Consider the following 57,671-nt stretch of genomic DNA (forward strand, 5'->3'; position numbering starts at 1 on the left):
TGCTTTAAAATATCAAGATTGCTTTGCTCTGTTTCTTGAAATTTACTAATAAACTCTTCGTAAGTACTATAAAATATTGATTCATTATGGTAAAGACTATATCAACTTTTAAATAAATTCTTATTCATATTTTAATTATACTAATTTAATAATTGTTTAAGTAAAAAATAGTTTTTTGATCTTAAAAAAATAACCACTCCATTTTAAAAAATAACCTAGTAATTATTATTTTTGATATAATTAAATAAATTTTTAATTTAAAGGAGAAATATGTCGTTAAAAGCAGGTATAGTTGGTTTACCCAACGTTGGTAAAAGCACATTATTTAGTGCTATTACAAAAAAGAAAGTAGAGTCTTCTAATTATGCGTTTACCACGATAGAACCAAACGTTTCTTCTGTTCCATTAATCGATCCAAGACTTCAACAAATAGCAAATTTAATTAATCCAGATAAAATTGTTTGAGCAACTTTTGATTTTGTTGATATTGCAGGTTTAGTCAAAGGAGCTTCAAAAGGTGATGGTTTGGGTAATAAATTTTTAGCTAACATTAGAGAAGTTGATGCAATAATACATGTAATAAGATGTTTTGATGATAAAAGAATTATGCATGTTGCTAACTCTGTAGATCCGGTTAGAGATAAAGAAATTATTAATTATGAATTAATCTTAGCAGATTACGAAACTATAACAAAAGTCTTAGATAGAGTTGCCAAAAAAGCAAAATCAGGTGATAAAGATGCTATTATCGAGCAAAATGCAGCTCTAAAAGTAAAAGATGCATTGTTATCTAATATTCCAGCAAGAGAAGTGGAACTAGATGAAAAAGAAACAAAATTTATTAAAGGATATCATTTATTAACTTTTAAACCTATAATATATGTAGCTAACTTAGGCAACGATCAATTTATGGATTATGAAAACGATGAATTATTTTTACAATTAAAATCGTCATTAAAAGATGATGAAAAGATTATCCCTATTTCTGTTCAAATTGAATCAGATCTTGTTGAAATTGAAGATGAAAATGAAAAAGCTGAGCTTTTAGAGATGTACGGAATCAAAAGAAGTGGATTGGACTTATTGACAAAAGAAGCTTTTGATTTATTAAATTTAGAAACTTATTTTACTGCTGGTAAAATTGAAGCTAGAGCGTGAGTTTATCACAAAGGTTGAGAAGCTCCGAAATGTGCTGGTGTAATACATACTGATTTTGAAAAAAAATTTATCAAAGCAGAAGTTATTTCATTTGATGATTATATTAAATACGGTGGCGAGCAAGGAGCTAAAAATGCCGGGAAAATGCGTCAAGAAGGAAAACAATATGTCATGCAAGATGGTGACATTTGTCACTTTAAATTTGGTAAGTAATAAAAAAACCGAAATACAATATTTTAGTATTTTGGTTTTTTATTAATGTTTAATTTTTGAGTAATAATAAGTTGTTAAGAGAGAATCTAATTTATCATCTACTCCATTAACAGAATTATGGTTGATTGTATTATTTTGATCGCTAATTTGATATATTTCTAAAGCTTTAAAGTCAAAAGTATTGTCTTGATTTACAAAGTAATTTCTTTTTATTAACTCATATTCCGCAATATTTGAAGGGGTATAGTTGATGAAATCAAAATTTATGTAATTTGGATATTTATTTTCCAAATACTGATAGTATTTTTCGTCAAGAAAATCAATATGCGATAATTTAAAAGAAATTAAATCAAGTTTTTCTTGTTCATCATTTGCTTTTATAGTATTAAATAGTGATTCTTTTAAAATTTGATCATTATTTATTTTTTTAGAAATATAAGCGTTAAACGATTTTAAAATATCATTGTTAAATTCTTGCTTCAAGCCACTTAAGTAAATATCTCGTAATTCAGATTTGAACTCTTCAAATTTAGAAACCCCTCTTAAATTCTTATGATTATAAGCGGTAACTATTTTATCTCTGTATAAATTATTTAGATATTCATCGTACATTTTTAATTGATATTGTTCGATAGTCTTGTTATTATAAATGGCTGCCATATCATTGTAAATGGTAGTATTTAAAGTTGAATATAGATCATCTTCTAAAGAAGAGTTTATCCCTTTGGCTACCACTAATCCGTCAACTAATAAAATATTATTTTTAAATTTAATTGTCTCTATTGTTCCGTTAGGAATTTCAATTTCTTTATTTTCTTTGTTGTCAAATATGGTGAAACCATTTCCTTCGGAAAAATATGCGTCTAATGCATCTCCGTTATACATTATTGCAGCACTTACATCAATACGATTTTTATCTAATAATGATGCAATTATCCCTTGACCGTCAGAATTAAATGATATATGATTTCCGGTTGAAATATTAGTTTTAGTAGAGTTTTCGATAGTATAAATAAAATCGTTTATTGACTCTTTGTAATTAGTTTCATTTGTTTTATTATTATGGTTTTGTTCTGAAGAACCATATAACATATTTACTCTTACAGCATCTGTTATAACTAAGTCTTTATAATTATTTTTAGATATCACATCTAGAATATTTGTTATTGAATTATCATAAACATCATTTTTGAAGAATCGATTTTTATTAATTACATTATTTTGGTTTTTTATAGGATTATAAGCTATTATTCCGTCTTGAGCATAATAAGGTACAAAATATTTTCATAAATGTTTAGGTTGTTCAAATTTATTGCCGTATGCATCTTCTAAAAGTTGATCATCATATGATTCTAAATGTTTAAAAACATCAGGTGTATATATTTTTTTCAATATTTTTTTTAACTCATCATCATTTTTAATATCAATTTTTAATAGTTTGCTAAAGTTTATAGGTTGAATTAAATTTTTCTTTATTAATGATATAGCTTGAAAATCACTACCAATACCTGCGGAAACCTTAAAATTATTCAAAGCTGCGGTAAATTCGCTAATTTCATTAAATGTTTTATATTCAAATTTTTCGTTAAATTTATCTATTAGCGAGTCATTCATATAAGATTTATAATTATAAAAAGCGGGTTTATATTTTTTATTAACTTTTAAGAGAGCTACTGTTGTTATAGTTATTGCTGCGCTAATAAAACCAAATAAAATTGATATTTTTTTTATATTTTTTATTGAAAAAAAATTCTTAAAATTCTCCATTAGTTCCTTTACATTTTTTTATATTCATAATTGTATTATAATGAAGAAAAAAAACAACTAAAAAATAAAAAAACACCATTCAATAGGTGTTTTTGCAAAATAAGCCGTGTTCTGTACTTTAAAATATTAAAGTGCTGATAATTTATCTAACATATCATAAGATATATTTCGCAAAATTGTTCATTTTCTATTTGCGATTCCCCTACCAAATTTGGGTTTCTAGCTCACGGAGTTTACCGCGTTTCACAATTCTCGTCTCTGTGGCACTTGTCGTCTATGCTTAAGCTTATTTGGCTTAACGTGATCACTACTAACATCTCAGTTAGTGCTAGCACGGACTTTCCTCTACCATTCATAATGGCAGCTATCAGCTATTGCACAATTAAGTATAGCATAATAAAATTTATAATTTATTTAATTCTTTAAAAAATTTATTATAATATATTAGATTTTTCAATGAAAAACAATGAAAAAGGGAGGTTCAATATGGCAAATATTAAATCTAAAATTAAGAGTATAGCTAAGATGGAAGCAGCAAGAGTTAAAAATGCCGCTATGAAATCACGTGTTAAAACAGCTATACGTAAAGCTAGAGAAGCAGTTTTAGCTAATGATGCTAAAGCTAGTGAATTTGTTAATAAGGCACACCAAGTTATTGCTAAAGCAGTTTCTAAAGGTGTTTTCCACAAAAACAAAGGTGCTAGAAAACGTTCTCGTTTAGATGAATTTGTATTAAAAAATTCAAATAAATAATTCTATTATTTAAATTCAACTTTTGTTGAATTTTTTTTATTTTTTAGATTAAAAAACCTTTAAAATAATATATTTTTTTGGTAAAAATATCAATTAAAATTTTAAGGTTTTTTATTTCGTAAAAATGTTATAATTATAGAAATATGAATAAGAAAAATACGAGTAAATTATGCCCTATTATTATCTTTTCAGGGCCTAGTGGAGTTGGTAAAGGTACAATAGAAAGATTGTTATTTGAATTTGATGAGTTGAATTTATCTCTTTCTTGCTCTGCTACAACTAGAAAACCTAGAAATGGTGAATTAAATGGAGTTCACTATTATTTTCTTGACGTGGATACTTTTAGAGATAAAATTAAAAATCGTAAATTTATTGAATTTTCTTATCATTTAAATAATTACTATGGTACTCTGTATTCTGAATTAGATAAAATACATAATAAAAATAAAATACCAATGTTAGAAATAGAGACAACCGGTGTAAGACAAATAATAAATAAACTTTCACACCATTCCTTTAATAATAAATATAAATTAATTACAATTTTTGTTGCTCCACCTTCTATGGAAGATCTTAGAAGAAGAATTTTGATTCGTGGATCAGAAAACTCAAAAACCTTAAAGGATAGATTGTTAAAAGCTGAAATCGAAGTTTCTGAAGCAGATGAACTTTATAAGTATAAAATAATTAATGACATTCCCGAGAGAGCAGCTAATGAAATTAGGGAAATATTACATAAGGAGTTAGAACTTGATTAAAGAATATTTTTCAATTAGCGAAAAAGGAAATGTTCGAGAAAATAACGAAGATAAAGTTGAAGTATTCGGAAACGAATACTTCACTTTTGCTATATTGTGTGATGGTATGGGTGGGCACGATTTTGGTGAAATAGCTTCAGCTGTTACTATAACAACAATTAAAACTAACTTTATAAATTATTTTAAATATATTAATTCAGTTGAAACTAAAAACTTTTTTATCGAAGCAATAAATAAAGTTAAAATAGAATTTAAAAATATCGCTAATTTGGATATTTCGAAATCCAACATGGGAACAACTTTTGTTGGTGTTTTATATGTCAAAAAAGAAAATAAAATCTTCATTTTTAACATAGGTGACTCGAGAGCATATTTTTTAGACATCTTTGGAAACTTAACTCAAATAACTGAAGACCAAAATTATGGAAATTTATTACTTAAAGGCACAAAAAAAGAAATTGATTTAGATGTTAATTACACTTGAAAATATTTAACAAGCAGCATAGGTATAAACATGCCTACAACGATTCAATTTTTTGAGTTTAATACCGATAAAGTTGATATACTCACTAAAGTATTGTTGACCTCAGATGGTTTGCACGATTATGTTGATAAAGGAGATATTGAGTCTATTTTAAAAAAGGATAAACAATTGAGTCAAATAGCGAATACGTTGCTTGAAAAAGCTAAAATTAACGAATCAGATGATAATATGAGTTTAATACTTTTAGATTTCGGGGTTAAAAATGAATAGTAGTAATGATGAAACAATTAAAAGAACTGGTATAAGACCAGATTCTAAAATCAATGAAAAATATAAAATAATAAGATCTATTGGTAGCGGTGGTATGGGATCAGTTTTTCAAGTTAGAGTAAAAAATAGCGAAAAAAATATATCCTATGCTCTCAAATTCTTAAATAATATAGGTAATTCAATTTCAAGGGAAAGATTTAGAAACGAAGTGCAACTCTTAAAAAAAATAAATCATAAGCACATTCCTAAAATAATTGAAGATTATGAGGATGATTTTGAAAGTTATTATGTTATGGAATATATAGATGGAGAAACATTATATTCACTACTCAAAAAAACCAAAAGAATATCTATACATTTAGCTAATAATTATATTAGACAAATTGCCGAAACTTTAGGTGAATTACATTCTAGAAACATAATACATCGTGATTTAAAGTCACAAAATATTATGATTTCTAAAGATCATGACGTAAAAATTTTAGATTTAGGAATATCTGTATCTAGAGATACTAAAAAACTAACTAGGGAAAATTCGGTTGTTTGTTCTCCTTATTATGCTGCCCCTGAATTTTTAAATCCTAAATTGAAAAAAACAAAAGCGGTTGATATCTATAGTTTAGGTATTTTATATTTTGAAATGTTGACTGGAAATTATCCTTTTTCAGGAAAGACAGATGTCGAAACTATATTAATGCATAGAGATAAAGAATTTCCTGAACCTACTAAGTTTGTTGATTTACCAAATTCTGTTAGAAATATAATAATAAAGGCGACTGCTAAAGATCCTAAGGATAGATATAATGATGTTTGAGAATTTAGAAAAGATGTTAAAACTTCTTTAAATGAAGAGAGAAAAATCGAGAAATTAATTTCTATTAAGACGATTAAGCCTAAAAAAACTATAGAAGGATTCATCAATTCTCCAATTTTTCTTGGTGTTTCTTTGTTGCTTATTATTGTTTCTATATTAGTTGTAGTAATTTTGTTGAAAGTTTGAAATTTAATATAATATGCAAAAATTTATAGTACATGGAGTTGTTGCTGGCATTTATGAGTTATTTAAAGATAATAAAATAATCAAATTACCAGCAGCAGGAAGATTAAGGTATCAAGGAAAAAATCCTTTGGTTGGTGATAGGGTTATTGTTAAAGAAAACCAAATTGTAGATATTCTAGAGAGAAAAAACGAGTTAGTAAGACCTAAAGTTGCGAATATTGATAGAATTTTTATTTTTATGTCTATAGTAGAACCTAGTTTTAGCACATTTTTAATTGATAAATATATGTCTATTATTGAAAATAAAAATATTGAACCAATTCTATGCATTACTAAAATTGATTTAAATAATAATGAATCGAATAAGTACAAAGAAATTTACAAAAATATGGGCTATAAAGTTATTTTAGTTGATAATAACAACTTAAATATTGAACAATTTCACAATTTATTTAAAGGGAAATATTCGGTTTTTATGGGGCAAAGTGGAGTTGGGAAAACTACAACAATAAACAATCTTGGTGGATTTAATTTTGAAACAAATATTATTTCAAAATCTCTTGGTAGAGGAAAACATACTACTCGAGAGGTTCGCGCAATTCCATTACAAGAAGGCTTTTTGATTGACACTCCAGGTTTTTCATCGCTAAATTTAAACTTATCTCCAATTGAATTAGCACAAAGTTATAAAGTTTTTAGAGAACTTTCAAAAACATGTAAATATCGTAGCTGTTTACATGTTTATGAAAATTTTAAAGATTGCGCAATAAAACAAAATATAGATAACATAAAAATCACTGAAGAAAGATATAATAATTATTTAAAATTACAAAACGAAGTCAAATAAAGGAGAAAAAATGAAAAAATATGTTACACCTAGTTTGTTAAATGTAAATCCTGAAGAAAGATTGCAAATGGCAAATAAATTGATTGAAGAAGGAATACGATGAGTTCATTATGATGTAATGGATGGAAAATTTGTCGAAAATACCGCAATAACTGTTGAAGAAATTAAAAATATTAATAAAAATGGTAAAGGTCATATAAAAGATGCTCATTTAATGGTAGTTAATCCATATGATTATGTAGAAAAGTTGAAAAATGATGTTGATATTTTAACATTTCATTACGAGGCAATTGAAGATGATTTGGATAAATTTGATAATTTCTTAACTACAAATAAACACGAATTAAAAATTGGGTTAGCTATAAAACCCGACACACCCGTTGATTTAATTGAAAAATTTTTAGATAGACTTGCTTTAGTTTTGGTTATGTCTGTAGAACCGGGTAAAGGAGGTCAAAAATTTATTGATTCATCATTAGTTAAGATTTCACAATTGAAAAATATTAGACTTACTAATTTTTATGATTTCTTAATTCAAGTTGATGGCGGAATTAATGATTCAACAGGTCCTAAAGCCTTTAAAAAAGGTGCGGATGCGTGTGTTGCAGGAACATTTTTGATAAAAAATCCAACAAAAAATACAATTAACTCCATTTTAGGTAAAAAGTATTTTCAAAACTAATGATCTATTATAAATAGATCCTTTTTATTTTAAATTTTAATTTAATAATTTTTAAATCAAAATAATATAAAATATATATAAATTAAATACATCATAAATTCAGTTTATTAAAGGAGAAAAATGATTAATAAAATAAAAGGAACAAAAGATTATAATTTTTTAGAGTTTGACATTAAACATATGATAACTTTAATATTTGAGGATATAGTTATAAAACATGGTTTTAACTTTGTTGAAACACCTATTATTGAATATAAAAATCTTTTTGTTCGTTCGATGCAAGAATCAGAAATTGTAAATAAAGAAATATATGAATTTAAGGACAAATCTGAGCGCGAAATTTCATTACGTCCAGAAGGAACCGCACCTTTTGTTCGTGCCTATATTGAAAACAAATGACAACAAGATACTATTCAAAAATTCGCATATATTCAGCCTATGTTTAGATATGAGCAGCCACAAAAAGGTAGATATCGTCAGTTTTATCAAGCGGGAATCGAACATGTTGGCGAAAAATGTTATTTAAAAGACGCTGAAGCTATAATTGTTGCACATGAAATTTTAGAATATCTAGAAGTTGAACATAAAATTTTGATAAACACAATCGGAGATAAAGAGTCACGAAAAAAATATGAACTTGCATTAGTAGAATATTTTAAAAAACATCTAAATGAATTAAGTGAAGTTTCGCAAAAAAGAGTTTCAACTGGCAAAGTACTTAGAATTTTAGATGATAAGAACGATTCGAAGAAAGATGTTGTAATAAAAGCTCCTAAAATTTATAATTATTTAACCGAAGATTCAAAAGAATATTTTAAAAAATTAAAAGATACTTTAGATAGATTCGGTATAGAATATGAAGTTTCTCCACAACTTGTTCGTGGTTTAGATTATTATGACGAAACAGTTTTTGAATTAGTATCTACTAGCGAAATGTCCGGTTCACAATCTACTCTAATCGGAGGTGGAAGATACTCTAATTTAATTCATGAATTGGGTGGTCCAAAAGACTTATCGAGCATAGGTTTTGGTATGGGAGTTGATCGAGTTATTGATGTCATTAGAAATAAATATATTGAAAGAACTAATTTTAACGAAGAGATAAATTATGTTGATGTTTTTGTTTCTAGTTCATTAGGTGGACAAAGTAAAAATCAATTATTTGATTTAACATATAAACATTTAGTGCAGGTGTTGAATAATGTTCATTTTGAGTATTCGACATTAAAACCAAAAAAAGTTTTCGAGAAAGCAAAGAAACGTAATGCAAGTATTTTGATTTATGATGATATTAAAAACGAAGAAAATTTATTAACTGCAAAAAACTTACAAACTAATGATAAAATAATATTTTCATTTAATAACCAAGGAATAGCTGATTTACTAAGATTTATCGAAGAATGTGATATTTCTGATTTAGATGTTAACAATATTGAGAATTATATTGAGGAGAACCTACTTAAAGATGAATAAGACAATTAAAAATAATGAGTTAAGATTGACTGATGTAGACAAAGAAGTCGTTTTATATGGTTGAGTTGCTAATAAACGTAAATTTGGTGAGTTGAGTTTTGTTGATCTAAGAGATAAACACGGCATCACACAATTAGTATTTAAAGGTGATATAAAATTTAATAAAGAAAGTGTTTTAAAAGTTAAAGGTATTGTAGTTGAAAGAAAGGATAAAAATCCTAACTTAGAAACAGGAGATATTGAAATTAACGTTTTAGAATATGAAGTTTTATCTTTATCTAAAGAACAATTACCTTTTCAAATCAGAGATGATATTGACACAAAAGAAGAATTGAGACTTAAATATCGCTTTTTAGATTTAAGAAGACCTATAATGCAAAAAACAATTGCAGTTAGAAATAAATTTATTTTTGCCATTAGAGAATACTTACAAAACATAGATTTTACTGAAATAGAAACTCCGATTTTATCTAAAGCAACTCCTGAAGGTGCACGTGATTTTTTAGTTCCAACACGTAATTATAGTTCTTTTTATGCTTTACCGCAAAGTCCTCAGTTATTTAAACAATTATTAATGATATCCGGATTTGAAAAATACTTCCAAATAGCACGTTGTTTTAGAGATGAAGATTCACGTAAAGATAGACAACCTGAATTTACACAATTAGACATTGAAACAAGTTTTTTAGATGTAGAAACATTTCAAGGACATATTGAAAAAATGTTTCAATATGCATTTAAGAAAGTTTTAAATATTGATTTAAAAATACCTTTTGATCGCGTCGAATATGATCAATGTATTAGAGATTATGGTTCAGATAAACCTGACTTTAGATTTGATAATAAGATTGTAGACGTTAAAGAATTTTTTGAAGGCTCTGATTTTAACATTATTTCAAGCGCTGAATCTGTTAGAATGTTAAAAATTGATGAATTAATCAATAAAAAAGATCATAAAAAATTAGAAGAAATAGCAAAGAAAAATAAGGCAAATGCTCTATTTTATTTTGTTGTAGAAAACAATCGAATATTATTAACTAATTTTGCTTCTAAATCTCAAGAACATGTAGATAAATTAATTAATTCACAAAACAATAAAGATGGTTCATATTTTATCGTTGCTAACAAATATGAAAATGCTTCACAAGCATTAGGGGCATTACGTGTAGAATTAAATTCTTGATTTAATTGAGCTAATGAAGATGAATTTAATTTTAAATGAGTAGTTAAATTCCCTATGTTTGAATATAGTGAAGAAAACGATTCATGAGCTGCTGCACATCACCCATTTACACAGTTCGATCACTCTTTAGAAGAAATAGATAAAATGGATAAATCACTTATTAAGGCAAAAAGTTATGACTTAGTAATGAACGGATTCGAATTAGGTTCCGGGTCCGCTAGAATACATCAAAAGGAAGTTCAAGAAAAGATGTTTGACTTAATTAATCTAACAAAAGAACAACAACAAGCTAAGTTCGGATTCTTCTTAAAAGCATTAGAATATGGAGTTCCACCACATTGTGGAATTGGTTTAGGAATCGATCGTATTATTATGTTAATTACAAAACATAAAACAATTAGAGATGTTATTGCGTTTCCTAAAAATTCAAGAAATGAAGATTTGTTCACCGAAGCACCTTCAGGTGTTGATGAAGAACAATTAAATGAATTATTTTTACAAACAAAACCAGCAAAACAAAATTAATTATAAAATCAAAAAAAATCTCTATGAAATTTAGTAATCATAGAGATTTTTAATTTGGTGAAATAAATCAAATGGCGCGCCCGGCAGGAGTCGAACCCGCAACCTTTAGGGCCGTAACCTAACACTCTGTCCAATTGAGCTACGGGCGCTTTTTTTAATACTAATATAATTAAATTTTGGAGGCACCAACGGGATTCGAACCCGTAATCAAAGTTTTGCAGACTCATGCCTTGGCCATTTGGCTATGGTGCCGTTTAAATAATTAGCAAGATTATTATATAACATTTTTTAAATTTATAAAATAAATAATTTTATATTAATTTTAAGTGGTTTTCAATTTTATTTTCGAAAAGTTTATTTTCATAAAATAAAATTGAATATTTAAATGTTTTTTATTAAATTAAATAAAAGATTTAAATATTTTTCATTATCAAAAAAACATATTAGTGGTTAAAGATGCATAAAAATATTGCTAAAACATCATTTTTATATAATTTCTATGAAAAAGTAAGAAGGGAAAAGTAATCAAAATGAAAATAAAATTTAAAAATATATTACTAGTTTCGACAATTTTAACGGCGGCAACACCTTTAAGTATTTCTTGTTCTAGTCAGCAAAATGACAAAAAGGTTGATAAAACAAATGCAAGCGAAACAAACATCGAAAAAACTAATGAAACAAATGCAAGCGAAACAAACATCGAAAAAACTAATGAAACAAATGCAAGCGAAACAAACAGTGAAAAAACTAATGAAACAAATAATTCTTCAAATGGCGTAACCAATGAAGAATCTATGATAACTGAATTTTTATCATTAAAAGATGAAACGAAATTTAGAGAAATGGTTGTTAATTATTACAAAGAAAAGAAACCTAAAAACGTTGAAGAGACCGGAATTTTAATTCAAGGCTATAATTTACATAAAGATGAAAACAAAAATAATGGTGCACCTTTTTATGGTTTAAAAGGTATGAGCGACAGCGAAAATAATATAATTTTTGTAATTAAAGATGGTCTTAATGTTAATGATTTTGAGTTAATCAAAAAAGACCCTGAATCAGTGATTAAAAAGGATGACCAAAATAAAAAATGATTGATTAACATAAAATTAAAATACAAAAATGTCGATAAGATTCAAACATTTGAAATATCATTTGGTAACGAAATTGAAGAAACAAAAAATATAATTTCAAACGAAGCAAATGAGGGTAGTTCAAACGAAAGTGCCGGTACAGGAAATTCATCTTCAGAAACTACAACAACAGAACCAAACGAGGGTAGTGAAAACGGAAGTTCAGGCGCAGAAAATACTCCTGCAACCACAACAACAGAAACAGGCGATGGTAGTGTCTCAAACGAAAGTGCTGGTACAGAAAGTTCACCTGAAACTACAACAACTAAACCAAACGAGGGTAGCGCAAACGAAAGTGCTGGTACAGAAAGTACTCCTGCAACCACAACAACAGAAACAGGCGATGGTAGTGTCTCAAACGAAAGCGCCGGTACAGAAAGTTCATCCGAAACTACAACAACAGAAATTTCGAAAGATTCTAAAGAAGAAAGTACAATAATAGAAGGAACAGAAGAAGAAAGAACTAAATATTTTGAGTTAGATAAAGAAAAGTTTTATTTAAAGTATAAAGAAAAATCATCTGATAAAAAATCTGTAAATAAAATGCAACTTTATAAAGTTGGTAGCAACTCCTTTTATGGTGTAAAAGGAGGAGGAAACGGAAAAGATAATAGAATTTTACTTTTAAAATCCGACACAGATTCAAGTGTAACATTTAAAAGCAATAAAAAGATAGATTTATCAAAAGAAGGAAATAAATTTATTTTTACAGTTATTCTTTTGGTTAATAATGAACAAAAGTCATTTAAATTTGAAATTGAAGAAAAAACTGATAATTAAAAAAGAGCGGTGGCTCTTTTTTAATTATTCAACATTAACTACAGGTTGTAACATTTCTAATTTATCACCTGTTTTGTAATTATTTAAAATATTCAATGTATTTGTGTTTGATTCTGGTAGAACTACAACCATTGTTGTTGTATCTAAATTATTTTCATTTAATACATCAAGATTAACGCTAACAAGAGGTTGACCTTTAGAAACAGAATCGCCAACATTTACCAAGGTTTCAAAACCTTTACCATCTAAACCAACAGTTTCAATACCTATATGAATTAATACATTTATCCCTTTGTCGTTTACTATACCTATGGCGTGCTTTGAAGGGAAAACTAATTTAATTGAACCATCAATTGGTGAAAGAATATCAATTAAACCTTCTTTTTCTTCTAATTCTACTGCAAAACCATTACCCATTGCTAATGAACTAAAGGCGGGATCTTTAACATCAGTTAATTTAACATATTTCCCGTTTGCTACAGGGTATAATTCTGTTAATTTAGATTCGTTTTTTTCTTCAAATTTGCTAAATATTTTCTTTAATTTTTCAAACATAAATATCCTTTCTAATGATTAACTATTATACATTTTTAATTACTTTTTAATTCTATTGAATAAAATATTTAAAAAAATATTTTTATAATTAATTTTTTGATATTAAAAAAGTAAGTTTTTTATTATAATTTAAATAATATTATTATTTTATAATAAATTTAGATTTTTTATAAAATCTTTGAAACGAGGCTAAATGAATAAAAAAAATATTAAAGTTGTAATTGGTATGAGTGGTGGTGTTGATTCATCAGTTGCTGCGTATTTATTAAAAAAAGAAGGTTACGATGTTGAAGGTTTATTCATGCGTAATTGAGATTCAATAGTTAATAATGATATTTTAGGTAATAAAGAAATAAATAATGAAATTTGTACACAAGAAATGGATTATCATGATGCTCAGCTAGTTGCAGATAAGTTAGGCATTAAATTACATAGAGTAGATTTTGTTGCAGAGTATTGAAATAATGTTTTTCAAAACTTTATCGATGAATATAAAAAAGGAAGAACTCCAAACCCAGATATTTTGTGTAATAAATTCATAAAATTTAACGCATTTGCTAAGTATGCATTTAGTGTTTTAAAAGCAGATTATATTGCCATGGGACACTATGCGCATGTATTGGATGGTCGTTTGTATAGAGCTAAAGATCAAAACAAAGATCAAACTTATTTTTTATCACAATTAACACACGAGCAACTTAAGAAAGTTAAAATGCCATTGTGGAATTTAGAAAAAACTGAAATAAGAGAAATTGCTAAGGAGCAAAATTTAGCAACTGCATCCAAAAAAGATTCTACTGGTATTTGTTTTATTGGTGAACGTAATTTTACTCAATTTTTGCAAAATTACATTCCTGCTCAAAGTGGAGATATAATTGATATAACTACTCAAAAAGTTGTTGGAAAACATGTAGGTTCTTTTTATTACACAATTGGACAACGTAAGGGATTAAATTTAGGCGGTATGAGCGAACCATATTATGTTTGTGGTAGAGATGTTCGTAAAAATATAATATTTGTAGCACCTAACTCTAGACCTGAATTTTTAGAGTCCGATGCATTAATAGCTTCTGGTTACACATTTAACCATGATGATTATAATTTAGATAATTTAACAGCAAAATTTAGATATAGACAAGTAGATGTTCCTGTGAGGTTAGAAATTTTAGATGAAACAAGAATAAAAGTTTATTATCCACAAAAATCGCTTGCTGTTACACCTGGACAACAAGTTGTTTTATACGATGGAGAAAAATGCATTGGTGGTGCAACAATAGATGAAATTTATATCGATGATAAAAAAATCGAATATATTTAAAAGTTAAGAGGTTAATATGAATTCAAAATTAATTAGAGAAAAATGACTTAGTTTTTTTGAGTCAAAAGGTCATTTTATACAACCTTCAAAAAGTTTGGTTCCTCAAAATGATCCATCACTTTTATGAGTTAATAGTGGTGTAGCTACTTTAAAAGATTATTTTTCTGGAAAAAAAATACCACCTTCAAAGAGAATTGCTAACTCACAGAAATCAATTCGTACAAATGATATCGAAAATGTTGGTATTACAGCAAGACACCATACTTTTTTTGAAATGTTAGGGAACTTTTCTATTGGTGATTATTTTAAAAAAGAGGCAATTGAATTTGCGGCTGAATTTTTAATTAATGAATTGAAGTTAGAAAAGGACAAATTATACTTTACCTACTATTTTGAAGATTTAGAAACTAAAAAAATATGAATTGAACAAGGTTTTGATGAATCACATATGATACCCGGGGATAAAGATACTAATTTTTGAGAAGTTGGTTCTGGACCTTGTGGCCCTAATACAGAGATTTTTTATGATCGTGGTGAAAAATATGATTCAAGAGGAATTGAATTACTTAAAGAAGATTTAGAAAACGATAGATACATTGAAATTTGAAATATAGTTTTTTCAACTTTTAATTCTGACGGAAATGGTAATTATACCGAATTAAAACAAAAAAATATTGATACTGGTGCTGGTTTAGAACGTATAGTATCAATATTACAAGATGCACCAACCAATTTTGATACTGATTTATTTTTACCGATAATTCATAAAATAGAAGAGTATACAACTCAAAAATATGTTATTGAAAATTATTTTGATAAAGATCCTATTCAAACAGAAATTAATACTAATTTTAAAATAATTGCAGATCACATGAGAACTGTTGTTAACGCTCTTGCTGATGGTGCTAAACCTTCAAATACTGGTCGTGGTTATATCTTAAGAAGATTAATTAGACGTAGTTCTTACAAAGCAATTTCGCTTGGTATAAATGATTTATTTTTATATAAATTAGTTAAAGTTGTTAAAGAAACTTTACCTTTTGAGTATGAGACAAAAAGAATTGAAGAAATTATTAAACAAGAAGAAATAACTTTCTTAAAAACAATTGATAATGGTAAAAAATTATTAGATAAATACATAGATGAGAATGTTAAAGTGTTTCCTGGTGATGTTGCTTTTAAACTTTTTGAAACATACGGATTTCCAATTGAGTTAACAACAGAAATTCTTGAACAAAAAAATATTTCTATTGAAACAGAATCGTTTGAAGAAGCCAAATTAAAACATTCAGAAGCAAGCAAACACTCTAAAGTGTCTGGTATGGATAAAGTTATTAACTCATTAACAATAATTAAATCAAAAGTAGATAAATTTATTGGTTATACTAATCTTGAATCAGAAAGCAATATTTTGTATTTGTTAAATACTGAAAACGAAATAGATTATTCAGACCAAATAAGCTATGTCGTATTGGATGAAACTCCTTTTTACGCAACAAGTGGTGGTCAAAAACATGATAGAGGTTACATACAACAAGGTAATAATAAAATTTTAATTTTAGATGTATTTAAAGATAAATTCGGGAATCACATTCATAAAGTAGAAGGTACAATAGATAAAAAAATACCAGTACACTGTTATGTAGATCCTGTAATTAGACTAGGATTAGAAAGAAACCATTCAGGTACACACTTATTATTCCGTGCTTTAAGAGAGGTTTTAGGAAATGAAGTTAAACAGTTAGGTAGTGATAACAATGAAGAAAGATTAACTTTTGACTTACCTTCTGAAACTAAACCTACCGAAGAACAAATAGAAAGAGTTGAAGAGTTAGTGCGTAGTTTTATTGCTCAAAAGGCTAATCGTGAATATTTAATGATGTCTACAGAGCAAGCTAAACAAATGGGTGCAATCATGACATTAGAAGAAAATGAATATATGGATCCTAATTTTGTAAGAATTGTTGAATTTGAAAACATAACTGCCGATTTATGTGGTGGGACACACTTATCTAACACAGAGAAGCTTGAAAACTTTAAAATAACTAATGTTGAGAAAAAGGCGGCAGGAGTTTATAGAATTAGAGCAATTTCTTCAAATTTATTAGTTGATGAGTTTTTAGAGGACCAAAAAAATCAACTTATTGTTGAAGTTGATAACTTAATAGAACGTAATGCAAAGTTGGATTCTAATTATCAATTCAACCTAGAAATACCTGATGATAATGAAGATGCTATTAAATATTTAAAAAATATAAGCAATTTAATACGTAACGATTATGTTTCTATAATGAAGAAACAAGAAAATGATTTTAGTTTTGATTTTGATAATATAGAAAAAGAAATCATAGATAATAAAGAGTTGATTTATTTAGAAGATATCGATAAAAAAACAATTAAGAATATCGGAACAACTTTAAGAGAAAAAAATATTAATTCTTTAGTTATTGCAATTTCTGATGATTCTAATCCTATGTTAGTAGTTTCATCAAAAAAATATGATTCAAAATATATTGCAACTCAAATTTTTGATAAATTTAACGGAAAAGGTGGTGGAAATTCTATTTTAACAATGGGGAAAATAGAAACAAAAGATAAAGTTAAAGGCTTTGTAATTGAAAGTTTAAAATGAGAAAATTAGGGTTAGATTTAGGGACAAAATCCTGTGGTTTCGCAATTACCGATGAGAGTGAAATAATTTCTTCATCAATTGAAAATTTTATGTTTGAAGAAAATAATTTTAATTTAGTAATTGAAAGAATAAAGTATTATCTATCCATTTATAAAATAGATGGTTTTGTGTTAGGTTATCCTCTTAAAATAAGCGGAGATAAAAGCGACAGAACTTTAATGGTTGAAAAATTTAAAATTTTACTTGAGAAAAATTTTGAAATTCCAGTCATGCTCGTTAATGAACAATATTCTACAAAAAGAGCTAAAGAAATTTTAAAACAAGGTGGCTTAAATACTACAAAAAGTAAAAAATATAAAGATAGTTTAGCGGCCCAAATTATCTTAAACGATTATTTAGATTATTACAAGCATAAGTGAGGTAAATAATTAATGACTTGAACACCTACTAATATTGGTTTAGCTATCTCTGCAGTTGTTGTATTTATAATAGGAATAGTGGTTTATGTAGGTATTAATATTTGAGCAAAAAAAATCAGAAATAATTTTATCAATAAATCTAGACAAGAAACATTAATTAAAATTGAAAGTTTAAGAAACGATATTGGAACTTTACCTTTTGAATTAAAAGATAAATTAAAATCCAAAACAGATGATTTAGATATTGAAGGTATTATTAATACTGTTTATCTGAATAAATATCAAGATGTGTTGGTTATTTCTGAAAATGATATTTTTCCTAACATAGCAATAAGCGAAAAAACTACAGCCAAAAACTATTATTTAATTAACAATTTTGATTTTGATAAATTTACAAAAATTAGAGATAATAATCCCGAAGATGTTACAAAACCACTTTTTCTTTATAATAATGAATTATTAGATTTAATAGTAGTTTTTAAGGAAAATAAAAATATTTTCGATTTATATAAAGATTATTTTAATAAATTAAATAAAGATGGAATGTTAGTTTTTAATTTAAAAAAAATAAAGAATTCTGAAATTAATAATTTAATTAATGAATTAAAAACTAAAAATATAAAATATGAAGTTTCATACATAACTAATAAATATCTTTTTATTGTTAAATAAACTTTATTGTATAATAATATTAATAATTAGAGGAGTTTCCAGATGAATGATGATAAAAAAATAATTTACTTATCAATTGAAAAGTATAATGAGTATAAAAAAGAGTATGAACAATTAATTAATGTTGAACGTAAATCTGTGCAAGAAGCTTTAAAAGAAGCTCGTGCACAAGGTGACTTGTCAGAAAATGCTGAGTATGATGCGGCAAGAGAAAGACAAGGTATTGTTGAAGCTCGTATTTCAGAATTAGAAAATATTTTAGATAATTCTAAAATTATAGAGTCTAACTCAGATAAACAAGATAATAGAATTGGTATAAATTCACAAGTTACATTTTTGATTTTAGAAAAAAATGAAACAAAAACTGTTATGATTACAGGTTCACACGACGCAGATCCGTTTCAAAATAAAATTTCAACATTTAGCCCATTGGCGGTTGCTATGTTGAACCATGAAATTGGTGATGAGGTTGAAGTTGAAGGTGTTAAGAAATTTACAATTAAAATTATGGATGTTAAACACTTATAATATAAAGTCGTATTTTAATATGGCTTTTTTTATAAAAAGAAAGGATATAAAATGAATAAACACCCAAAAATAAAGAAGATATTATTTGATGAAGAATTTGTAAATAATAAAATAAAAGAAGTTGCAAAATGAGTTAATCAAACTTACAAAGATAGCGAAAATTTAATAATAGTAGCCTTATTAAAAGGTTCTATTCCCTTTTTAGCCGAATTAATTAAACATGTTAATGTTGATCATGAAATCGATTTTATAACAGCAAGCAGTTATAGTGGCCATCACGCTTCTAGTGGAAGTGTTAAAATCATTATGGATTTAGCTCAAGACATAAAAGGTAAAGATGTTTTGATAGTTGAAGATATTATAGATAGTGGTATTACACTTGATAAAATAAAAAAAATGCTGTTAAATCGTGAGCCAAAGACTTTTAAAATAGCAACTTTAATGGATAAACCACAAAATCGTAAAGTTAATTTAAAGGCAGATTGTTATGGGTTTGCAGTACCTAATGAATTTTTGGTAGGTTTTGGACTTGATTATCAGGAAAAATTTAGAAATTTACCATACATCGGAATACTAGATGAAAAATATATAAAATAATTATTAGAAATTAGCATAAAAAACATTTTTTTATCAAATAAACCCGTTTTTTATGCTTTTTTACCTTTTTATAGTATAATAATTTAATTATGTATATAAATATAATTAAAAGGATAATTGTAGCAATAATTATAATATTTTTAGGGTTTAACACTTTATATTCGTTTGACTACAAAACATGAATATGAGAGTTTGGTAGTGTATGGCAAAAGGTGATTGGTGTTAGCGTTTCACTTTCTGCACTATTGGGAGTATTATCTGTTATTGCTTTTTCTAATCATAAAAAAATAGGGTATCCGCTAGGTATTCTTAATGCATTATTATTTTCATTATTTGCGTTTTCTTTTAAAATACCATTAGATGCTTTTATCAACTTATTTATCTATATACCGATATTAATTTTTACCTATTTTAAAACAACAAGAATTATTAAGAATAATAAAAACTTCGAATTTTTTAGATCTAATATTTATTCAACCACTTTTTTTGTTTTTTTAACAATTTTGATGAGCGTATTATTCTATTATGTAACTCCGTTATTGCACGAAGAAATATTAATTTTACTAAATCAATTTGATAAGACACAAATATATGGAACAAACTTTAACTATTATCAAGCGGCAATAATATTAAATTCTCTAATTAACGCATTATCAATTATAGCGTTAATTATGATGCTTTTAGGTTTTAGAGATTCATGACCAGTTTGAATCCTTAAAAATATACTTTCTTTCATTTTTTTTGGAGGAGTAGGGTTTTTAAATTGGACAACTATGATAATTAATATTATTTATATGTTATTATCAATTTATTTCTACTTAGTAACAACTAATAAACAAAATGTAAAAATTGCATTTATTGGAACAAGTGGTAGCGGTAAAGAAGTACTTATAGATAAATTAAATCCTTATTTTAACTATAATAAATTTACTAAATTCGAAGATTTTAAGGAAAACTCACAAGAGTACATAGATTATATAAATAACCTTAAAACTAATAGTTATAAATTTCATAAGGATATCTTTAGACGCAGATTAAAAGAAATTAAAAAGATGCAAGTTAATACAATTAATATAATGGATGGACACATGATTGAAGATTTTATTTATCCAGAAATTAATATTAAGTTAAACAACTTTTCAAGTAAACAAAAGTGATATTGAAAATTTTGAAAATTGAAATACCTAGTCTCTCTTGCGTTGCAAGAAAAATTAGATTATATATTTGTCATAACTAAGGATTTTAAAACAACTAATATAAATCGCTTGTTTGGAGTTGAAAACGCAACTACCGAATTAGAAAGAGCTAGATGAAGTGCCGAAATTAATAATACTCATTTTTTTAAAGAAGTTCATAATTTTTATTTAACTGACAATAATTTATCTCCTTATTTATTAAATTTAGTTAAGAAGTACTCAAAAAATGTTGTTCATATACACAACACAAACGCTGATGTTGCATCGGGTATTATAATCAATAAAATAGACATACTAATCAATAAAAAAACTTCGTCTAATATTAAAAAAATTATCTTTAATTTAAAAAAATTTTTCAAATTCAAATAATAAAAAATATCTAGTTGAAATATAACTAGATATTTTTTAAAATTTCCATTATTTTATTTCAAATAGGGGGTTCGCTTGTTGAGTGGCTAGCTGAATCTACTAGGTATAATTTTGAATTTTTAATTTTTTTATGTAATAAATATGCACCAATTGGTCTACAATCAATATCTTGTCTTCCATGAACTATATAAGTTGGTATTGACGATAGTTTGTGTGCATTTTCTAAAATATAATTATCACTTTCTAAAAAGCTTTTATTAACAAAATAATGAGTTTCCATTAGAGCAATTGCTCTATTATTATCAATTTGATCTTGTGTTAAATTTGCTAGTGGAACAAAGGTTTTAATCGAAACAAGAGCACTTTCTCAATTTGAAAAAGTTGTTGCAACTTTGTTTAATTTATTGATGTCTACTTCGTTTTTAAGTGCGTAATAATATTTTTCTAAATTATTTTTACCCGGATATTTTAGTATTATATTTTTATATTCTTCATATAAATCAGGGTAAAAGTCACTTGCTCCGTTCTCTTCGTATAAATAGTCAACATCTTCCTGACGCCCTAAAAATACCGCTCTTAATAATATTTGACTAACATTATTTGTGTATTTAAGCGCATACATTAAACTTAATGTAGTTCCTCAACTACCACCAAATAGCATTATTTTTCCCAATTGTAGATGATTTCTTAATTTTTCGATATCATCAACTAACTCGTTTGTGTTATTTTCTTGTAGTTCTAAAAAAGGTGTACTTAATCCGCATCCACGTTGATCCATAAATATAATCATAAATTTATTTTGGTCAAATAATTCTAAAAGTTTATAATGACTACCACCACCTGGTCCGCCGTGTACTACAAAAACAGGTTTTCCTTTTAAATTCCCATATATTTTATAATGAATTTTATGTAAACTAGATACATTTAAAAAGTAAGATTTATTTGTTTCAATTTTCATTTTTCTCCCTTGCAATCATGCATATTAATTATTTTTGTATATGTGATTACACTATATAATATTATATATAAAACAAAATTAGGATAAAAGGAAATATATGTATAAGTCAAAATTAAATATAAGAGAAACTCAAAGTGCTATTCAAGATCTGAAAGCACATTTTCAAGAAGGTCTTAAAAAAGAGTTAAATTTAACAAGAGCAACTGCCCCATTATTTGTTTCTAAAAAATCCGGATTAAATGATGGTTTAAGCGGAGAAGCTCCGGTTAAATTTTTACCAAAAGATTCAACAACAGAATTACAAATAGTCCACTCACTTGCAAAATGAAAAAGACAAGCTTTATTTGACTATCATTTCGAAACATACGAAGGTTTATATACAGATATGAATGCAATTAGACGTGAAGAAGATTTAGATGATACCCATTCATATTATGTTGATCAATGAGATTGAGAAAAAATAATTACTGCTAAAGATAGAAATGTTAATTTTTTAAAAAATATTGTTAATAAAATTTACAACTGTGTAAAAGAAACAAAAAAATATATTAATGAAAAATATAATTTGCAAGAAGTTTTTGCAAACGATGTATTTTTCGTTAGTTCACAAGAATTGGAAAATATGTTTCCTAATTTAACTCCTGAACAAAGGGAAAATGAGTTAGCAAGAGAAAAAGGCACTATTTTTGTTTATCAAATTGGTTGACCTATGATGTCTGGAGTAGTTCAATCTAAAAGAGCATTTGACTATGATGATTGAAAATTAAATGGAGATTTAATAATTTATGCTCCTTGAAAAAATAAAGCAATAGAATTGTCGTCTATGGGTATACGTGTGGATAAAGATTCTATAATAGCTCAATCAAAAATGAGTGAAGAAGAAGTTAAATCCATTTCAGAGTTCCACAAAGGTATAGTAGAAAACACTTTACCACTCACAATTGGTGGTGGAATTGGTCAAAGTAGACTAAGTATGTTAATGCTAGAAAAACAACATATTGGTGAAGTACAGTCATCATACTGACCAAAAGAAATGAAAGAAGAACTAAAAAAAGAAAACATTCATTTATTATAAAAAAAACGAACAAAATTTATGTTTTGTTCGTTGCTAAATTGTAATTTCAAGTACAACACAATTAATATAAAATATAGTTGTGGAGCACTTGAAATTTTTTAATAAAAAAATGGCTCCACATGAACCGAGTAACCATTTGGATTATATAACAGAAAATTACAATCAAAAGGTATAGAAAGTGTCAATCTTTTGTAATAAGTAGACTCAATCTAAGATATACTTAAATTGTTTAAATGATTAAGATAACAAAAATAGAATAAATAATATTAAAATAATGAAAGAACAATAAAAGTATGATAATTTTTAAAAAAACAAATACAATACATTGTTTTTTGAAAATTATTATAAAGAACTATGAAATTAAGTATGTTAATAACATTAAAATATAATGTATCCGTAGTAAAATCTAAAACAAAAATTGGCTTTAACCTGTTTTGCTATTAGTCTCCGAAATAAATAAAATATTTGCATTTAAAACACATTTAAAAGTGTTTAAATTAATAGTATATATGATTTAATTCAAGTTATTAAAAAAGGGTTAGCAATTTAGTTTAAATTATTTAGTTTAACATTTAGGAGGGTTATGTTAAACAGTACCATACAAAATATAGATTTTAAAGATTTAATTAAGCAATTTCAAAAAGAAAAAACAATGTTTATAGATGCAGTTATTACGGATCCTCCTTATAACATTTCGAGAAAAAATAATTTCAAAACTATCGGAAGAAGTAGAATAGATTTCGGAGAATGGGATTATGTTTTAATCGAACCGACTGAATTATACAAGTTGCACCATACATTAAAAAAAGAGGTTCTATAATTATTTTTAATGATTATAAAAATAATTATAAAAATTTTGGTGAAATATGTTATTGCTTGGAAAAATTAGGTTTTAAAATAAAAGATTTGATAAGATGAGTTAAAAGCAATCCTATGCCTATAAATACTAATAGAAAATATGTTAGAGATTACAAATTCGCTATATGAGCAGTAAAACCCGGGGCAAAATAAGTTTTAATAAACCTAAGTCAAAGCCTTATCTAGGACTGAATTAAAATCATCAGTGGTTAATGGATTAAAAAATAAAATTCGTCTAACTCAAAAATCTGTAAAGTCATTGAAAAACTTATATTAACACATACAAATAAAAATGATATTATTTTTGATCCTTTTATGGGTTCTGGTACAACAGCAATCGCTTTCATTAATACAAAAAGAATATATATTGTTGGTGAAATTGATAAAACTTATTTTGAAAAATCTGTCGAAAGAATTGAGAGGCACCTTGAAGAAAATAAATCGAAGTCCTTTGTATTATTTGGGAGATAAATATAAAAATTTTTATCAAATAAGTGTTTTTTTCTAAAGATATCAATGTTTTTTATGACATTTTTGGTGGTGGAGGCACTATCCTTTCTAATGTTGATGCAAAAAAATATCATTATAATGATATTGATAAAAATCTTACAAATTTACTAAAAGTTTTTTATAAAACACCTATTAAAAAAATGCTTTTCACTATTGAAAAAATAATGAAAAAATATAATTTTAATGATTTTAAAATCTTATCAAAAGAAGAATTCAAAGATAATTTCAATAAATCGAAAGAAGAATATAATAATCAACTAAATAAAAAAACTTTTTATAGTAATATCTTATTGTTTGTATTAATTATTCATAGTTTTAATAGTCAAATAAGATTTAACTCAAAAAATGAATTTAATATTCCTTCTGGTAAACAAACTTTAAACTAAAATAGACTTCAAATATTTAAATCGTATATCGATAATATTCAAAATAAAAAAATAGTCTTTACTTCAAAAGATTTTACTTTTATAAAACAACTTATCAGTGAAAAAAACTAACAAACAAAGATTTTTTATATTTTGATCCTCTGTACTTAGTGACTAATTCAACATATAATAACATTTGAAACGAAAACAGGAAATTAAATTACTTTTTTATTAGATGAATTAAGTAAACATAATATAAAATTGGCTCTTTCTAATGTTTTTTTCGCAAAAAACAGTGATAATGATATCTTAAAAAAATGATCGAAAAATATAATGTATATTACATAAAAAAGTTATAAAAATTCTAATTATTAACGAAAAATAAAGAATCAAAAGATGAGGAGATACTAATAACTAATTATGAAAATAAAAACATTTAATAAAATATCCGGAATAGAATTTAGAACGAGCAATATTATTAATAAATATTATCAATTAATTATTTGGATAATAGAACAATCTTCAAAAACAAATCTCGAATTTAATCCTAATGATTTAGAAGAAAAATTTAAAGAATTTTGTATACAAGAACAAATTTATTCTTATAAGAACAAAAAAATAAATAGATTTAATATGTTTGTGGGAAACCTATATAAACTAGGAATTATAGAAAAAATAATAAGAATAATTATGTAATTAACAAAGAATATTTAGAAACGAATAACTTTGTTTCAAGTTTTTTTGAATCTATTTTAAAAGGCGAAAAAATATTTTCATTTAACAAAATGATAGATTTTATTTACAATTATAAAGGTAACATAAGCACAGTTCCGTTATTTTTTTCATTTTCTACAGTTGAAGATAAAGAAGATTTTGCAAGTGTTTATGATCTTTTTAATAAAAATAAAAATATTGAAGAATCATGTAGGTACTTAGCAAAAATATCATTAAATGACCATTTGAAGAACCCCAAATATATAGAAAATTTAAATTATAGGAAACCATCAAGTGTCCAAAAAAATATCTAAATTTATAATCGATATTAAACTACAAGGTAAAAAAGTAGAAGTAAATTTCTTTAAAAAATCGATGCTCAAAAAGAAATAAAAAATTTATTTATCAAAAGATTTAATTGTATCTTTTTGAACTTCACCATAAGCATAACAATCTTTTAAACAAAGTTCAAGAGCTTCACTGTTTATTCTAATATCAAATCTTGATAACTCATAACCATAATCTTCAAGTTCTTCATATTGTTCAAGTAAATGATTAACATAATCATCTGAGATTAAGTAATATTCATTAAGATTATCTTTATTTTTAACTACTTGATAATCCTCTTCATCAAATAAGTTTAATAAAATGTAATAATCATGATCTTCTAAATTTTCATTAAATATTAAAGTTCCATCCTCAGTTTCTATTCAAAATTCTTTTGGTATGATTTCTATAACTTTTTTTGATCTACTTCTGAACTGAGATAAATAAATTTCATTTCTACATAATTCAATAACCAATTCTTTTATAGATACTGGTTTTATATTTAAATCAATTGGTAAGTTTAATTTTTTCATATGTTTCTCCATTGATTTAATTATACTCTTTTTAACATAAAATAAATAATTCCCAATTTTTTGTACTATATACTCTAATTTAGTTCTTGTGTAATCATCTATTGGGTTTCAATATTGGATGTTTTCAATTCCGTCTAAGGAAATCATTATAATTTGTTTTTCACTTACACCATTAGTAAGTAAGTATTTTTTGTATAACTCAAATAAAAGATAAGATTTACCACTTCTTCTAATGCTAATAATAATTTTGACTCTGCCGTTATTTTTTTACTAATAATTTTGTTTAAATATTTTGGTCTTTAAATTTCCGTTTCAACCCTATTTAATTATTTCACGTAAATACGCATTTTTCTTAAATATCTATAATAATATTATAGTATTATTATTTGTTTTAGATTTAATGGTTTTAATATAATTTCATATTTTTAAATATGAAATACTTTTAATTTAATACAGCATTAAACAGCGGAACAAAACAAAATTACCTATTATATAGTCTTTTTTATAAAAAAAGTTAAGAAATAAATTAAAATGCTAAGCATGTTCGCAAACGAAATGCAACTTTAAAAGTAGTTTGTACTAAAATAAATTCTTTATAAATTTAATATTTTTGCGTAAATACGCATCTTTTTCAAATATATTCTAATATGTGTAGTATTATTTTTTGAATAATTAAACTTTTAACAAAAAATGTACACTGGAAACTTATTGAAGTTTCTAGTGTACATTATATTTTTAAATATCTTTTGCTAAATTATATATTCAACTTATTATTTGGTTAGTTCCGATGTTTTCTTTAATAGTTTTCTTTATTGTATGGTTTGTACTCCCGCCACCTGCAATAATAAATTTATTAGATCCAACATTTGATTTATCAACTTGAATTAATAAGGAAGTAACAATTTGCATTAAATTATTATTTTTATCTTCATAATAACCTTGATATGAATCAATGATTTTACTTGTTTTTATCTCATCATAATCATTGTTAAAATCTTTAATTTCAACATTAATTTGATGTTCTATTTTATCTGTTTTATAAACTAAAACGAAATCAGGAAATTGACGTTTGATATTACTATCTTCATCATAATATTCATAAAAGATTCCATTTTGTACTGGATTTCTAAATAAAGATATATTTTTATAATTATTATTTTTTAAATCATCTTTAAAAAGTTGAACAATACTATTAATAAAACTTCTTTCGTTATTTGAATCATAATAGTGCAATCTTTGCTTAGATTTATTATTTAGCAATGATATCAATTCATATTGATAATTTATTTTTTGCTCTTCAAACTCAATTTTAAAGCCTTCATCAGTTATTTCAAAATTAATATCAGAAGGTAATTGTTTATCATACATAAGTTTAAATTCACGGATATTAAGTTCACTAATTTGTTTTTTTCTTTGATCTAATACATATTTTTTGACCTTAGGGTAGATAAATTTAATAAACGAATATCAAAGTAGTGAATGGATGTGATCTTTATAATCATTAATAAAGTATTGATCTATTACTCTTAAATCTTTTTTATCCAGAATATTAGAGGTTTTTGCATTAAATTCATTTATAAATTGACTCATTTCAATAATGTTATTAATTTTTCTATTAATATATTGTAGTTCTTGATTTTTTTCTTTATCTATTATCTTATCTTCTTTATAAGGTATATACCCTTTTTCTTGGTAGTAGTTTAAATAATAATCATAATTTGATAATAATTGATTTTTGTTGTTTTTAATTAACTCAACAATTTGATCACTTAGATCAACTTTTATTTTTTCAACTTCTTTATTGATTTCACCGTAGTAAAATTTATCATTTAAACTTTCTTTATTTAATTTATATGAACTAAATTCTCTTTCTTTGCCTATTTTATCAATATTTTCAATATTTGAATATACTCAATAACTATATGCTGTTGAATTATCATCAAAGTTAAAAGCCGGATTGGGATTACGTTTGATACGACCAATGGTTTGGATACTTAAACTATCAGAAGATACATTTCTTAATTGAACCAACATACAAGCACGTGGTATGTTTCAACCAGTTGCAGGTCCAACTTTAAAGATTATTACATCAATATCCGAACTTCTTTTAGAAATGTTTTTTAAAGAAATGTTACCACGCATGTTTGAATCTATTTTTTCAGAAGAAAAGTATTTAGCTCATGTTAAATTATGTTTTTTTAATGTTTTGATTATATTTTCGATCTTTTCATCAAAATCTTTATCATTAGCTTTTTTATCATTTACTTGAATTAACATAGCAGGATTGATATTATCTATTAATCCTTCCTCAGTTATATACTTTTGCTTAATTTCTTTAAATTTAGTACATGCAATGTCCAATAATTCTAAATCACTAAGTTGTTCGTTATTAACTTCGGACAATCCTTCATTTAAATGGCCGTTTATTTTAAGTAATTTAATATCATCTTCTTTTAGTTCTTTTTCACTAATCTTAACTTGTTCATAAATACCTTTTGGTGTAGCGGTCATATTAATTTGAAAATTAGCTGCTTTACTCATTTTTTCGTAAAAGTTTTCAACGGCTTGTTTATTTTTACCTTTAATCCCTGATTCTCTTGTTCCAATATGTGCTTCATCTCGAACGAAAATAACAAAGTAATTGTTTGAGATTTCTGAAATGAATTTATCTAAAATACCTTGTTCGGTATATATTCTGTTAGCACCAAAGGAAGAAGCTCCTAAAATAAATACTTTATTAGTTTCAACTTTAAATGTATAATCAGCGTCTTTAACGTTATTTTTAGTGCTTGACGGAGATTCTTTTCTTTCAAAAATAAGGTCATTTCTATTTTCTAAATAAAATTTATATTCGTTAAAATTATCTTCCATTTGTTTAGGTAATTCTGCATTAGATAATGTCATAACTACAAAAATAATAGGTTTATTATCTCTTTGTTTATTAATAGTGATTGCTCGATCAATAAAGTTAGCAATCATAAAAGTTTTACCAGAACCTGTTGGTGCTTTAAATTCAACTATTTTAGATTGTTTAAGACTATATGAGTTATTAAAATGTTTTAAGAGTTGAGAAACTGCTCTATTCTGGGTATTAGTTAGTTTCATCGAGTTTGTCAACTTCCTCTTTATCTAACGAATATAAATTAGTTAAATTGTTCAATAACTCATCATCGCTAATATCTTTGACTTCAAACTTAGTTAATGATTCTCTAAGTGTATCAATTAAATATTCTGTTTTAATTTGATTTTGGTCTACACTAATATTACTATATTCTAGGTCAAAAACATTTAGGTTTTGTTGATATGGATCATTCTTTTCGGTTCATTTAAAAGTTTCATTATTTGTACCAATACCATTATTTATTCTGAATAAACGTTCGTAAGTAACATCATAACCAATATTGTTTTCGTTATTAGTTACAAGCGTAAAAGTTCTGTTTCCACCATCTTCTCTATTTAGTTCCATAACCGCGTGACCGGTTGTTCCTGAACCTGCGAAGAAATCTAGAATACGTACATTTTTGTTGTCTATTAAATTTACAATTCATTTTATTAAAGATGTTGGTTTTGGGAATGAAAAATTCTTATTCCCTAAAATTGATATTAATTTTTTCTTGCCAGAACTATTAGATATCGTTGAGTCTGTTATTAAATTATTAAAATTATTTCCTCTATGTCTAGTTTCTATCTCGTGAGTTTTATTGTTAAATTTGACTTTTTGATATATTTTTCTAAACGCTTTTCAATATCATACATTATTTTTTTTATCAAATTTTTTTTGAATTTCTATGAAACCGGATGTTTTTTGTGCTATGAATGTATCATATCCAAGAGTGTATGCATATGACATTGCTTTTTTTTCATTTCTATAGTTTGTGAAAATGGTACCATCTGGAGCCTCTATTTCGTAGTCTAATGATGGACTATATTTAAAACTTTCTTTTGAAGACACACGATCTAAATCGGTAAGTTTATATTTTCCTCTTTCTATGTAATATTCATCTTTATAAATAAATTCAGATTCAATCATTTTAACAGAATTAAAATTTGTTTTATTTTTGCTTTTAACATACCCAACAATAAATTCGGTTTCGATATCAATACCTTGTTTATCTGAGCCACCACCATTATTTTTGTTTCTCCAAATGAAATTGGCTAGAAAATTCTCTTCTCCAAAAATCTCATCCATCAAGACTTTTAAATATGCTTGTTCGTTGTCATCAATCGACACAAAAATAACTCCGTCATCTTTGAGAAGTTTCTTGGCTAATTTAAGTCTTTCGTTCATCATGTTAAGTCAACCGTTACGGCTGAATTTATCACGATATATAAATTTTGAAGCGGAAATATTTTCTTTGTCATTTGCAGAGTTATTTCCATCTGAATATGCAGATTCTGTGTTATAAGGAGGGTCAATATAGATTACATCGTAGTTATAATCTAAGCCGCGACTCTCTCTCTCTCTCTCTCTATTACTAATAAATTTTTAAGAGCATCATAGTTTTCACCTATGATCAAGGTGTTTTCGCTTTTAGATTCATCGAATCTAAAAGACTTTTCATTGTTGTGTTTAAGCACTGAAATAGTTTTGCTATTAATTTCAGGTGCTGAATCGAATGTAAAGCCAATTTTTACTCTTTGCATTAAAAATTGGTGTACGTTTTGTAATTGAGTTTTATCAGGTAAGTTTTCTAAGATCATTTTACATATTGCTTTTTGATCGTTGTTTAAGTCATTTACTGATAATTCGTCGATTTTATTTTTATAATCTCTAAGTAGTTGAGAATAATCTTTATTTTCCATATTTATCCCTTCTTATAATTTGTATATTTATATTATAAACAATTTTAAAAAGTAATTAGTTTAGAATACGCATAAAATTAGATTAAAAATTGATGCTACCATTTATGGAAGCAGCATCAATTAAAATTTATCTTTTTAATTTTGAATAGCATAGCAAAAATTGTGCTTAAAGTTATAAAAATGTTACATTTTAATGCGAGTTTATAAACAATTATATAGTTATAATCGTAGTAGAATTATCAATATTTGTAATGAATGGTTATAAAATGTTTAAAAATATTTTATTGAGTATAATCATATTTGTTTTTGTTTAAAATTTATTCATATGATTTAATATTAATTCTTATTTATACTATCAATTAATTCATTTCTTTCAGAAGGACCATTTATTCTGTTATAAAACTGGCTATTATTATCGTATATTTGAAGCAATTTTTCTTTTTGGGACTTATCTAATTCTTCTAATTTAGTTCGTAAAAAATACATAAATTTATCTGCAAGATAAAATGCGTTATATGTCCGTACATTTTTCATCATTATTTCCAAAAACTCAAATAAATTAAATTCTTTCAATTCTTTTATATGATCATACAATTGTTCTATATATGCACTATCATTTAATGAATCATTTTGTTTTAATTCATTGTAAAATTCGTCCTTGTCAAAAAAATCGTCGCCATACTCTATAAATAAATTTATTTTGTATTTAATTTGGTTTTTAATTGATTCGAATAATTTGTTTGCATTAAAGATAGTTTTTATAATGCTAAAAGAATGATATAATTCACACAACATTCAGATTCGGTCATCTATTTTTTTATTTGGATCAATTTTTGAAATTATTTCTTGAACACTTTTATCTTCGAAAATACTTATATCTCCTTTATCTTTAATTTGAAATTCTATCATTGTATATAAGTATAAAAACAATCCTGGTCTATTATCAATAAAGTCTGACTTGTCCAAAATAAATGTAAATTTTAAAAAATTTTTAATATTTTTCTTAATTGTATAGTAATCCATTCTGCTTAAGTATTTTTCTTTTATTTCTTTTTTTATTGATTCATGTCGGATTAATAAATTATTTTTGCATACTCGATATTTTTTGATATCTTCTTTAACGAAGTGAAATAAGTTCGAAATAAAAGGTGCTTTAACGGAAAAAACTTCTTTATACATATGAAAAATTAAAGTTTTAACATTAGAATCACTAGGAATAAAAATGTCTTCATCTCTTGTATTCAGATGTGCACATCTATTTCTTAATTGTTTTAAATATTCCAATTCATCTTTAAAATTATTGTAAAAATTTATATAATTTTTAGCGAAAAATTTTTTCACATCTTTTTCAATTGATGAGTATGTGTCGTTATTATCTATTTTTTTAATTATATTTTCATATTTTTCTTCCGCTTCTCTATTTCCGTCATTTGATAGAGTTTTTATTTTTTGTAATAAATCATATGTAACAAACGAGTGCAATTCAACTATTGCTGCTCTATAATTTGTTCCGTAATATAATTTTAAAATTTCTTGAAAATATATCTTTGATTTTTCGTCATTAAATACTTTTAAATCTATTTCGTCAAACAACATAATTATTCCTTTTTATATTTGTGTTTATGTTACATTATTTTTAATCAACAATTATTGAATAATTTAATTGTAACTTTTATATTATAATATACAATTTAAACTTTTAAGCAAATGTATAACCAAATAATATTTTTATTTAAGTTTTATAAGTGTTTCACTTATAAAGTTTTCATTAATTTCAGGGAGATTCGATATCTCCTTTTGTTTTGTGGTTAACATGCAAAATTAAATCAAATGATTATTAAAAATAAACTTAATGTTAAATCAATAATGGAATTGAATTTAAAAAAATAGGTATTTTAGCTAAGTGTTTAAATATTAAAATCTATAGAACAGAACCTTATACATCATTCCAACGTGGATCAAACAAAAATTGAAATGGACTTATACGTAGAGAATTTAAAAAAGGTTTTGATTTTAACGCTATAAATTTTGAGATCATTAAGATATAATAAAAATACCAAGCACGAAAGTGTTGCGCTTGATATTTCATTTTAGAAACATTATCTTCTTAATGTTTTTTATCCTCAATAACATTGCGTTAATCGCAACTATGACAGTGCTTAATGTCATAAATATCGCTCCGATTTCAAAGCTAATTGTAATATTGATACTTGAAAGCACACCAGCAGCAAGCGGTATTGCTATAAGATTATAAAGTGTTGCTCATACTAAGTTTTGAATCATTTTATTATATGTTTTTTTAGCAAAACTAGTTAGTTTAATATATCTTTTAAGTTGTTATTAATTAGTATAATATCAGAGGTTTATTGTGCAATATCGGTCCCTGAACTAATAGAAACTCCAACATCAGCTCTTGCAAGTGCGGGAGCATCATTTATTCCGTCTCCAACCATTATAACTATATTTTTATTTTTTTGTAATTCTCTTATTTTTGATTCTTTTTGATCAGGTAATACATTCGCAAAAATATCCATCTAAACCTAATTTATTTACGACATTTTGGGCCACTAATTCATTATATTATCATCTGTTAACATATAAGTATTAATGTTTTTTTAATTTTGCTATCGTATCGTATGATTCTTCTCTTATTTTATCATTAAGTTAAAAATGAGCAATAAGTTTGTTTTCTATTAATAAAAATACATTTGTAGCAATAGAGTTCTCTATTGAATTAATTTTTAAATTGTTTGCAGTTAAGTATTGAAAATTAACTAATTTTACATTCTTAACTTCTCCATCAATATCTAAGGTACCATTTAGCCCATATCCAGGAATAATATTGCTACTTAATAATTTATATGATATTATGTTTAATTTTTGTGCATAATTAGAAATAGCATTTGCTATAGGGTGATTCGAATGTTTTTCAAGCGAGTGAGCAATTCGAATTATTTTATTTTGGTTATATTTGCTATCAAAAATTTTTATATTTTCTATATCAAAATTACCATAAGTCAATGTACCTGTTTTGTCAAAAACAACAACATTTACTTTTCTTGATTTTTCAAAGGCTACTCTGTTAAGAGCTAATATACCATTTTTAGCTAATTGATCGGTAGATCTTGAAACTACAAGGGGTATCGCTAATCCTAATGCGTGCGGACAAGTTATAATCATAACTGTTGCTGCATTTTTTATTGAAATATCTAAATCTTTATTTATTGCTAATCAAACAATAAAAGTAATAATTCCAACACTAATAGATAAAATGGTTAAAGCAAAGGATGCTTTATCAGCTAAATGTTGAGTTTTTGATTTAGATTGTTTTGCTTCTTGAACTAATTTAATTATTTTAGATAAATAATTATTTTCGTTTGTTGCTGTAACTTCAATTTCAATAGAACCGTTAGTGTTGATAGAACCGCCAATAACTTTATCTCCTATTGTTTTAGAAATTAATTTTGACTCTCCGGTTAACATAGATTCATTAATTTCGGAATTTCCGTTAATTATGATATCATCACCGGGTATTTTATCACCGGGTTTTACTAATATAATATCACCAATTTTAAGTTTTGATGTTTCGATTTCTTTTATTTCATTTTCTATGATTGAATTAGTTTTATTAGGGATTAAATTAGCTAATTTTTTCAATCAATTTGATGCACTAACGATTGAATGCATTTCAATTCAATAATCTAGCAACATAATATCTATTAATGTTACTAATTCTCAAAAGAAATTATTACTTTTTTGTGTAATAACTATATAAACGCTATAAGTATATGCAATCGTTATTGCTATTGCGATTAAAGTCATCATTGCAGGTTTTTTACTTTTGATTTCTTCAAATGCTCCTTTGAAGAAAGGAATACCACCATAAAAGAAAATAAAACTAGAAGTAACTAATTCTAGATATTCTGAACCTTCAAATCTTAAAATATTAGAACCTATTATTTTTGCAAATAATCCTGATATAAGAATGACCGGTATAGTGAATAGTAAACATATAAAAAACTTAGTTTTAAAATCTTTAATCATCATTATATGATGTTCAGTGTGATCGTGATGTTCATGATTTGAGTGCTCATGATTCTCACGACTTGAATGTTCATGATGTTCATTATTCGAGTGCTCATGTTGTTTGTGATTATTGTGTTTGTCATGCTCATGACTCGAATGTTCATGATGTTCATTATTTGAGTGTTCATGACGCTTGTGGCTTTTGTTTTTTTCGTTATCTGAAAATGATTTATTACTATGGCAATGAGTTTTTTATTTTTACACATTTTTATTCTCCTCATTATACGTATTGCTAATTATAATTGATATTAATTATCTTTTTTAATAAAAAACAATTTTTATCATATAAAAAAATAACAATTAGAAATCTAATTGTTAAAGTTGGTATATTTTAAATATATATGGTGCCTCAGACAGGACTTGAACCTGCAAGGAAAATTCCGGCGGATTTTGAGTCCGCTGTGTCTGCCAATTCCACCACTAAGGCATATTTAAATTATACTATAATTAATAATTTGAATACAATCTTTTGTAATTTTTTTGATTCTTTTTAAAATATGATCAAAATAGTTCGGAAAAACTAAATCCTTGCATAGTAAATGAACCTAAGGCTATTTCAAATACATATATTACATTTTGTGAATTAGGGTTAGAAATTAAATTACTTATACTTATAAATAATTCTTTAAATTGTTCATTTATATCATTGCTAATTATTTTTGGTTCAAAATTAGGGTTTACATCGTGTTCATACCCTATAGTTATCAAAAAATGCATTAAATCAGCGAATTCTTCTTTAATTGCTTCAATGTTAATGTTTTTATTATTCTTTCAATATTTAAAACTTTGAACTTCATTAACATATTCGGCTGCTTCAATAATTAAAGCAAGCATTTTTTGTGTTTTTATATTTTTATCGCTAAATTCAGGATGTGTTATTTTTCTCTTTTGATGTATCTTTGCGTCTAATTTTTTTTGCAATTCAAATAATATTTCTAAATTCATCTTTTCCTATCTTCAATCATCCATTTGTTCGAAAATACTATCAATATCTTCTTGATCTAATTCGTAATAATCGTCTTCATAGCAATAATCTTGTTCTATATCATTGTTTTTTCTTATTATATAGGTACCGCCATTATTAGTAACTGTATAAGACAATTTTATTTCATCGTGTTTATTGTGTTCAATAATAAAATTTTCCACTGAATTTTGTAAAACTCCTGTTCCTCTACCTGTAATTATTTTGATATGATCGTGTTTGTTATTTAACAATTCTAAAATTTTTAATTGTATTTTTGGTAATGCTTCTTCATGTGTGAAGCCGTGTATATCAATTGTGTTTTTCATTATTTAATCACTATATTTGCATTTTTCATAATATTTAATGCGTTTTGGTGAAATTCCTTTGCGTTATGGTTTTTAGAATCAAATGTTGCTACAGAATTTTCTATTACAACTACTTCTTTATCTGAATTAATTTTATTTAATCACATTTTTAAACTTAAAGCTAATTGCAAAATACAAATATCGGTACAACACCCTACTATTTCAAAACTATTAAATCTATCTCAATAATCGGGTCTAATCTCGAAGAAACCATTTGTTGTATTTTTGTAAATAACGTTTTTATTATCTTCTTCAACGAAATCAATTAACTCTTCCACTATTTCGGCTTCAGGTGTACCTTTTAAACAATGCGGAGGATATGATTTCATTTCAAGATCGTCTTCGCTATGTGCATCTGCTAAGAAAATGATGTTTTCCGCCTTATTTAAAACGCTTTTTATATTTGGGATAATATTTTTAATTAACGGACTCGAAAGTGGTCCAAATTTTGCAAAACCATTCAACATATCTACTACTATAGTTAGTTTTTTTTGCATTATCTCTCCTTTTGGCATGTTGGACAATAACTTGTTCCTCTACCGTTAGGTTTAAAATCTAATTTCACTTTAACTATTTTATCACTTTGACAAGTGCTACATATTTGATTTTCTCTTCCGTAGACTTTTAAGAAATTTTGAAATTCACCGCTAACTCCATTTACTGATGCATATGAATTAACTGTGCTACCATTATGAATAATACTTTGATCCATTATTTTTTGAGCATTAATTAAAAGTTGTTTGAGTTCATTTTTTGTTATTTTATTAGCGGGAGTCATTGGGTAAATTTTTGTCATATGCAAACTTTCGTCAGCGTAAATATTACCAATTCCTAAAACAAGAGATTGATCTAAAAGAACTTTTTTAATGCTGATTGTTTTTCTTTTTAATTTATTAAATAATGCATCAACATCAACACTTTCCGGTAAAAAAGCAAGATTTTTAATTTCGTAAATACTTCTTTGATCTTCGCTTGGTAAAATTTCAAAACTTCCAAACATTCTTGAATCATTATACACAAGTACTTTTTGATTATCCAATGTGAAATAAATACAATCACCTCTATAAGCGTATAATGCAGGGTCATTGATATCTCTAACAAAATATTTTCCTGTCATTCTCAAATGAGAAATAAGCCTTGATTTATCATTAAAATTAAATATTAAAAATTTACCAATATTTTCAATATTAGATATTATTTTGTTTTTTAAAAAACTAATGAAATTTTTTTCGTCTGTATTTTTTATTAATTTTGAAATTTTAACTTCTACTTTTAATATTTTTTTGTCTTGAACATGTTTGTTTAATGCTCTTTGTACGACTGTAACTTCTGGATATTCTGGCATGCTTTTATTATATTAAATATTAAAAAGTATTAAAATAATTATATGAATAATTTTGATGATATTATAATTTGTAGTACTGATACAGTTGTTGGTATTGGTGGTAAAGTAAATGATGAAGTCTTAGAGAAAATCTATTTTTTAAAAAATAGACCTTCTAATAAAAAATTAATAATTTTAGTTGGTTCAATAGAACAAGCTTTAGAGTTTGGTCAATTTAATCAAACAGCAAAAAAAATAGCACAAAAAGAATGGCCAGGAGCGACAACTATCATAGTAAATAATCAAGGTTTTAGAATGCCGAATAATAAAAAATTAATCGATTTTTTATTAAAAAATGGTCCACATTATATGACAAGTGCTAATAAATCGGGATTTCCTCCAATTAAAATTGAACAAGCAAAAGAAGTTTTTCCGGAAGTTAAAAACGTTTATGATTTCGGACCAGGAACTAATGTCCCAAGCATATTAATAAATTTAGATACAAACGAAGTTATAAAGCGCTAATTATGATATGAAAAACAAAAAATAACCATTTTATTTTTAAAGTGTTAAAATAATATTGGTTATTTTTTAATATTAATACTAGTCTATTATATTCCTTTGTAAAATGCAATGTAAATAACCCAAATTACAATGTTAGAAATAGGAGAAAATATGACACCACATATTAGTGCAAAAAAAGAAGAAATTGCAAAAACAGTTATTACGCCTGGAGATCCGTTAAGAGCTAAATATATTGCTGAAACATTTTTAGATCCAGGATATAAATTAGTAAATTCAGTTAGAAATATGTTTATGTATACTGGAACATATAAAGGAAAACCTGTAACAGTCGCAGGAAGTGGAATGGGTTGTCCTTCAATCGGAATTTATTCATACGAATTATTTAAATTTTATGACGTAGATAGAATTATTAGAATTGGATCTGCAGGTTCTTATAAAAAAGATTTAGGTTTATACGAAGTGGTTCTTGCAACAGAAGCGTTCGCTGATGGTGACGCATTTAGAAGAATTGCCTTAGGAAAACCAGGGAATGTTGCTAAACCAAGTGACAAATTAAATGATGAAATTAGAGAAATTTCATCTAAATTAAATATAAACTTAAACGAAGGTAGAGTTCATTCATCAGATGTCTTTTATTCAGTTGTTCCTCTTGAAGACAGAATTAAAGATACTGAAGCCATTTGTGTCGAAATGGAATCATACGCATTATTTACAAATGCAGAAGCAACAGGTAAAGAAGCTGCGTGTTTATTAACAATTAGTGATAATTTAATTACACACGAAGAAACTTCGTCAGAAGAACGTCAAACAGCATTTACAAAAATGATGGAGATTGCTTTAAATTTAGCAAAATAATATGAGAGTAGTTGATATTATTGATAAAAAAAGAAGAAATCAAGAGTTAAGTGATGAGGAAATTAAATTTTTGATTAGTTCTTATGTAGATGGTTCAACACCTGATTATCAAATTAGTGCTTTTTTAATGGCGGTAGTTTTTAATTCAATGACACCAAGAGAAATTGCAACAATGACAAAAGAAATGATGTATTCTGGTGATGTTATTGATTTATCAGAAATACCCGGAATTAAAGTTGATAAACATAGTACCGGTGGAGTTGGGGATAAAACAACTTTAGCGGTCGCTCCGATTGTAGCATCAATAGGTGCTCCTGTTGCAAAAATGAGTGGTCGTGGTTTAGGTCACACAGGTGGAACAATTGATAAGTTAGAATCAATACCAGGTTTTAATGTTGAATTAAGTGAAGAAGACTTTATCAAACAAGTAAAAGAACATAAAATTGCAGTTGTTGGTCAGAGTTCAAAACTTGTGCCGGCTGATAAAAAATTATATGCTTTACGTGATGTTACTGCAACTGTAGAAGCAATACCTTTAATCGCTTCTTCAATAATGTCAAAGAAACTTGCGACTGGTTCAAATGCAATTTTACTAGATGTTAAATGCGGAAATGGTGCTTTTATGAAAGATGAAAAAAGTGCTGTTGAACTAGCTCAAACAATGATAAACATTGGTAAAGAATTAAATGTAGATGTTAGAGCTGAAATTACAAATATGAATAGACCTATTGGTAGAGAAATTGGTAATAAAAACGAAGTTTTAGAGGCTATTTTAACACTTAAAGGTCAAGGTCCTGAAGATTTTAATGAATTAGTTTACTCTTCATGTGCAACAATTTTAGAACAATCAAAAATTGCTAACTCACATGAAGAAGGTATTGCGCTTGTTAAAAAATCAATCGAAGATGGAAGTGCACTCGCTAAGTTTTATGATTTTATAAAATTACAAGGCGGTGATGTTGAAGCGCTAAAAGATCCTAACTTTTGAAATCCGAAATATAAATTAGAAGTTATTTCAAAAGAAGAAGGTTATGTAGAAATTTTTGATAGTTTAACATTTGGTATAGTGGCTATGAAATTAGGTGCTGGTAGAAAAACTAAAGAGGATTCAATTGATTTTGAGGCAGGAATAAGTATTGCTAAAAAAACAAATGAATACGTTAAAAAAGGTGAAGTTTTATTTAACTTATACTCATCAAATCCAATATCGATAGAATTAGTTTCTGAATTAGAACAAGGGTATAAAATAAATAAACACAAAGTTGAAAATAAAATTATTTTAGGTAAATTAAAATAAGGAGAAGAGAGATGAATTACAATAAAATGATAGATCATACATATTTAAAACCTGAAGCAACAGAAAAGGATTTAAATAAATTAATAGACGAAGCCAAAAAATACGATTTTAAAACAGTGTGTGTTAATTCTTCATGAGTAAGATATGTTGCAGAAAAATTAAAAGGTAGCGAAGTAGGGATTACTAGTGTTGTAGGTTTCCCTTTAGGTGCTATGATTACACAAGCCAAAGCTCAAGAAGCAAAATTAGCTATAGATCACGGTGCAGATGAAATTGACATGGTTATTCATATTGGTAAATTTAAACAAGGTGACTATGAATACGTTTTAAACGATATTAAAAAAGTTAAAGAAGCAATTGGTTCACATGTATTAAAAGTTATTATCGAAACTGCTTTATTGACTGAAAAAGAAATTGAAAAAGCAACAGAAATTGTTATGAAATCAGGAGCAGAATTTATTAAAACATCTACAGGTTTTAGTTTTAGAGGCGCAAATCTAAAAGATGTTGAAATTATGAAACGTGTTGCTGGAGATGCTTTATTAATCAAAGCTGCAGGTGGAATTAGTAATATGGATGATTTAATTGCAATGTATAACGCAGGTGCTACAAGATTTGGAACAAGCCGTTCAGTAGCAATTGTTGAGGGTAAAGATTCTAAAGGCGGATATTAATTAAAAGGAAAAATCTAGAAATATAAGTTCTAGATTTTTGTTTTATTATAGAGCTCTAATTTACCATAGATAAGTTGAGCTCGAAAACATTCGAATATGATTTAAATCAAAACAGTATTATTATTTACTTTAATTTCCCACTTTGATTTATTTTGAAACAAGATTTTAAAGCAGATTTAATTATTTACTTCCGTTTTTTAAAAAAATATGATGAAATAATTAAAAAATGAAAGGTGCAAAATGAGTTTAATAAAAAATTGCTTTAACAATTTTATTGAGTAAAGTTTTTATGATTATACTTATTAGTTCTATTATTAGAGGTAGTATTTACTAATCCGGAAATAATTACTATTATCATTTTAAGGATTTTATCAAGTGTATTAGCTTTTATAGGTTTTATTACTCATATGATGCTATTAGGGTAATGTTAGTGGAAATATGGACATTTTAAAAATAAGTTTTTTATCTCTAATTGTTACTTTTATAGTTTTAACTTTACGTAATAATTATTTTTTAAAAATATTTAAAATAGTCAAATATTAAAATAAAAACTTATAAAAGTAGGAGTTAAAAATTCCTAACTTTTATAAGTTTTAATATATTTACTTTTTATTTTTCATAATCAACCCATACAAGTGTGTGGTCAGAAATTTGTGAACGAATTATCTCGAAGTCTTTATAATTTTCGTGTGTTTTATAAGCCGGAGATTGTTTTCACAGTTTAATCATTTGGTTTTTATCAAAAAAACCATCATTAAAAGAATTTATTAAGTCAAGTTTAAATCATGAATTTCTATATTTTATATCCATATTATTTAATTTTTCTGCTTCAGTAATTATGTTTAAGTTATTTTCTTTAAATAATATTTTATCATATGCATTTGCATAACCTTTTTTAGATCCTAAACTTGTTTCATAATATTCATATTTATTATAAGATTTAACATTATTTACTTGGTTAATTCTCATATCATCATAGTAATTTATTATTTGTCTACTTTTAAAATCGCTAGATAAAAATAATTCATTATTTTGAGTTTTTATATTAGTATCACCACCAAAAATAATTGATGAATTTTGATTTGTTAATTTCTCAAAATAATCAAAAGCATTAGCTAATCTTGATGCTTCAAATACCTCTTGTGTTCCTTGTCCTGAGTATTTCGATGTTTGTTCATCACTATTTTTCTTGACATCTGGACTATCTAAATGTCCGAATATTGTTGTTATTTTTTTGTCTAATAAATTATCTTTAAAAAGAACTCCGAATATTGGGCGTTTAAATGATCTTTGTACATTTTTTTCATCATTTGCTTTTTCTTTTCCAAAAGATGCGCCAATTTTATCGCTATTAAATTTTTCTGGTGTTAAAACAGTGCTTTTATATAATATTGCAATTTGTTCTTTAGTTGCGTTATTTGAACTAGGATTTGAATCAGATATTGGTTGAATTATTGATTTTCATTTTGATTTAGAATCTAATTCATTTAAAGTTTTTAGTATTCTATCTACTTTATCTCCGTCATCGTAATTAATTTCAGTTAAACCAACTAAATCTAATTTAGTTTTAATTATAGCTTGTGATATTGCTGTTACTTTTAAACCACCTTTATTTGATGTGTCTCCACCAAAATTTAATATGTTTCAGTGCCCGACTCTGGTAACATTTTGTGGTTTATAATAACGCACATCATTACTTAATTTTATTTTTGAGTCAGAATTATTCGCTTCATAACCAGCATTATTTTGTAATTCTTCGTTGTTATTTTTTTTGTTAGGTTTATCCTTAACTCATTTGTAAATGTAGTAAGCGCCAATTCCTAAACCTAAAAGAGTTAAACTTCCAAAAGAAAGCAAGATTTTTTTAATTATTTTAAACATATTTCTCCTTTTATTGCTTGTTATTCAATGTTTTTATTATATATTAATTAAGTTAGAAATTAATACTATTTATAACTTTTTCACAATTCCAATTTATTTATAGTTACACTTAATTCACTCCTAATATTAAAAACAAAGTTTATTTAATAAAATATATATTTAAAATACTAAAAAAAATATTTTTTGATATAATGAATATGTTACTTCTTAAGTAACCGTACCAAATGGGTTTATAAAGAAGCTAAGCTCACCCTAAGGACGAGCCACTTTAATGGAGGTATTGCATGTTAGCAATTATCGAAACAGGTGGGAAACAACTTTTAGTTAAGGAAGGTCAAACAATTTTTATTGAAAAAATTGAAGCCGAAGTAGGTTCAACAGTTGAGTTTACAAAAGTTTTATTAGTAGACGATAAAATTGGTAAACCTTTCTTAAAAAATGCTAAAGTATTAGGTACAGTCGAAAAACAAGGTAAAGCTAAAAAAATTATTGTATATCGTCACAATGCAAAATCAACACATAAAAGAAAATTAGGGCACCGTCAACCATATACACGTGTTAAAATTACTGAAATCAAAGGATAATAACTAGAAAATGGCAAAGACAAAAGCTGGTGGATCTACCAAAAATGGTCGTGATTCGCATTCAAAACGTTTAGGTGCTAAATTAGGTGATGGTCAATTTGCAACAGCAGGTTCAATTATTTATAGACAACGTGGAACAAAAATTCACGCAGGATTAAATGTTGGACGTGGTGGAGACGATACATTATTTACAAAAATCGACGGATATGTAAAATACGAAAGCAGAAAAAATAGAAAGTATGTTTCTGTTTACACTGAAAGACAAAAATAAATTTAATTAATAAAATGGGAATAACTCATTTTATTTTTTTATATTATTTTGAATGATGCTATACTTTAAATTTAAGTAATTATAATAATTATAAAGCAAATGAAAGAGGGAAAAATGAGTAAATTTATTTTTGTTACCGGTGGTGTAATTTCAGGACTCGGGAAAGGAGTTTCTGCTGCATCTTTAGGTAATTTATTAAAAGCACGAGGCTTTTCAATTTTTGTTTTAAAACTAGACCCATATTTAAATGTTGACCCTGGTGTTATGTCGCCTTATGAACATGGTGAAGTATACGTCACCAAAGATGGAGGAGAAACAGATTTAGATTTAGGTCATTATGAAAGATTTATTGACGAGAACTTTAGCAAAGATTCTAATTATACAAGCGGAAGAATTTTTCAAAATATATTGAATAAAGAAAGAAAGGGTTTTTATAATGGAAAAACAGTTCAATATATTCCGCATGTAACAAATGAAATAATATCAATAATAAAAAATATAGAGGATAAGTATAAAAAAGATTTTGTTATCGTCGAAATTGGGGGAACTGTAGGAGATATCGAATCTAATCCGTTTATTTATTCGTTAGCTCAAATGAGTTATGAAAATGAAAATAATACCTATTTTATACATGTTACATATGTTCCTTTTTTAAAAACTTCTAAAGATTTCAAAACAAAACCAACACAATTTTCGGTCTCCGCATTAAAGGGAATGGGAGTAAGACCAAATATGATATTTTTAAGATCAGATTATTTGGTTCCTAACGAAATTATAAAAAAGGTTGCTAATAGTTCGCACTTACCTGTTGAAAACATTATTTCAACTCCTGATTTAAAAAATATATATGATATGCCGCTTTATTTAGAATCTAAGAAAGTAGTTCAAAATATTTTAAATCATTTTCATTTAAAAGATAAAAAACCAAAACTAAAAGAATGAGAAAATTTTATTAAAAAAGTTAATTTACCAAGAAGTAAAACAGTTGATATTAAAATGTTAGGTAAATATACCTCGTTTACAGATGCTTATAAATCTATAAATGAAGCGTTAGAAATATCAGCAATTCATTTAGGCGTTAATTTGAATTTAGAATTTATAGATTCTTCAATTTTAAATAGCGAAAATTTAGATGAAGTTTTTTCTAATGTAGACGGAGTTGTTATATTACCAGGTTTTGGCGCAAGAGGTTTCGAAGGTAAGGTTTTAGCGGCCGATTTTTGTAAAAGAAATAAAATACCCACTTTAGGTATTTGTTTAGGGATGCAAGCTATGACTGTTGCACAGGCAAGACGTAAAGGAATTGTAAATGCGACTTCAAGAGAATTTGCAAACGATAAACTTAATGAAACTTACGTTCTTGACTTTATTGATGGAAAGAGTGAAAATGATAATATTGGCGGAACTTTGAGATTAGGAGATTACGAAACAGAGTTTATTCCTAATTCTAAAATTGCAAAGTTTTATCAAAAAAATAATATTTTCGAAAGACATAGACATAGATTTGAGGTTCAAAATAAATATATAAAAGATATCGAAGATGAAACATTTAAGTTTACCGGCTTTAATCCTGAGCACAATTTAGTAGAATCATGTGAGGATCCAACACAGGATTTTTACATTGGAGTTCAATATCACCCAGAATTTACATCTAGACCTTTAAAACCACATAAATTATTTATGAATTTTTTAAAGTTTGCTTCAAAAAAGAATAAAACAAACTAGTGTTAAAATGCTAGTTTGTTTTAAACTTGTAAAATGCTTGAAATATAAGTTACGAGCTTAGCTCCGGACTTGATTAATTGATTATTACCGTCTTCAATATCTACACCTGGGAAACAATTTATTTCTTTTCCATAATTTAAAAAACAATTAATTAAATTGTTTGTTTTTGAATTTTTTTGCATTGAAAATGATAAAAATTTATCACTAATGAGACTTGCAATGTTGTTTGTTTCATAAAAATGTCTTATCTTTGGGTGAGTATTTGGTGGATATATACTAATAACTAGTTCGTTTAGTGAATTAAAATTAATAAAATTATAAGAGTCTAATCCTTTTTGAGCAAAGTGTATTATACGACCTTTATTATTTTTAAAATAATCAACAATTTTTCTTTCAGTTTTTGCATAATCACATGTTGTTATTACAGCATCATTTATTATAGTTTTATAATTATTCAATAAATATTTGTTTGTGGTAGTATTTCAAATTTCGTTAATAATATAAATTTTATTGCTAGTATTTAAAAGATTAATATTTCCTTTGTAAAATAGACAAATCAATGGTTCTTTAAGATAATATAAATTTTTAGGATAATTATCATCTAAAATAGTTAAAAAATTGATGCCATTTTGTTCTAATATTTTTAAATATTCTTTTTCATTATTTTTATCTATTTTTTCATTATTTTTAATTGCGTTCATTATTAGTTTATAATCGTTTTTGTATTTTATTGCAAAATATAAAATAATATCATTCATTTTTACCTCCAAATAATAAGTGTAAAAAATGTAAAAACGGACTAAATTTGTTAAAATAATGTTTTTTATTTCGAAAAATAAAATTTGTTTTTTAAACTTTTAATGAATTTTTGTCATTTTGATACAAAAAGTTATTAGTTTTTAATTTAGTTTATGCATTATAAAATTAATAATTTCAATTATAAAAACAAATATTTTATATTATAATTTAATAAAGTTTGACAAATTACAAAATATAGGAGTTTACTTATTATGAAAATAGCATTTTTTGATGCAAAAGATTATGACATTAAATATTTTGATAAATACAATAATAATAGACATGAAATTACATATTTTAAAGAAAATTTAAATTTAAACACAGTTTCTTTAGCTAAGGGATATGATGCAATATGTGGTTTCGTTAACACTTATGGTGATAAAGTTATTTTAGAAGTGTTATCAAAATTAGGTGTTAAATATTGATTACAAAGATCAATGGGATACAATAAAATTGATATTAAAAAAGCAAACGAACTTGGTATTAAAGTTTTTAGAATTTTTAATTATTCAGCAGAAAGTGTTGGTGAATTCGCTTTTGCCACAATGTCTGCTTTGAATAGAAATTTATTACTAGCCAATCAAAGAGTTGAAAAATTTAATTTTTCATTAAATAGTTTAGATGGAAAATGTATCGCAAATTCAACAGTTGGTGTTATTGGTTCAGGTAAAATAGGACAAACATTTATTAAAATTGCAAGAGCTACAGGTGCTAGAGTTTTGGTTTTTGATGCTTTTGCAGAAGAAAATTTCCCAGATTTAGCTAAAAACATGGGATTTGAATGAGCTTCACTAAGTGAATTATTATCACAAAGTGATTTTATATCAATACACTGCCCATTATTTAATTCTACAAAACATTTAATTGATGAAGCTGCCGTAGAAAAAATGAAAGAAGGCGTTATTATTGTTAATACAGCTAGAGGTGAATTGTTACATATTCCAGCTGTTTTAAAAGGTCTTAAAAGTGGGAAAATTAAAGGTCTTGCAAGTGATGTTCTAGAAAGAGAAGAAGGAAGATTTTACGAAGATGTTTCTTCTAGAATTGATGAATTAAAAGAACTTGATCCTGAATGAAAAGAATTGATTGAGTTACCAAATACATTAATAACATCACACCAAGCATTTTTAACAGATTTAGCATTAACTCAAATTGCAAAAGTTACACTTGATAATGCTGATGCTGCTCAAAAAGGAGATTTCGAAAATTCATTAGTTTTAATGGATAACGGAAAAATAAAGAATGGATAATAAAGTAGAAGCACAAAAAGTTTCACTAATTAAAAATTTATTTAGTTTTTTCAAAATTTCTCAATCTAAAAGAGAAAATGCAGAAAAACCTAAAGATGTGAGAACTTGAATAATACATGGTATTTCTGAATTAATAGGAACAATATTATTATCACTTTTATTAGCAGGTTTAAGCACGACCGTAGGACAATTAAATAATAAAGCAGTTGTTATTGAAGAATATTTATTACATCCAATTATCGTTGGTTTTTATGCTGCGAATTAATAGGAACAATATTATTATCACTTTTATTAGCAGGTTTAAGCACGACCGTAGGACAATTAAATAATAAAGCAGTTGTTATTGAAGAATATTTATTACATCCAATTATCGTTGGTTTTTATGCTGGTTTTATCGCAGTTGGATTAGTATTGTTTATATTTTTAAGATTTAGTTGTGATTTAAACCTCTCTGTTTCGTTATTTAGATATTTAAACGGAACAAATAATGGTTGATATACATCCTATAAAATATCAATACAATTTTTAGGTGGTTTTATTGCTGGACTAATTATTTATGGAGTTGGTAGTTCTACTGCACCTGAAGGATTTTTATATAATCAACCAATAACCACCATAGGAGCTGCCAAAAAAGCTTTTCATTTATTCCAAGGTAGTTCAAGTGTTTCGACAATGAGTACAGCTGGAACATTTTGAATTTTATTTGTTGAATTAGTTATGACAGCAGTTTTATTATTCCCAATTTTTTCACCAAATATAAATAATAAGTATCGTGATTTATTTATAATGTTTATTATTTCAATGAGTGTTTGAATGGGTATTTTAGGTGGTTCTGCAGCAATTAACCCTGCTAGAGGTTTTGCTCAACAAGTTTCAACTTTATTTATTCAAAATTTAGATACTGCCAATATATCAGTTAATTCTCTTGTGGCCGCAAATGGTATGACTATTGCTCAACAAAAAGACGCGGTTATGAATTCAGTAATTTCTGCTACTATAACAATGATTTTAGCTGATTTACTTGCTCCTGTATTCTACATTTTTATACAAGGTTTAACAAAATATGTCGTTAACCCATTTGTTGTAAAAGTAATTGCATATAAAAATTACAAATCACAAAATATGGAAAAGCCTTCTAGTAAATAATAATTAAATATCTCAATTTGGGATATTTTTTATATATAATATTAAATATATTTTTTAGGAGAAAAATGAATCAATATACGCACTATATTTTAAGTATATTTTTTATTACTTTATTTGGTTTAATATTTATTATATCAATCGGATATTATTTCTTTTGAAAGTATTTTATAGATTATAAAAAAAATAAGCAAGGCTTTTTGTTTGAAAGTGTGATAAATAGAAAAATAAAGAAAATAATTGATAAAAAAACATTTCTTTTTTCTGAAGGTGGTATTTATTCGTATGATAATAAAAAGTATGAACTAGATGGTTTTTTAGTTAGTGATTCAATGATTGTGGTATGTGAGTATAAACTTTACAACGGAATATTGTCTGGTAATGCTAAAAATGAAAAAATATTTTTAAGTATAGGAAAAAAGAGAAAAATAAAGGTTAAAAATCCTATTTTTCAAAACGAAAATAATATCAAGCATGTTTTAAAAATGTTGAAAAAAAATATACCGTATGCTTCGTTAGTAATTGTTCCAGAAAACACGAAAATAGAGATAAATGATATATCTAGTCATGTTTTGTTTATTAATTCAGATAATATAGAAGAAACAATAAATAAACTTATTTTATCATCTCAAAGATTGCCTAAAATTATTAATAACGAAGATGTTAAAAATTTATTCCAAGCAATGAAAATTAAAACCACTAGAGAAAAAATAAAATTTAAAAATATGTTAAAAAATAAAAGGTAAAAATTATGAATAGAAAAACAATTGAAGAATTAGAATTACAATTAAAAATAAGCAAAAAAAGTATTGAAACAGTTTTAAAAATGTTAAATGAAGGTAATACAGTTCCTTTTATATCTAGATATAGAAAAGAACAAACTGGCGGTTTGAACGAAGAACAAGTATATGAAATTGAAAAAAGATATAAATATGTTAACGAATTATTAGAGCGTCAAGAGTCAATATTAAAAATATTAGAAGAAAAAGGATTATTAACTAAAGAAATAGAAAATTCTATATTATCCACAAAGGTCAAGTCAGATTTGGAAGCTATTTATGAACCATTTAAAATTGGGAAAGTTACAAAAGCTACATCAGCAATTAAATTAGGATTAGAACCTTTAGCAAAATCAATTTACGATAATAAAAATCCTAATTTTAATAAAGAAAAAGAAGCTGAAAAATATTTGAACAGCAATGTAACTACAGTTGAGTTTGCGCTAGAGCAAGCAAATTTTATCATTGCTCAATGAATATCTCAAAATGTTCAACTTAGAACAGCTATTAAAGAACAAATTTTAAAATATGGTCTAATCGCTACTAAATTGAAGAAGAATGCATCTGATGACGGGGAGAAATTTAAAATTTATTATGATAAAAAAACACCAATTAAATACATTAAAAATCATAATATTTTAGCTATAAATAGAGGGGTAAAACTTAAAATAATTACAATTACATTTGAATACAATCAAGAATATTTATTAAAAACAGCGCTATATTATATTGATAGAAAACAAGTAAATAGAAAGAATATTTTTGAAGCTATAAACGATTCTTTAAAACGCTTAATATTACCTTCAGTTGAAAGAGAGATTTTTAGTGACTTATTTAGTAAAGCGGAAGAATCATCAATTAATATTTTTGCTAATTCAGTTGAAAAATTATTAAAAGCTCCGGCGACTCAAGATAAGGTAGTTTTAGCAATTGACCCAGGTTATGCAAATGGTTGTAAAATGGCAGTTCTAAATCCAAACGGTGATTTTATAACTAAGCAAAAAATGTATCCACATAAGCCACAAGAAAAAATAGAATTATCTAAAAAGATAGTTTTAGATTTAATAAGAAAATATAATATTGATATAGTTGTAATAGGTAACGGTACAGCTTCACGTGAAACTGAAAAGTTCATCGCCAACTTAGTTGAAGAATATAAATTAACCATTAAATGAACTATTGTGTCCGAGGTGGGTGCAAGTATTTATTCAGCATCAAAAGTTGCTATAGAGGAATTTCCGGATATGTCGGTAGAAGAAAGAAGTGCTATAAATATTGGTAGAAAATTTATTGACCCTCTTAATGAACTTGTTAAAATTGATCCTAAATCTATTGGTGTGGGCCAATATCAACATGATGTTAATCAAAAAGAATTAGAAAATTTCTTAACTTTTAAAGTTCAAAAAGTTGTTAACGAAGTAGGGGTTGACATAAATACAGCAACTAAGTCAATATTGACTTATATATCAGGACTTAATTCAACATTAGCAAATAATATTATTGATTTTAGAAAAGAAATAAAATACTTTTCTAACCGTAATCAACTAAAAATGGTAAAAGGTATTGGTGATAAAACTTTCGAACAATCTATAGGTTTTTTAAGAATTTTTAATTCTGATAACTATTTAGACAAAACATTTATACATCCTGAATCTTACAATCTTGCTAACAAAATTATTGAAGATTATAACTTAGAACCAAGTGAAAACGGCATAGATGTTTCGTTTTTAAATATAAATACTTTGATTCAAAAATATAATTCTAACAAATTTGAAATAGAAATGATTTTAGACGCATTAAGAAACCCACTTAAAAAAATAGATAATAATAAATCAGGATTTTTATTAAAAGATTCTATAGTTGATCTTGAACAACTTAAACTTGGTTCGGAAGTAGTTGGAACAATAGAAAATATAACTGATTTTGGGCTCTTTGTTTATATCGGCATTAAACAAACATTATTTATTCATTTAAATGACTTAAATTTACCTAATAATGTTGAGATATTTGATCAATATTATCCTGGAATGACAATTAAAGCAACAATCTTAAATATAGAAAAAGATAGAAATAGACTAAGTGGTAAAATTGCCTAACTAAGGGTTATTAAATTACATAAAATAATGTAAAATAAAGATATGAAAACAACAAACAATAATATCGAAACAAGCTTTAAAAAATTTAGTTTATTTCCAAAATGAACAATCAAAAAAATGGTGTTTGTTGCTATTTTAATTGCAATTTCGGTTAGTTTTACGATAATAGTTGCACAACTTGTACCGATTGTGAATTTACCAACATATAAATTCTCTTTTATTGGTTTACCAATTAAAGTTTCTGGTTTTATTTTCGGTCCTATGGTAGGTCTTTTTGTTGGGATAGTTAGTGATTTTCTTTCTCTATTATTTATACCCCCAGCTGGATATAATCCTTTTTATACATTAGCAACCGCTATTAACGGTCTCATATCTGGTATTTTTGGATTTTATTTTATAAGCATTATTAAAACAGCCTATAGCAAAGAATATTTAATACAAAAAACTATGAGAAAAATTAATTTGTTATCGATTAAGTATCATGAAGCAAAATTAAAAAGGAATGATATTTTAGCTGAAAAAATTGCTTTAAAAATTTTAGAATTAAATTCTAGAAAGAAATATGTAGCTAGCGAAAGTGCGTTACAATATCAAAAAAATATTTATTTATTTGTATCAATATTGCTTATTATCTTAGTTATAGCTATTAATACTTTAGTTGTTTTAAATATGCCTGAAAAAGTTATTGATAATGGTATCATTCAAAATAAATATTGATTAATAGGTATAATGAATGCAGGTTTTGTATTAATGATTTTATTTATATTTATAGGTAGATTTATTTTAAATACTAATACATATTTAAATATAGTTCCGATAATTGTTTTTAGCGCCTTTTTAGAGCTAATTAATGTTCCTGTTCTTTCTTACGCTGATCTTCTCTCTTTAGGTAGTGGTGACATTAAAGATATTTTTATATGAATTTCTCAACATATTTTATCTAGTCCAATTAAAATTTGATTTAATACTTTTGTAATTTTCTTTACATACTCAGTTATTAGTAAGTTAGTTAATAAAAATGAAGATTTAGTTTATTAAAAAAGAAAGTGATTTATCAATGAATAATAATACAAAAAATATTTTTTCGATATTTAATTTATTTGAAAAAAATAACAAAAAATCCTTTTTTTTAAATAAAAAAAAGATTTCACTTGAGAATCCAATTGATATTGAACAATTGAATGTAGAAAGCATGAAAACTTTTTTTTATATTTCTAATAATAACAAAAGCATTACCTTTGATAATATTTGAAATTCAATAAAATATAACAAAAACACCCAAATATCATTACGAGTTAATAAAAATGACGGTGATGTAGTTATTTTAAATGATAAAAAAGAAATATTAAATAGTATTTTTGTTTTTAATACTGTAGATATAAGCGATGAAAAAGACTATAATCTTCCGCTCATAGAAATGTGAAATACTTGCTTTAAAGATGTAAAAAATTATCATAAGAAGCAACAAACATCTAAAATTTTTGATCATATTAGTCACCATAACACTAAAAATTTATTTTCTAAAACTTTACTTTTACATTTTGAAAAAATCATAGATATAAATCAAGCTTATGAAAGATCTTTTAAAAAGTTATATAAAAAATTCTCTAATACATTTGAAGAAATTAATATTGATTTATTTAAAGAAATGCTTAACTTATTTGAAAAGAATATTAAGGATTATTCTTTGAGAATATTCGCTCAATATATTGATTTATTCAAAGAATTAAAAGAAAACGATGAATTTTTAAACGAAAATTATAAAGACTTAAACGAAGTAAAAGAAGATGAAAAGATAGTTGAATTAAAAAATAGACTAAAGGCATTGAATAAAATAAGAAAAAGTTCAATAGATAACATTACAAATCAATATAGAATTAATAGAATTTCAGATGAAATAAAGTTTATTAACAAAATAATCTATAAAACACATGTTAATTCGAAAAGTTATATTTACAATATTATTAAAAAATATAAAAATGAAAATCGAAACTTAAGTTATAAAATTAAAATTTTATCAAAAAAACCTAATTCCTCTGTAGTTGAATTATTTAATAGAATTACTTTTAACAAAAAAATAATATTTTTTTGACAGGAACACAAAGATGAATTATTGTTTTTAAGTTTAGAGGACCTAGAAACTCTTGATAAACATTTAAATAATGAGTTCCACTTAATTTTAATGTCAAATAAAAACAATGATACAATTAATATTTATAGAGACTATGTGCCTTATGCTAATATCGATAATTTCATTTTTAAGTCAAAGGAAAATAAGAGTAATTTGAATAAAACGCTAGAGAATTTAAATAAGGAATTAATCTTAGAAAAAAATAAAGTTTATACTCAATTTACAGATCATAAAGATGATATTAAATTTCATGAAATAAAACAAAAAATAAATATGTCCGTTGCTGAAACAAATTGAGTAAAAAAATCTAGTAATAATCTATTTAATAAAACAATAAAAGTAAAACAAAATAAGTTTAAAAGATTCAAAAGAAGTTATAAGGCTTTAAATGATGTTATTGAAAAATGTTATTTATTAATACAAGAAAATCACTCTAATAGTAGTTTTTTAAATGAGTTAAAAAGTAGGTTAAAAAATATAGATGAAATATTACAAAAATTTATAAAAGAATCAGAATTTTATAATTTAATTGTTGAAATTTCTCAATTCACCAATTCAAAAAATTTCATTACAAAAAAAGCAGAAATATATTACAAAACAATGTTAATATTCATCAAAACATATGAATCTATTTCTGTTAATATTCAACAATTTTTAGAACCTTTTAATAATTTAAAAATAATAGAAAGAACTAAGTTTAAATTAATACCATTTTGACTTTCGAAAAATAAATTAATTTTTGTAAATGATACATTTAATATAATGAATTATAGTGATAAAACTGAATTATTAAGAATATTATCTATTTTATGTGATAACATAAATGCGCCATTTATTTTTGTTTCAAATGATTCACAATTAATTCAAACAAGAATGTTCGATGAAATACATATTTTCAATGATTATAAAAATGTAGAAGGTTTTAAGTTTCCTGAAGGTCTTGTTGAACCTAAATCTCTATTTACAAGAAAAATTTTAAAAGGCGATGAATTTGAAGATAAATTTTATGAAATAAATTTTGACGATAAAATTTTTAAAATAAATAGTGAAACCAATCATTATGTTTATGTTTCTACCGAAGAGTACAAGAGCATCATACATAAACAAAAAGAAAAAGAAAATCAAAACAATGATTCATCTATAGCTAAAACATCAGAACACGATTTAACTAATGCTAATTCAATGTTTTATAATTTAGAATTTGAAATTCCCGTTTTTGAATACTTAAATTCTACTAAATTAATAAATTTATCCGCAAGAGAAAAAGAAGATAAAATAAATGAATATTTAGAATGAGAAAAAAATAATTATTCTTTACCTAATGAAAAAGAAGATTTTTAAAAAATAAAATGTCAAATTAAAGTATTGGCATTTTATTTTTTAAAATATATTTATTTAATATATAATTTATTACGAAGGACAGAGGTACTAAAAATTATTTTTTGGTTGAGAAATACTCTTATTAACTGATCTGGTTAATACCAGCGTAGTGAGTCTATATTTTTTAATACCCTTTTGAGTCCTTATAAAAGGAGTTATTTTGAAAATTAAATTTATAAATAAATTATTTTTTGGTGGTGTTATTTCTTCTATACCATTAATTGCGTTATCTTGCTCTAATAATAAGAGCGAAAGTTCTAAAGAAATAAAATTATCTATTTATTCAGGAATAGAAAAAGGTAATTTAAATGAAAAAGAATATAATGATCTTTTATTAGATTATAAGAAGCAATATAATCAATTTATTTTAGATCTCAATAATGAATTAAAACTTATAAATCCTGAATTAAAATTAGATATTAATATAAAGGGTGAAGAAACATATGAGAACCAAATACAATCTATACAAAAAGGTGAAACCGACATAGTTTTTCTCAATTCTGCTAGTATATACGAAAAGAAAGATGACTTGCTTAAAAGATCAGGTGGCAAATTATTTCTTCAAACTTATACACGTAAATTTGAGGGGCAAAACTCAAATGAACAAATTTATGTAGACGGATCAAATGATGACCCATTAAGAATTATTGCTAACAACGAATATGAGGTATATAAAAATAAAGATAATTTTATTAATTCTTGAAATGGTGCAATTTATGAAAATTTATACCAAAGCAAAGATAGTTTAACACCATTTCAAAGAGGTGTTATTATTTTGGTTGCAGACGAAAAAACAAAAGAGGAAATAATTAAGGCATGAAATGAAAAAGATTATGAAAAATTTATTTCTTACGGAATAGGTGTTGGTGATCAAAGTTCAGGTAGCAAATATATATTACCTCAAGCGCTATTTAAAAAACATTTTGGAAATAATTATAGATCTTTTTTAAATTTAAAGCAAGACCCTAACACACAATCATTTATAAAAACTGCTAAATTTAAAGACAAAGACGTCGAAAAGAATCTACATATATTTTTAGATAATGAAGGTAAATATGCTTATACATCAAAAAGTAAATTGAACGATTATTATCAATCAAATATAAGACCAAATGAAAATGTTTATTTCCTAACGGTAACAGATGTATTTCCTTATAACGTTGGGTTAAAAAGTAAAAGAATTAGTGATGAGTATGCATTTGATATAGGAACTGCTTTAATAAATTTATCTAAAAAAGGTAAAGATATTTTTGGAACATCAAATGGTTTTAATGGATATAAATTAATTGAAGATGCTGATAGAGAATTTTGAGATGTGATCAATAATACTTTAGGAAAGAAATAGTGATAGAATTTCAAAATATCAATCTTAATTACGGAAATAAAAAAATTATTTCTAATATTAACTTGACTTTCGAATCAAATAAAGTGTACGGAGTTATAGGTAAATCTGGAAGTGGAAAAAGTACTCTTTTGTACTCTTTTTTTGATTGATCTATAATAAATTCAGGTATTTTTAAAATTAATAGTAATAATAAAAATAGTATGACTAAAAAAGAAGTTGCTATTTTTAAAAAAAGTATTTCTCTTTTAGAGGCAAATAATAATTTTATTGAAACAATAACTTTTTTTGAAAACATATTATTGTCATATAAACATTACAAAAATTATTTCTATAAATTTTTAAAAGTTTTAACAAGAAATCAAAAAGATACACTTTTTAATTTGTTAAAAGAATTTGGTATGGAAGAATATGCTTTTGTAAAAATTTCTGATTTATCTACAGGACAAAAACAAAGATTAGCTTATATTAGCGCAATATTCAATGTTCCTTCAATTCTTTTATGTGATGAACCCACTAGTAATTTGGATAAACTAAATACAAATTTAATATATGAATCTATACAAAAAAATAAAGAAAATCGTATTACTATAATATCATTGCATGATTTAGATAGTGCTATCAACTTTTGCGATAATATAATCGCAATAAGAGATGGAAGAATAGAAAAAATATTTAGTAAAGAGATGTTTGATAAAGAAAAATTAATGGGTTATTTTGACACAAAAACAATTTAATAATAATAT

The 57,671-nt window shown here is 25.4% G+C and carries 56 protein-coding genes, 3 tRNA genes, 1 other RNA gene and 1 riboswitch (1 of these 61 only partly in view); of the genes, 39 read left to right on the forward strand and 21 right to left on the reverse strand.

What is annotated here, in order from left to right:
• Window positions 1–128: the start of an MAG5620 family putative phospho-sugar mutase gene (locus tag JXZ93_RS00955; protein ID WP_205852464.1), read on the reverse strand. The gene continues 1,471 nt to the left of window position 1, outside the view; 128 of the gene's 1,599 nt are visible here — the first part of the coding sequence; the start codon lies at window positions 126–128; the stop codon falls past the left edge of the window.
• A 142-nt stretch (window positions 129–270) separates the two neighbouring features.
• Here JXZ93_RS00955 and ychF point away from each other — a divergent pair, with 142 nt between their 5' ends.
• Window positions 271–1,371, forward strand: coding sequence for a redox-regulated ATPase YchF (gene ychF, locus JXZ93_RS00960; protein ID WP_205852309.1), 1,101 nt, complete (start codon window positions 271–273; stop codon window positions 1,369–1,371).
• Between the two features lie 42 nt (window positions 1,372–1,413).
• On the opposite strand, the gene JXZ93_RS00965 is transcribed toward ychF, so the two are convergent.
• Window positions 1,414–2,985, reverse strand: coding sequence for a hypothetical protein (locus tag JXZ93_RS00965; protein ID WP_241007087.1), 1,572 nt, complete (start codon window positions 2,983–2,985; stop codon window positions 1,414–1,416).
• Between the two features lie 248 nt (window positions 2,986–3,233).
• Window positions 3,234–3,518: RNase P RNA component class B (rnpB, locus tag JXZ93_RS00970), an RNA gene on the reverse strand.
• Between the two features lie 106 nt (window positions 3,519–3,624).
• Between rnpB and rpsT the strand changes: the two genes are divergently transcribed.
• From rpsT to aspS, 8 genes are all read left to right on the forward strand, one after another.
• Window positions 3,625–3,891, forward strand: a complete 267-nt coding sequence (gene rpsT / locus JXZ93_RS00975; RefSeq protein ID WP_205852311.1) for a 30S ribosomal protein S20 — start codon at window positions 3,625–3,627, stop codon at window positions 3,889–3,891.
• Window positions 3,892–4,034: 143 nt separating this feature from the next.
• Window positions 4,035–4,649, forward strand: a complete 615-nt coding sequence (gene gmk / locus JXZ93_RS00980) for a guanylate kinase (RefSeq protein ID WP_205852466.1) — start codon at window positions 4,035–4,037, stop codon at window positions 4,647–4,649.
• On the forward strand, window positions 4,642–5,403 hold the full coding sequence (locus JXZ93_RS00985; RefSeq protein WP_205852313.1) for a PP2C family serine/threonine-protein phosphatase: 762 nt from the start codon (window positions 4,642–4,644) through the stop codon (window positions 5,401–5,403). The genes gmk and JXZ93_RS00985 overlap by 8 nt, the downstream gene beginning before the upstream one ends.
• Window positions 5,396–6,415, forward strand: coding sequence for a serine/threonine-protein kinase (locus tag JXZ93_RS00990; RefSeq protein WP_205852314.1), 1,020 nt, complete (start codon window positions 5,396–5,398; stop codon window positions 6,413–6,415). The genes JXZ93_RS00985 and JXZ93_RS00990 overlap by 8 nt, the downstream gene beginning before the upstream one ends.
• Before the next feature lies 1 nt (window position 6,416).
• A complete protein-coding gene (rsgA, locus tag JXZ93_RS00995; RefSeq protein ID WP_205852467.1) occupies window positions 6,417–7,250 on the forward strand; it encodes a ribosome small subunit-dependent GTPase A in 834 nt (277 codons plus the stop codon).
• A gap of 10 nt (window positions 7,251–7,260) precedes the next feature.
• A complete protein-coding gene (locus JXZ93_RS01000) occupies window positions 7,261–7,932 on the forward strand; it encodes a ribulose-phosphate 3-epimerase (RefSeq protein WP_205852316.1) in 672 nt (223 codons plus the stop codon).
• Between the two features lie 120 nt (window positions 7,933–8,052).
• A complete protein-coding gene (gene hisS, locus JXZ93_RS01005) occupies window positions 8,053–9,405 on the forward strand; it encodes a histidine--tRNA ligase (RefSeq protein ID WP_205852468.1) in 1,353 nt (450 codons plus the stop codon).
• The gene (aspS, locus tag JXZ93_RS01010; RefSeq protein ID WP_205852469.1) at window positions 9,398–11,113 is read left to right on the forward strand and encodes an aspartate--tRNA ligase; all 1,716 of its coding nucleotides are present in this window, start codon (window positions 9,398–9,400) and stop codon (window positions 11,111–11,113) included. Before hisS ends, aspS begins: the two co-directional genes overlap by 8 nt.
• Before the next feature lie 72 nt (window positions 11,114–11,185).
• On the opposite strand, the gene JXZ93_RS01015 is transcribed toward aspS, so the two are convergent.
• Window positions 11,186–11,262, reverse strand: a tRNA-Arg gene (locus tag JXZ93_RS01015).
• A gap of 28 nt (window positions 11,263–11,290) precedes the next feature.
• A tRNA-Cys gene (locus JXZ93_RS01020) sits at window positions 11,291–11,365 on the reverse strand.
• Between the two features lie 278 nt (window positions 11,366–11,643).
• Here JXZ93_RS01020 and JXZ93_RS01025 point away from each other — a divergent pair.
• A complete protein-coding gene (locus JXZ93_RS01025) occupies window positions 11,644–13,026 on the forward strand; it encodes a hypothetical protein (RefSeq protein WP_205852470.1) in 1,383 nt (460 codons plus the stop codon).
• Window positions 13,027–13,050: 24 nt separating this feature from the next.
• On the opposite strand, the gene JXZ93_RS01030 is transcribed toward JXZ93_RS01025, so the two are convergent.
• Entirely contained in the window at window positions 13,051–13,581 is a 531-nt protein-coding gene (locus tag JXZ93_RS01030; RefSeq protein ID WP_205852321.1) for a PTS glucose transporter subunit IIA, read from the reverse strand.
• A gap of 193 nt (window positions 13,582–13,774) precedes the next feature.
• Between JXZ93_RS01030 and mnmA the strand changes: the two genes are divergently transcribed.
• From mnmA to pnuC, 7 genes are all read left to right on the forward strand, one after another.
• On the forward strand, window positions 13,775–14,899 hold the full coding sequence (gene mnmA, locus JXZ93_RS01035) for a tRNA 2-thiouridine(34) synthase MnmA (RefSeq protein ID WP_205852471.1): 1,125 nt from the start codon (window positions 13,775–13,777) through the stop codon (window positions 14,897–14,899).
• Window positions 14,900–14,915: 16 nt separating this feature from the next.
• Window positions 14,916–17,540, forward strand: coding sequence for an alanine--tRNA ligase (gene alaS / locus JXZ93_RS01040; RefSeq protein WP_205852472.1), 2,625 nt, complete (start codon window positions 14,916–14,918; stop codon window positions 17,538–17,540).
• A complete protein-coding gene (ruvX, locus tag JXZ93_RS01045) occupies window positions 17,528–17,959 on the forward strand; it encodes a Holliday junction resolvase RuvX (RefSeq protein ID WP_205852324.1) in 432 nt (143 codons plus the stop codon). The genes alaS and ruvX overlap by 13 nt, the downstream gene beginning before the upstream one ends.
• Window positions 17,960–17,962: 3 nt before the next feature.
• Window positions 17,963–18,622 carry a BC85_0335 family putative methyltransferase gene (locus JXZ93_RS01050; RefSeq protein WP_205852325.1) on the forward strand — a complete coding sequence of 220 codons (660 nt, stop codon included), beginning with the start codon at window positions 17,963–17,965 and terminating at the stop codon, window positions 18,620–18,622.
• Window positions 18,623–18,664: 42 nt separating this feature from the next.
• Window positions 18,665–19,150 carry a transcription elongation factor GreA gene (greA, locus tag JXZ93_RS01055; protein WP_205852326.1) on the forward strand — a complete coding sequence of 162 codons (486 nt, stop codon included), beginning with the start codon at window positions 18,665–18,667 and terminating at the stop codon, window positions 19,148–19,150.
• Between the two features lie 51 nt (window positions 19,151–19,201).
• On the forward strand, window positions 19,202–19,747 hold the full coding sequence (hpt, locus tag JXZ93_RS01060) for a hypoxanthine phosphoribosyltransferase (protein WP_205852473.1): 546 nt from the start codon (window positions 19,202–19,204) through the stop codon (window positions 19,745–19,747).
• A gap of 89 nt (window positions 19,748–19,836) precedes the next feature.
• Complete coding sequence (pnuC, locus tag JXZ93_RS01065) at window positions 19,837–21,312, forward strand: nicotinamide riboside transporter PnuC (protein ID WP_205852474.1); 1,476 nt, start codon at window positions 19,837–19,839, stop codon at window positions 21,310–21,312.
• A 25-nt stretch (window positions 21,313–21,337) separates the two neighbouring features.
• Here the strand turns inward: pnuC and pip are convergent, their stop codons facing one another.
• Entirely contained in the window at window positions 21,338–22,270 is a 933-nt protein-coding gene (pip, locus tag JXZ93_RS01070; protein ID WP_205852329.1) for a prolyl aminopeptidase, read from the reverse strand.
• 97 nt (window positions 22,271–22,367) lie between these two features.
• Between pip and JXZ93_RS01075 the strand changes: the two genes are divergently transcribed.
• The 6 genes from JXZ93_RS01075 (at window position 22,368) to JXZ93_RS01100 (ending at window position 26,106) form a co-directional block, all read left to right on the forward strand.
• Entirely contained in the window at window positions 22,368–23,345 is a 978-nt protein-coding gene (locus tag JXZ93_RS01075; RefSeq protein WP_205852475.1) for an aspartate--ammonia ligase, read from the forward strand.
• Between the two features lie 583 nt (window positions 23,346–23,928).
• Entirely contained in the window at window positions 23,929–24,165 is a 237-nt protein-coding gene (locus tag JXZ93_RS01080) for a hypothetical protein (RefSeq protein ID WP_205852476.1), read from the forward strand.
• A 296-nt stretch (window positions 24,166–24,461) separates the two neighbouring features.
• Window positions 24,462–24,674, forward strand: a complete 213-nt coding sequence (locus tag JXZ93_RS01085) for a DNA methyltransferase (RefSeq protein WP_374962835.1) — start codon at window positions 24,462–24,464, stop codon at window positions 24,672–24,674.
• Window positions 24,675–24,697: 23 nt separating this feature from the next.
• Window positions 24,698–25,099, forward strand: coding sequence for a DNA adenine methylase (locus tag JXZ93_RS01090; protein WP_205852477.1), 402 nt, complete (start codon window positions 24,698–24,700; stop codon window positions 25,097–25,099).
• Window positions 25,100–25,498: 399 nt separating this feature from the next.
• Window positions 25,499–25,774: a hypothetical protein gene (locus JXZ93_RS01095; protein WP_205852478.1), complete on the forward strand. Its 276-nt coding sequence runs from the start codon at window positions 25,499–25,501 to the stop codon at window positions 25,772–25,774.
• Window positions 25,775–25,863: 89 nt separating this feature from the next.
• Complete coding sequence (locus JXZ93_RS01100; RefSeq protein ID WP_205852479.1) at window positions 25,864–26,106, forward strand: hypothetical protein; 243 nt, start codon at window positions 25,864–25,866, stop codon at window positions 26,104–26,106.
• An 84-nt stretch (window positions 26,107–26,190) separates the two neighbouring features.
• On the opposite strand, the gene JXZ93_RS01105 is transcribed toward JXZ93_RS01100, so the two are convergent.
• The 12 genes from JXZ93_RS01105 to mutM form a co-directional block, all read right to left on the reverse strand.
• Window positions 26,191–26,799 (reverse strand): hypothetical protein, encoded by a 609-nt coding sequence (locus tag JXZ93_RS01105; protein WP_241007088.1) that lies wholly within the window; start codon window positions 26,797–26,799, stop codon window positions 26,191–26,193.
• A 588-nt stretch (window positions 26,800–27,387) separates the two neighbouring features.
• A complete protein-coding gene (locus tag JXZ93_RS04115) occupies window positions 27,388–29,757 on the reverse strand; it encodes a DEAD/DEAH box helicase family protein (RefSeq protein ID WP_205852480.1) in 2,370 nt (789 codons plus the stop codon).
• Window positions 29,744–31,132, reverse strand: a complete 1,389-nt coding sequence (locus tag JXZ93_RS03675) for a site-specific DNA-methyltransferase (RefSeq protein ID WP_308699387.1) — start codon at window positions 31,130–31,132, stop codon at window positions 29,744–29,746. The genes JXZ93_RS04115 and JXZ93_RS03675 overlap by 14 nt, the downstream gene beginning before the upstream one ends.
• Window positions 31,093–31,455, reverse strand: a complete 363-nt coding sequence (locus tag JXZ93_RS03680) for a type III restriction endonuclease subunit M (protein WP_241007089.1) — start codon at window positions 31,453–31,455, stop codon at window positions 31,093–31,095. Before JXZ93_RS03680 ends, JXZ93_RS03675 begins: the two co-directional genes overlap by 40 nt.
• A gap of 336 nt (window positions 31,456–31,791) precedes the next feature.
• Window positions 31,792–33,051 (reverse strand): hypothetical protein, encoded by a 1,260-nt coding sequence (locus JXZ93_RS01120; RefSeq protein WP_205852481.1) that lies wholly within the window; start codon window positions 33,049–33,051, stop codon window positions 31,792–31,794.
• A gap of 767 nt (window positions 33,052–33,818) precedes the next feature.
• A complete protein-coding gene (locus tag JXZ93_RS01125; protein WP_205852482.1) occupies window positions 33,819–33,989 on the reverse strand; it encodes an HAD-IC family P-type ATPase in 171 nt (56 codons plus the stop codon).
• A 130-nt stretch (window positions 33,990–34,119) separates the two neighbouring features.
• A complete protein-coding gene (locus JXZ93_RS01130) occupies window positions 34,120–35,502 on the reverse strand; it encodes an HAD-IC family P-type ATPase (RefSeq protein WP_205852483.1) in 1,383 nt (460 codons plus the stop codon).
• Between the two features lie 381 nt (window positions 35,503–35,883).
• Window positions 35,884–35,968, reverse strand: a tRNA-Leu gene (locus JXZ93_RS01135).
• Between the two features lie 20 nt (window positions 35,969–35,988).
• Window positions 35,989–36,486, reverse strand: coding sequence for a dUTP diphosphatase (locus JXZ93_RS01140; protein WP_205852484.1), 498 nt, complete (start codon window positions 36,484–36,486; stop codon window positions 35,989–35,991).
• 6 nt (window positions 36,487–36,492) lie between these two features.
• Window positions 36,493–36,831 carry a Smr/MutS family protein gene (locus JXZ93_RS01145; RefSeq protein ID WP_205852485.1) on the reverse strand — a complete coding sequence of 113 codons (339 nt, stop codon included), beginning with the start codon at window positions 36,829–36,831 and terminating at the stop codon, window positions 36,493–36,495.
• Complete coding sequence (locus JXZ93_RS01150) at window positions 36,831–37,367, reverse strand: isochorismatase family cysteine hydrolase (RefSeq protein WP_205851961.1); 537 nt, start codon at window positions 37,365–37,367, stop codon at window positions 36,831–36,833. Before JXZ93_RS01150 ends, JXZ93_RS01145 begins: the two co-directional genes overlap by 1 nt.
• Complete coding sequence (gene mutM, locus JXZ93_RS01155; RefSeq protein ID WP_205852486.1) at window positions 37,367–38,215, reverse strand: bifunctional DNA-formamidopyrimidine glycosylase/DNA-(apurinic or apyrimidinic site) lyase; 849 nt, start codon at window positions 38,213–38,215, stop codon at window positions 37,367–37,369. The genes JXZ93_RS01150 and mutM overlap by 1 nt, the downstream gene beginning before the upstream one ends.
• Window positions 38,216–38,257: 42 nt before the next feature.
• Between mutM and JXZ93_RS01160 the strand changes: the two genes are divergently transcribed.
• From JXZ93_RS01160 to deoC, 4 genes are all read left to right on the forward strand, one after another.
• Complete coding sequence (locus JXZ93_RS01160; RefSeq protein WP_205852487.1) at window positions 38,258–38,719, forward strand: L-threonylcarbamoyladenylate synthase; 462 nt, start codon at window positions 38,258–38,260, stop codon at window positions 38,717–38,719.
• Between the two features lie 129 nt (window positions 38,720–38,848).
• Window positions 38,849–39,574 carry a purine-nucleoside phosphorylase gene (deoD, locus tag JXZ93_RS01165; protein ID WP_374962766.1) on the forward strand — a complete coding sequence of 242 codons (726 nt, stop codon included), beginning with the start codon at window positions 38,849–38,851 and terminating at the stop codon, window positions 39,572–39,574.
• A 1-nt stretch (window position 39,575) separates the two neighbouring features.
• On the forward strand, window positions 39,576–40,871 hold the full coding sequence (locus tag JXZ93_RS01170) for a pyrimidine-nucleoside phosphorylase (RefSeq protein ID WP_205852488.1): 1,296 nt from the start codon (window positions 39,576–39,578) through the stop codon (window positions 40,869–40,871).
• A gap of 11 nt (window positions 40,872–40,882) precedes the next feature.
• A complete protein-coding gene (gene deoC, locus JXZ93_RS01175) occupies window positions 40,883–41,545 on the forward strand; it encodes a deoxyribose-phosphate aldolase (protein ID WP_205852489.1) in 663 nt (220 codons plus the stop codon).
• A gap of 609 nt (window positions 41,546–42,154) precedes the next feature.
• On the opposite strand, the gene JXZ93_RS01180 is transcribed toward deoC, so the two are convergent.
• Window positions 42,155–43,426, reverse strand: coding sequence for an MnuA family membrane nuclease (locus tag JXZ93_RS01180; protein WP_205852490.1), 1,272 nt, complete (start codon window positions 43,424–43,426; stop codon window positions 42,155–42,157).
• Window positions 43,427–43,710: 284 nt separating this feature from the next.
• Here JXZ93_RS01180 and rplU point away from each other — a divergent pair, with 284 nt between their 5' ends.
• The 3 genes from rplU to JXZ93_RS01195 all read left to right on the forward strand — a co-directional run bounded on the left by rplU (window position 43,711) and on the right by JXZ93_RS01195 (window position 46,006).
• Complete coding sequence (rplU, locus tag JXZ93_RS01185) at window positions 43,711–44,010, forward strand: 50S ribosomal protein L21 (RefSeq protein WP_205851954.1); 300 nt, start codon at window positions 43,711–43,713, stop codon at window positions 44,008–44,010.
• A gap of 10 nt (window positions 44,011–44,020) precedes the next feature.
• Entirely contained in the window at window positions 44,021–44,281 is a 261-nt protein-coding gene (gene rpmA / locus JXZ93_RS01190) for a 50S ribosomal protein L27 (RefSeq protein ID WP_174892985.1), read from the forward strand.
• Between the two features lie 114 nt (window positions 44,282–44,395).
• Entirely contained in the window at window positions 44,396–46,006 is a 1,611-nt protein-coding gene (locus tag JXZ93_RS01195) for a CTP synthase (protein WP_205852491.1), read from the forward strand.
• Between the two features lie 20 nt (window positions 46,007–46,026).
• Here JXZ93_RS01195 and JXZ93_RS01200 read toward each other — a convergent pair whose 3' ends face one another.
• Window positions 46,027–46,764 carry a DNA processing protein gene (locus JXZ93_RS01200; protein ID WP_205851952.1) on the reverse strand — a complete coding sequence of 246 codons (738 nt, stop codon included), beginning with the start codon at window positions 46,762–46,764 and terminating at the stop codon, window positions 46,027–46,029.
• A gap of 252 nt (window positions 46,765–47,016) precedes the next feature.
• Between JXZ93_RS01200 and JXZ93_RS01205 the strand changes: the two genes are divergently transcribed.
• The 9 genes from JXZ93_RS01205 to JXZ93_RS01245 all read left to right on the forward strand — a co-directional run bounded on the left by JXZ93_RS01205 (window position 47,017) and on the right by JXZ93_RS01245 (window position 57,662).
• On the forward strand, window positions 47,017–48,054 hold the full coding sequence (locus JXZ93_RS01205; protein ID WP_205851951.1) for a 2-hydroxyacid dehydrogenase: 1,038 nt from the start codon (window positions 47,017–47,019) through the stop codon (window positions 48,052–48,054).
• Window positions 48,047–48,319: a hypothetical protein gene (locus JXZ93_RS01210; protein ID WP_205852492.1), complete on the forward strand. Its 273-nt coding sequence runs from the start codon at window positions 48,047–48,049 to the stop codon at window positions 48,317–48,319. Before JXZ93_RS01205 ends, JXZ93_RS01210 begins: the two co-directional genes overlap by 8 nt.
• Before the next feature lie 146 nt (window positions 48,320–48,465).
• Complete coding sequence (locus JXZ93_RS01215) at window positions 48,466–49,200, forward strand: aquaporin (RefSeq protein ID WP_205852493.1); 735 nt, start codon at window positions 48,466–48,468, stop codon at window positions 49,198–49,200.
• 65 nt (window positions 49,201–49,265) lie between these two features.
• Window positions 49,266–49,943 carry an NERD domain-containing protein gene (locus JXZ93_RS01220; protein ID WP_205852494.1) on the forward strand — a complete coding sequence of 226 codons (678 nt, stop codon included), beginning with the start codon at window positions 49,266–49,268 and terminating at the stop codon, window positions 49,941–49,943.
• 5 nt (window positions 49,944–49,948) lie between these two features.
• The gene (locus JXZ93_RS01225) at window positions 49,949–52,072 is read left to right on the forward strand and encodes a Tex-like N-terminal domain-containing protein (protein ID WP_205852495.1); all 2,124 of its coding nucleotides are present in this window, start codon (window positions 49,949–49,951) and stop codon (window positions 52,070–52,072) included.
• 42 nt (window positions 52,073–52,114) lie between these two features.
• On the forward strand, window positions 52,115–53,110 hold the full coding sequence (locus JXZ93_RS04120) for an ECF transporter S component (RefSeq protein ID WP_205851947.1): 996 nt from the start codon (window positions 52,115–52,117) through the stop codon (window positions 53,108–53,110).
• Between the two features lie 19 nt (window positions 53,111–53,129).
• Complete coding sequence (locus JXZ93_RS01235; protein ID WP_205852496.1) at window positions 53,130–55,544, forward strand: MAG1360 family OppF-related protein; 2,415 nt, start codon at window positions 53,130–53,132, stop codon at window positions 55,542–55,544.
• 70 nt (window positions 55,545–55,614) lie between these two features.
• Window positions 55,615–55,713: riboswitch (TPP riboswitch) on the forward strand.
• A gap of 30 nt (window positions 55,714–55,743) precedes the next feature.
• Window positions 55,744–56,928, forward strand: a complete 1,185-nt coding sequence (gene cypl, locus JXZ93_RS01240; RefSeq protein WP_205851945.1) for an ABC transporter thiamine pyrophosphate-binding lipoprotein p37/Cypl — start codon at window positions 55,744–55,746, stop codon at window positions 56,926–56,928.
• Window positions 56,928–57,662 (forward strand): ATP-binding cassette domain-containing protein, encoded by a 735-nt coding sequence (locus JXZ93_RS01245; protein WP_205851944.1) that lies wholly within the window; start codon window positions 56,928–56,930, stop codon window positions 57,660–57,662. The genes cypl and JXZ93_RS01245 overlap by 1 nt, the downstream gene beginning before the upstream one ends.
• Window positions 57,663–57,671 lie beyond the last annotated feature (9 nt).

The sequence above is a fragment of the Mycoplasma sp. CSL10166 genome, assembly GCF_017116885.1.
Taxonomy (GTDB): domain Bacteria; phylum Bacillota_I; class Bacilli_A; order Mycoplasmatales; family Metamycoplasmataceae; genus Mycoplasmopsis.